We start from the raw sequence: 42,703 nt of genomic DNA, 5'->3' as shown, positions 1-42,703 counted from the left end.
GCGAGGCACCGAGTGGTGGGGCAAAGACCTTTTGGTTACTTTTGGCTGGGCCGGCATTCCGGGCGTTTGCCAAAAGTGACCCGCTGTAAGAGCGGAACCATAAGCCGCCGTTACCGAAGAAACGGATATGTACTCGGTCCCCCTCCCTCAGGCCACTTTTCCAGCCGCCTGGCGCTCCCGCTCAGCCACCAACTGCCGAGTCAGCGGAATCAGCCTCTTCCCGTAATCAATAGCATCATTCAGCGGATCAAACCCACGAATCAAAAACGTCGTGATACCCAGGTCGTAATAATCCAGCAACGCCTCGGCCACTTGATCGGCCGTACCCACCAGCGATGTAGAGTTACCCTGGGCCCCCAGCAACCCCGCAATCCCGGTCCACAACCGCTTATCCAACCGCGACCCCTGGGCCGCCGCCGCCAACAGCCGCCGCGACCCCTCATTCGGCGGTTCACGCCTCACAAACCCATTCTTCTCAGCCAACGCCGTCGCCTGCTCCAGGATGCGATCCGCACGCTCCCAAGCCAGCGCTTCAGTCTCTGCCAGAATCGGCCGCAACGACAAACTGAAGCGAACCGTACGCCCATGTTTGGCCGCCTCAGCCCGCACCTGGGCGACCACTTCCTTCACCTGCTCGTAGGTCTCACCCCACAGCGCATACACATCCGCATGCTTGCCCGCCACCGCAATGGCCGCCGCTGAAGACCCGCCAAAATACAACGGTATATGCGGCTGCTGTGGTGACTTCACCGTCGAAAACGCACCCTCGTACCGGTAGTAAGTGCCGTGATGGTCGAAGGGCTTTTCACTGGTCCATTCCTGCCGCACCACGCTCAAGTACTCGTCGGTGCGCGCATAACGCTCATCCTTGTCGATATGACTGCCATCGGCCCGCAGTTCACGGTCGTCGCCGCCGGTGATGATGTGCACCGCGGTGCGCCCGCCGTTGAACACATCCAGCGTGGCGAACTGCCGCGCAGCGAGGGTGGGTTGGACGAAGCCGGGCCGGTGGGCAATCAGGAACTGCAGCTTTTTCGTCACGCTGGCCGCATGGGCAGCGATCAACGTACTGTCCGGGCTGTTGGAATGGAAGGCCACCAGCGCGCGGTCGAAGCCGGCCTCTTCGTGGGCGCGGGCCACGGTCTCCACGTAGTCGGGCTGCAAGGTCGGGCCGCTGCGAGGGTGGATCTCGGAGGCGTGGTGGCCGCCGATATAGCCGATAAATTCGATGCTCATGGTCAGTCCTTGTTGAGGGCAGGAATAAAGCTGCTATCGAAAATAGGGGCCGCACCCGGGCCTGTAAAATGCCGATTGGTTCTATCCTAATTATAAAAATACAGAATCATAGTTTTAGATCGTTATCAGTAATGCGCATTTTAATCGTATTAGGTTATTCCCAAATAGAATTTCACTGAGGTTTTTTATGCGAATAGCATGAAACCGCAGCGGCGCTCCTGGCCGTGTTCTTGATGAGGAAGGAAGCCCGATGACTGAAAAGTCCCTTAACGCCAGTTCGTTTTCCGTCGACAAGGCCGAGGGTCAAGCCGGCGTTGCATCCCGCTTGATTCCGCGCTGGCTGCGCAACTGGCGCACCCCCGATGTGTTGCTGCGGCTGGTCAGCCCGATTGTGTTGCTGTTGCTGTGGGAACTGGCCTCCGAGCTGGGCTTGATCCCGGCACGGATCATCGCCGCGCCGTCTCAGATTGGCGGCACCCTGTGGGCAATGATCGTCTCCGGAGAGCTGGGCAAGCACCTGCTGGTGTCCCTGCAACGGGCGCTGCTGGGCTTGAGCATCGGCGTGAGTATCGGGGTGGTGGCCGCGTTGATCACCGGCCTGTCGAAGCGCGGCGAGGTAATCCTCGACTCACCGATGCAGATGCTGCGCACCATTCCTTCCCTGGCACTGGTGCCGTTGTTCATCCTCTGGTTTGGCATCGGCGAGTTCACCAAAATCGCACTTATCGTTACCGGCACCACCTTTCCGGTGTACCTCAACCTGTTCGCCGGCATCCGCAACATCGACCCCAAACTGATCGAGGCCGCCAACACCCTCGGCCTCAACCGTCGCGAGCTGATCTGGCACGTGATCCTGCCGGGCTCGTTGCCTTCGTTTTTTGTCGGCCTGCGCTATTCCCTGGGCATCTCCTGGCTGGCCCTGGTGTTTGTCGAGCAAATCAACACCACCGCCGGTATCGGCTACCTGGCCAGTGATGCGCGGGACTTCATGCGCACCGACGTGATCGTGATCTGCCTGTTGATCTATAGCGTGCTGGGCCTGCTGATCGACGGCTTGATCCGCACCCTGGAACGTTTTGCCCTGGCCTGGCGCCCATCGTTTGTGAGGAACTGACATGTCGATTCTCGAAGCTTCAACAGCACCGGTGCAGTTGCGCAATGTGGTGCGCCAGTTCGGCCAGCAGCGGGTCATCGACGGCCTGGACCTGGATATCGCCCCGGGGGAGTTCGTTGCGTTGCTGGGCGCCAGCGGGTCCGGCAAGACCACTTTGCTGCGCAGCCTCGCGGGCCTGGACAGCATCGACAGCGGCCAGTTGCGCGTGCCCAAGGCCCGGGCGGCGGTGTTCCAGGAGCCGCGCCTGATGCCGTGGAAGCGCGCCTGGAAAAACGTGATTCTCGGCCTGCGGGTTCCCGACGCCAAGGCCCGTGCGGTGCAGGCGTTGACGGAAGTCGGGCTGGCCCATCGGCTGGAGGCGTACCCGGCGACCCTCTCCGGCGGCGAGGCCCAGCGCGTGGCATTGGCCCGCGGCCTGGTGCGCGAGCCCAAGCTGCTGTTGCTCGACGAACCCTTCGCCGCGCTGGATGCGCTGACCCGCATCAAGATGCATCGCCTGATCACCGAACTCTGGCGCAAACACACGCCGGCCGTGTTGCTGGTGACCCACGACGTCGACGAAGCGATCCTGCTGGCCGACCGCGTGATCGTGCTGGCGGAGGGCAAGATTGCCGAGCAACTGCGCATCGACCTGCCCCGTGCACGGGATACCGGCCAGGACGGTTTCCAGGCGATTCGCGCCCGCTTGCTGAGCCTGTTGGGGGTTGAAGTGGACGCCCCGGCCGCCCAGCCTGCGAACGCCAGCGTCAGGCGGTTTGCCCATGGTTGAATTCAGAACCCTTTGCCTGTTGGCGGCTGCACTGCTGATGGGCGGCTGCGACAAAGCCGCTGAAGCGCCGAAGTCTGCATCGGATCTGTCGGGTGTGACCCTGATCCTCGGTGACCAGGCCAAGGGCTTGCGTACGGTGGTGGAGGCCGCCCACGCCCTGGATGGCATCGACTACAAGGTCCAGTGGGCCAACTTCCAGGGCGCCGCGCCGCTGTTCGAGGCCTTGCGCGCCGGCGCCGTGGACCTCGGCCCGGCCGGGGATACGCCGGTGCTGGCGGCTGCCACCGGAGGCACGCCGCTGCGTATCGTTGCGGTGCGCCGCAGTCAGGCGCGCAGCATTGCGATCCTGGTGCCGCCCGACTCACCGATCCACAGCGTGGCCGATCTGAAAGGACGCAATGTGGTGGTGTCATCGGCCCGTGGGAGCATTTCCCAGTACCTGCTGATCCGCGCCCTGGCGAATGCCGGCGTGGATGAAAAGGACGTCAACGTCGGCTTCGTGCTGCCCACCGATGCATTACCTGCGTTCAACGCCGGCAAGATCGAAGCCTGGGCGACCTTCGGGGTGTACCAGGCGTTCGCCGAACAGCAGGGCGCGCGGGTGCTGATCAGCGGGGAGGGCATCAATACCGGCCTGACGTTTATTACCGCGTCCGATGAAGTGCTCAGCGACCCGCTCAAGCGCCAGGCGTTGCGTGACGTTTTGCAGCGGTTCGCCAAGGCTTTTGAATGGGCGCAGCAGAACCCCGAGGAATACGCACGGGTGTTTGCCACGGTCAACGATATCCCGCTCAAGGTTTCACAGTTGCTGCGCACATGGGGTGATGAGTCGCTGCTGCCGGTAGAGGAGCGGGATGTGCAGGCGTTGCAGCAGGTGGATAATTTGTTTGTGGAAAAGAAGATTTTCCCGCACCGGGTAGAGGTACGGAAACTGACGGATACCGAGGTGTTTTCGCCGCAATCGCTGGCTGGCGCGCCCTGAAGTCGTTGTGTTTTGCCCGGACCTGAGGTCTCATGGGTCCGGGAAAAACTTGCGGGTAGGGAACAGCACTTGATACGGGAAGAACTGGCGCAATATGGCGGTATCACCGTCATGATTCCGGCCGCAGTGGTGATCGCCGTCTGGCTCTGGTATTCCCGGCCCCAGGCGGTCAAGTGGTGGCTGATGACCATCGCCTGCACCTATTCCATCGTGGCGTTCAGCAAGTTGCTGTTCAAGGGCTGGGGCGTGGCGCTCCAGCAGCTGGATATTGCGGTGCTCAGCGGTCACGCCATGAATACGTCGTTGATGGTGCCCGTGGCGATGAGCCTGGTGGCGCGCCGGGTCAACCCCGAGTGGCGCTGGCCCGCAGCTATCGCCGGGATGTTTATCGCCGGCTGGTTCAGTGCCTATTGCGTGGCACCCTATATTCACCCACTCAACGAAGCACTGGCCGGTGGCTTTTTGGGCGGCATGGCGGCACTGGCGTTTCTGTGGCGCCTTGAGGTGGTTGAAGTGCGGGTTTCCCCATCGTTGATCGGTGGGGGAATGGTGATCCTGTTGTTAAGTGCGATGGCACCCAAGTACAACGCCGAGAAGCTGCTCAACCATGTGGCAGTGGCCGTATCAGGTGCCGACCAGGCCCATCAGGAGCCTTCCTGGCGGGCCTCTTCCATGCAGTTGAACGCCGAGTAAGTGGCCAGGTCCAGGGCCAGGTTACTTTCCACCAGCAGCTCCAGCAGCACCGTCTGGCAATTGAAGCGCCGGGCATCGCCACGGCGCTGCGAACGCTTCATCTGCTTGAACAACGTGTCGGTTATGTCCTGCGGTGAGTTGCCGCGCAACTGATCCAGCCAGTGGGACATGATCCGGGTGTTGTGCGCATATTGCTCCGCCGGCAGTTGTTCGTGCGGTGCCAGGCCCACGAAACCTTCAAACGTGTTCGTCAGCCTTTTCAAGGCGTAGGCCCGTTTCAGATCCTCATAAATGCTCATGGCCGCTCCTCGGTGCAGGAAATATTCGCCAATAGTTCGGCCGTCTTCATTTGCATCAGGTGGCTGTCGCCGCGGCTCTCCACGCACAGGCAGATGGACAGGGGATTGCTCACCTGCAACTTGAAGCGCCAGTCGGCGAACACCATTGAAAGCCCGGTACAGGATTCGTCACTGTCCAGGGAATGGCCGGCGTATAACACCTGCATGCGTTCTACAACGGTGGTTGAACTATTAACCTTGACGTGAATGTTTCCCGAAGAAGGAAACAGGCCGATACGCTCTACCAATAGCTTTGAACTTTTCATGGCCGTCCCTCGCTGTTAATTCACGTATTACTTTATTCTCAAGAGGTGAAAAAGTAAGCGGATGTTATTTTTAGTCTGTTATTAAGTTGAATGTTATTTCTTGTCTGTTCAGCGCCGCTATCAGTCACTTCTTTGCACTCGGCTGATTTCTGCCAATGGCAAGTTGATGCGCTGTTCCCGTTGCAGGAAGTTCATCAGCAACACCACCCGTTCCTCACCGTCCATGGCCAGGAAGACCGCTTCAAGTTCGGCAAACGGCCCTTCATTGATGCGCACGCTTTCGCCGGGCTGCAACAGGGCGCTCACCACGGCCTGGTGGTCGCGCTCCTGGAGTTCGTCCACCAGCGTGTCGCTGATGGGCAACGGGTGCGCGCCGAATGCCACCACCCGCGACACACCGCGGGTCGAGCGCAGTGAGCTCCAGCTGTCCTGCTGGCTCATTTGAATAAACAGATAGCCGGGGAACAACGATTCACGGGTGGTCCTGCGCTGGCCCTTCAACAGCCGTTCGCGTTTATAGGTAGACCGGAAGCAGGTATAGCCCTGGCGCTGGAGGTGCTCCTCGGCGCGCTCGTCCTGCCGGGATTTGCACTGGACCAGGTACCAGGCTTTGTTGGCATTTGCGCTCATGGGCGTTCCTCTTCCTATATAAGACGATACGTGACAAGGCTGTAATTTAAAGCCGGTGGGGGTGACGAAGTAATGAATGTTATAAATTGTCGGGTTGAAGGCGGTGGTTGTTATTTTTCGTCCGGAGATAATTTTGGGGGAAGTAAGGGTTACGTGTTAATAAATACTGCCGTGAAGTAATGAAGTTGAAGAGGTTGCTTCATGGGGTAATGGATGGCCCGGGGATAGTGCCTTGTTTAAAAGAGTGTTGATTGTCTGTATTGGCAATATTTGCCGTAGTCCCACCGCGGAAAGTCTTTTGCGTGGCGCACTCCCGTGCTCCGATATCAAGATCAGTTCTGCAGGTATTGCCGCGTTGGTCGGCAAGCCGATTGAAACCACCGCCCGTGCGGTACTCGAAGCCCACGGTCATCCGGCCGACAAGCACCAGGCCACCCAGTTGGCGCCACAGGCGATCAGTGAAGCCGACCTGATCCTGGTCATGGAACGACAGCACATCAATGCCGTGCTCAGCATGGCGCCCGAGGCACGAGGCAAGGTCTTGCTGCTGGGCAAATGGCAAAACGAGCGAGAGATCAGCGACCCGTACCGTCAAGGCAAGGCCGCGTTTGTGCACGCTTATGCGTTGATCGAAGAGGCTGTAAACGCATGGGCGCAGCGTCTTGCACGCTGATCGCCACTACTTTTTGAATCGAAATAAAGGCTAAGAATCCGACTTATGCAGCAAACGCCAGCAGTCACCGTACAGGAAGACGATAACGGGGAGATTGATCTCCTCGGTCTGTTTGGAACACTGATCGACCATAAATGGCTGATCGCTGCGGTGACCGGTGCCTTTATGGTCACTGGCGCCGCCTATGCGGTGCTGGCAACCCCGGTCTACCAGGCGAATGCCCTGCTGCAGGTCGAAGCGAAAAAGAACGACTTGCTGGGCTTCTCGGACATCGGCGGGATGCTGGGCAAGGAGTCGCCGTCGGCCACCGAGATCGAGCTGATCCAGTCCCGCTACGTGATTGGCAAAACCGTCGACAACCTGAAACTCGATATCGTCGTACAGCCGATGTACTTCCCGGTAGTGGGTGAGTTCCTGGCGCGCCGCTTCCAGAAGGCCAACCCCGGTGCAATCGCCGAGCCGCTGCTGGGCCTGGACAGCTTCGCCTGGGGCGGCGAGTCGCTGAAGATCTTCAAGCTGGACCTGCCCGACGGGCAATTGGGCAAGAAGCTGACCCTGACCGTGGGTGAAAACGCGCACTACACCCTGGTGGATGAAGATGACCAGGTGCTGGCGGCCGGCGAGGCCGGGCAGCCGTTCGAGCAAAATGGCGTGGCATTCCAGATTGAAGAACTGCGCGCCAAGCCCGGCACGCGTTTCCGGGTGATCCGCAATGCGCGACTGACCAGCATCCTCGACTATCAGGAGAACCTGGATGTGGTCGAGCGAGGGAAGGAGTCGGGCATGATCGGCCTGGCGCTGGAAAGCACCGAGCCGGACCAAGCGATCAAAATCCTCAATCAGATCGCGGCGATCTACGTGCGGCAGAACGTGGAGCGCACCTCGGCTGAGGCGGCGCAAAGCCTGGCGTTTCTCAAGGAGCAACTGCCGGAGGTCAAGAAGGACCTGGAAAAAGCCGGGAAGGCCTTGAATGAATACCAGACCCGCAGCAAGTCGGTGGACATCACCCTGGAAACCAAGGCGATTCTCGACCAGATCGTGGGCCTCGATACCAGCATCTCCGAGCTGAAGCTGCAACAGGCCGAGATGGACCGCAAGTTCACCCGCCAGCATCCCGCGTATCGCGCATTGCTGACTCAGATCGGCGAGCTGACCAGCAAGCAGCAGAGCCTGGCGAGCCGGGTCGAGAGCCTGCCTTCCACCCAGCAGGAACTGCTGAGCCTCACCCGGGATGTCGAGGTCGGCACAGCCATTTACACCCAGTTGCTCAACAAGTCCCAGGAACTCGATGTGATGCGCGCGGGCACCGTGGGCAACGTGCGCCTGATCGACACCGCAGACGTCAATTTCTTCAAGCCGATCAAGCCGAAAAAGATCCTCATCGTGCTGATCGCGACGCTGCTGGGCGGCTTCCTGGCGGTGACGCTGGTGCTGCTGCGCAAGGCGCTGAACCGTGGCCTGGAAAGCCCCGAGGCCATCGAGCAACTGGGCTTGCCGGTGTACGCGTCGATTCCGTACAGCACGCTGCAAAAGGTCGAAGAAGACAAAATCACCCGCGGGCGTGGGCGTGCCGATGCCGGTTCTTCATTGCTGGCCATCAGTCACCCCACGGACCTGGCAGTGGAGGCCTTGCGCAGTTTGCGCACCAGTTTGCACTTCGCGATGCTCGAGGCGCCGAATAACCGGATCATGATTTCCGGCCCCAGCCCCGAGGTGGGTAAAACCTTTGTCTCGGTGAACCTGGCGGCCGTCATCGCGCAAACCGGGCAGCGCGTGTTGTTGATTGACGTGGATATGCGACGGGGCTACCTGCACAAAGTGCTGGGTGTGCCGGCCAAGGATGGGCTTTCCGACATCCTCTCCAATCAATGCACCCTTGAATCCGCCATCCACAAAACCGGCGTTGAAAACCTCGACATCATCAGCCGCGGGCAAATACCGCCGAATCCTTCCGAGCTGCTGATGCACCGCAACCTGACCGAGCTGTTGGCGCAGGTCAGCGAACGGTATGACCTGGTGATTCTGGATACGCCACCGCTCTTGGCCGTGACCGACGCAGCCATCGTGGGACGGCAATCGGGGACCAACCTGATCGTCACCCGCTATGGCTTGAACCCGGCAAAAGAGATCGAGCACACCATGCGCCGATTTGCCCAGAACGGCATCGTGCTCAGGGGCGCGATCTTCAACGGCGTTGAAAAGAAAGCGTCGGCCAAATATGGCTACGGCAACTACGGGTATTACCAGTACGAATACCAGGCTGATCGGAGCTGATTCACCACTGTAATTGCAGGATAGAGGTCACGTTTTCAGGAAATGAACGAAAAATCCTGGGGCGGTAGCGTGCCAAATTCAAATCAGCATAAAGAATACCCAGCCATGTTTTACCTGTTATCCCTTATCGCGCTGTCAGCGGGTTTGCTCGCGGCGAAAAATCCAAAATACTCAATCGTAGTGTTCGGGATAATGCTGGCTGTTATTCCCACGGGTAACTCCTACAGCGAAATAATCTCGCTCAAGGGTATCTACTTCTTTGACTTTTATATCGTGGGCGGGCTGGGCGCACTGCTGGTCCGGCAGGTGGCTACACAGAAGAAACAATTGACGGTACCGGGCGGCCTGCTATTTGGTTGCGGGCTGTATGTGGTGTTACTCGCCTGCGGCCTGCTGGAGTCCTCGAACAAGTACCTGTTGAAGGATGTTCGGCCTTTTATAATGATCCTGTCATTTATCGTGCTCTCGAACATCGCGACCCTTGCCGCAAAAACGCTGAAGTTGCAGACAGTGCTCCTGCTATTGATCGCGATGACCGCCTTCAATGTGCTGGACATTGCCTGGTTACGCTTGGGCTTGTACAAGTTTCAAGACGTCTACTATGAAGAAAACGCCTACCGCTACCTGGACGGCGGTACGTACGCCGCCGTGGCCTATCTGATTTATTACTTCATAGACCCACGGCTGTTCGAACACAGGAAAAAGCTCGCAAGCATTTGCCTAGCCACGTCATTCATCTGTTTGTTCATTGCCAACTCTCGCTTCATCTTTGTCTCGGTGTTTGCGGCGATCATCATCCACCAATACACCCGGCCGGCCCGCATGATAGGCGTTGCCCTGGCCGGGGCGGTGGTGCTGATGGCGTTCATTGGCATCAGCAATATGATCGGGGCTGATCGAATCAATGATGGTTTGTCGTCCGAAGGCATGGCCGCCCAATTGGCCACGCGCTTCAGCCCGGCGCTGGAGTTGATCCGCGGCATGAACCCGCTGCATTACTTTGTGGGACTGGGCGCGGGCACGCCGTTCGAGATTCCCTGGTTCGAGTACCGTGGCCTCGATGACAAGAACTCGAATATCGACAGTGCCTACCTAACCTACTTCGTTAAGTACGGGCTGATCGGCGTGTACTTGCTGTACGTGTTCATTACCTCGATTACCCAGCACATGAACAGCCGGGTGGCGGTTTCGATCGCCATCTTTCTGGGGGTGATGTTCGTTGTCTCGGCCACGCCTTATCAGCCGTACGCCATCGGTATCGCGTATGGCGCGATTGTGCTGCGGGTCTGTTCCGAACACACCGCCAGGCAACGCAAAAAGACCCTCAAGCCTGGCCAGCCGCTGATAACCACACCCTTGCAGGTGAATGCCGGATGAACAGCACACTGTTGAAAAAGTTCGTGTCCAGTACGGCATGGAGTTTCGTTTCTGCCGTGGCCACCAAAGTGTCGGTGGTCATCACCGGCATCCTGGTTGCCCGGGTATTGGGTGCGCAATCGTTTGGCGAGTATGGCTTGATCCAGAGCGCGATTGTGATGCTTGCCAACGTCGCCGCCCAAGCCACCACCACGGCGACGGCCAAGCATATCGGGCAGTTCAAGGAGACCTGTCCCGAGAAGACCGGCAGGGGCATCGCGCTGACGCTGCTGTTCTCGGTTGTGTTCAGCGGGATGATCATCGGGACAGCGCTGTTTTTCCCGCACTTTTTCTCCAGCGTTATCCTGGGGGCAGACAGCCTCAGCGCTGCATCGCTGATCGTATTGAGCACCATCACGTTGATTATCCTGTCGGGATGGACCCAGGGCTGCCTGACCGGTTGGGGCCAATACCGGACAATCGCGACCATCAACGGAATCATTGCGATTGTCGCGATTCCGGCGACGTACTTCCTGACCCTGCAGTTCCGACTCAACGGTGCGCTGCTGGGCTTGGCCGGTTCTCAATTGCTGATCGTGTTCTTCAGCGCACTGGCCTGCTGGAAGACATTGAAGGCCCGAAATACCACGCTGAGTTTCAAAGGTGCAATGACTGAAAAGCACGCAGTGCTGTCGGTTGGCCTGCCGGTATTGCTGACGGGGTTGATGGTCGCCCCGATGAACTGGTTCGCCAACAAGTTGCTGGCGGAAACAACTAACGGCCTTGCCGCATTGGGCATGTACGCCGCCGCGATGCAATGGAACGCGATCTTTTCCCATGTTTCCGTGGTGTTGGGCTCTGTGCTGGTGCCGATGCTGGCCGCCGCGCTGGGCGGTAAAAGCCGCAAGTTGGACGCCTTGAACTTTCTGTCGGGCTGGCTGGTGGTGTTGGTGATCATACAGCCGGTGATCATGTTCCCCGAGTTGCTGGCCAAACTGTATGGCAGCAGTTTCCTGGGGCGGGATTTTGAAGTGACATTAGTCCTGGTAATCCTGGGTTCGCTGCTCAGTGCATTCAAGTCCGGTATTTCAAGAAAAATGATCGTGATGAACCTGGCCTGGTTCAGTGTGATGAGTAACATTCTATGGGGAGTGTTATTCATTGCCGGAGCACTGTGGCTTCGGGAAGAAGGTGCAATCGGGATTGCCAAGGCATTTATCGGTTCGCAGTTTATTCACTTCCTGCTGGGACTGCCGTATTTCGTCTACAAGAAGATATTACCTCTGGAGTTGCTCGTATCTCCCAGGATCCTGATCTTGTGGACATTGCCTCTCATCAGTTTCATATCAAGCGCCTACGTCGAAAGTGTGCTGTATCGATTGATGATCATGGCGCTGATATTTATCTACATTCTCGCAACAACGTTTGCCTTGAATGCCGTGTTTAATGACCCCGTGGAAAATGGAAGCCCAGCATGAATGTCAGCAAAGTATATATCCGGGGGGCATACGGTCCTGGTAATTTGGGTGATGACGTATTAATGCTATGCGTGATCAATATTCTGAAAAAACGCTTTAAGGAATCGGATATAGCGGTGGGTGTCGATCATCCGCAGATCGCCAGGAACTTCAACCCGCGTATCAAGTGGCTGCACATCAAGGAGCCGGTCAAGGCTGACCTGGTGGTGTTGGGCGGTGGGGGCCAGTTCTTCTCGTTTATCCCACCGGCCAAAGAGGCGGCTGCCAACAAAGGCATCGTGGCGAAGCTGTGCAAGAGCATCAAGGCGCAGACCGACCTGAAGTCCACGCTTCTGCGTTTGTATGTCGGGTTGCGCGGTGGTGTCGACAGGATCTATTTCCACCGGCGCCTGGCAGCGTTCTGCATTGGCCTGGGCCCCTTCGATGGCGGCGGCAAGCTGCTGACCCGCGCCGTCAGCGTGATCAATCGCTGTGACTACATTTCCGTGCGGGACGGTACCAGCCAGCAGCATTGCAAGGCCTTCGGAAAGTCCGACGTCGAGGTGTACACCGACCCCAGCCTGCTTTCCGACCTGTGGATCTCCAGCAAAGACCTGGAGGTCGGCAGCCTCAAGAAGGGCAAGTACCTGTCCTTCATCCTGCGCGACTGGCCCCATGACGCGAACGGGCAACAGTTCATCAAGGCGATGGTCCAGGCCGCGGATGAGCTCGCCAAGCGTGGCGAGCAGGTACGCCTGGTCTCGCTGTACAAGGAACGTGACCAGCACCTGATCGACAAGTACCACACGTTCGAATGGTTGTGCTGGGACGCGGCGGGCGATACGCCAGAAACCTTCATGGCGAAACTGATCGTCGAGTCCGACGTGATCATCAGCGCCCGTGCACACGGTGTACTGCTGCCGGCTTCCCTGGGCTTTCCCACCATCGCGGTTGAAATCGAAAACAAGCTGAAAAAAGTCCATGAAATGCTGCCGCAGGGCACCCGGCTGGTCAGCACCCCAGACCCTGAGGTGATCAAGGCCACCATCAGCGAATTCCGGCAATCCAAGGCGCAAATGGCCGAGCACCTCAAGCAGGAGATCGCCCAGCGTTCTTCCCTTGCGCAAAAAGCGGTCGACGATTTTTTGAAATGGGTCGATGAAAAATAAAGTGGAGGGGCAACCGACGTGAAAAAGACAGCCTCGACGCTACTCATTGTGGCGTGCGCCCTGCAGGTGGCTGCCAGCGGCGCATCTGAGTTGAACGACCGTTGCGAGCCAGGCATCAAGAACATCTACCCGTCACTGCCGGACGTTTCGCAGATGGCCGACGGGCCCCAGGCGCAAAGCAGCATAAAGGGCAGGGCCAATCTGACGAACAAGGCCTACAGCCAAAAGATCAAGGACATTGCCGTGCATTTTCCGGCCGGCTCCTATGACCCGGGTTCGATGGTGCGCCTCGGGTTGCCCTACGGCGGCATTGAATTCAAATCCCCACTGCCGCAACCGGGCAGGGAATGCCTGGTACTGACCTATGAGTTGAAGTTCGACAGGAATTTCGACTTTGTAAAAGGCGGCAAGCTCCCGGGCCTCTACGGTGGCACCGGCAATACGGGCGGCAAGATACCGAACGGCCATGACGGCTTTTCCACGCGCTACATCTGGAAAGAAAAGGGCGCCGGCGCCATTTACGCGTATTTGCCCACCAGTAAAACCTGGGGCACGGCAGTCGGGTTGGGTTCCTGGATCTTTACGGTGGGGCAATGGCACAGGTTGGAGCAACTGGTGAAGTTGAATACGCCGGGGCAGGCCGACGGTGTGATTTCCATTTGGTACGACAACCAGCTGGTGCACTCGGAAACCGGGCTGACGTTTAGAGACACGCCGGAGATCACCATCGACGGCTTGCTATTTTCGACGTTCTTCGGTGGCAATAACCCGTCTTTCGCCACGCCGGTGAGTACCAATATCCGCTTCAGGAATTTTGTGATGAGTTCACAGCGCGTAACGGATACTTCAGGGCAGGGCGAGTAGATGAAGAACCTGAAACTGAACATCAAGAAGGCCGCTGTTGCGCTGTTCAATACGCTGCTCAGCCTGGCGTTGTTTTTCAATCTGCGACGCGCGTTGCTCCGGGCAACCGGATGCCGGGTGGGCGCCCGGACCACGATCCACCGCAACGTGGTGTTTTTCTCCTTCGGCAACTTCTCGGTCGGGAAAAACTGCACGGTCAATTACGACTGCTACCTGGATAATCGGGCGGGCATCCGCATCGGCGACAACGTCAATATTTCCCATAACACCCGGGTTTATACGCTGGGCCACGATATCGATGACCCCATGAGTTGCCTGGTGGGGAAGCCGGTGTTGATTGAAGACAATGCCTGGATCTTTCCCAATGTGATGGTGATGCCAGGCGTCACCATCGGAACAGGCGCGGTTGTTTATCCGGGCAGTGTGGTCACGCGCAACGTTGCAGCGTATTCGATCGTGGGTGGCAATCCGGCCAAACATATCCGCTTCAGAAACAACACCATTCGATACAACGCCGACTTTCCGATCTGGTTTGCAGTGTAAGCAATCTCACTGGCCCCACCTTTATTTATGCAGGACTCTGAAGTGAAATCATTAATGATTGCATGGATTGGCTATCAACGACGCGCCGATACCATGAAGCAATACTGGGCGTATGACATTCTGCATCTGCCCAACCAGTTCAAGAAGAAATCCGCGCGGCCGCTGGATTACTTGATCAAGTCGTTTAAAACCCTGAAGACCCTGTTGGCCGGTTCGCCTGACGTGCTATGGGTGCAGTTGCCGCCGAGCCCGGTATTGCATATAGCACTGGCCTACAAGTTTATATTCAACCGGCGGCTGAAGATTATCGCCGATGCCCACAACAGCCTGTTGCGCAAACAATGGATAGGCTTTCCGGGCACGGTAGCGCTGTTGAATAGAATCGATGCCGTCGTCGTTCATAATTTTAAAGTCAAAGAAGAGTTGGCCGGCCTGGGCGTCAAGGACACCAATATCTTTATCCTGGAAGACTTGCCGTGTGACTTTCACGCGGCGCCCGCCAGTGAGCGCGAGACACCCTATGTACTGTTTCCGTGCTCGTTTGATATCGATGAACCGATCGAGATCGTGATCAACGCCGCCCGGGAAATGCCCGGTGTCGACTTCCTGATCACCGGCAAGCATCAGGGCAAGCTCTCCGAGGAGCTCGTGGCGTCACTCCCCGAGAACATCAAGCTGACCGGCTTCCTCAGCAAGGCGACCTTTGAACAGCTGCTGTGCCACGCGAATGTGGTGCTCGGCCTGACCACCCGCGACAACGTTCAGCTGAGCGTGGCCAACGAAGCGGTCAGCGCCGGCAGGCCGATGGCGCTTTCGAATACCACGGTACTGCGCTCGTTGTTTTCCGAGGCGGCGGTGTTTGTCGACACCCTGGACCCGCTGTCCATCAAGGCCGGCGTCGCGCAGCTCATCGCCAATCAAGAAACCTATAAAGAGAAATCGGCCTTGCTCAAAGCCAAGCGAATAACCCGCTGGAAAGGCCAGGCCCAACTGTTAAGAACTGCCGCCACTATTTAATGATGTCTATTACACCTGACAGGAAGGGAACCGTCATGAGTCAATCAAGTGATGTTTTATTGATTTGTTCTGGAGGTGGGCACTGGGTACAAATGAGCAAGTTGCTGCCTGCCTTCGACGGTCAAAAAGTTACCATCGCCACCGTGGATATCAGCATTGGCTCGCAGTATCCAACCCATGCCTTCGCGCAAGTCCCGGACTTTAATCGCAGTGAACCGTTGAAGATCATCAAGGGCTTTTGCCAGATCTTTGCGATCGTTTACCGCAGCAAGGCCAGGTACGTGATCTCCACCGGGGCGGCACCGGGGTTGCTGGGGCTGGTCGCGGGAAAACTCATGGGCAAAAAGACCCTGTGGATCGACAGCATTGCCAATCCCAAGAAGCTCTCGTTGTCCGGCAGGATCGCTGTGTATTTTGTCGATGAGTTGCTGACCCAGTGGCCCACGCTGTCGCAAAACAGCCGCGCCCAATATAAAGGGAGGATTGTATAAATGATATTTTGCAGCGTTGGCACTCAAGCACCCTTTGAAAGAATGCTCGGCTACTTGCATGAGTGGAGTCATGCAAACCCGCAGGTCCCGATTGTTGCCCAGGTAGGCAATAACGAAAATGACCTGGGGCGCATTACGGCTTACAAGACCATCGCCGAGCCGCTGTTTTCCAAGAACTTCAATGCGTCAAAGGTGATTGTTTCCCATGCGGGCATGGGCAATATCATTCGCTCCCTTGAACTGGGCAAACCGATTGTTATTGTCCCGCGCGACAGTCGGCGCGGTGAACACATCAATAATCACCAGTACGACACCGCCGAAAACTTTTCAGACCTTCCCTCTGTGTTTATCGCCCATGATAAAGATGCGTTCTTTTCGGCGATTGATTCGGCGCTTAACTACAGCAGTGCCGAAAGTTCACTGGACTTTACCGAAAGGGACCGCTTGATCAGTTATGTGAAGTCATTCACTTCTTAAGTTTCGGCTGTTTGTCAATCCGCTCTTATTGCCTTTAATCATCGAGTAATCGTTATGATCCCAGTTATATTGTCTGGCGGTTCAGGCACGCGCCTGTGGCCGCTTTCCAGAGCGCTTAAACCAAAGCAGTTTATTGCGCTGCACGGTGACTTGAGTTTGTTTCAAGCCACCCTGGATCGCATCAAGAACCTGTCGATAGAGGGCGAGACCGTCAGCCCGCCGATCATTGTGTGCAACGAAGAACACCGTTTCATCGTGGCCGAGCAAAGTCGATCACTGGACGTGATCCCGCAGAAAATCCTCCTTGAGCCGACCGCCCGCAACACCGCCCCGGCGATTGCGGCGGCAACCCTGTCGGCGCTGGCGGATGGGGACGATCCGATCCTGCTGGTGCTGGCGGCGGACCATGTGATCGGCGATACCCAAGCGTTTAATGCGGCCTTGACGCTGGCCAAGGTGGAAGTCAACAAAGGCAAGATCGTCACCTTCGGGGTTGTGCCCACCAAACCGGAGACCGGCTACGGCTATATCCGTACTCAAGAGGCTGCGGTGGACGGCGCCGCGCATGTCGATGCCTTCGTGGAAAAGCCCGACCTGGCGACCGCGCAAGGCTACCTGGAACAAGGCAACTACTTCTGGAACAGCGGCATGTTCATGTTCCGCGCCTCGGTGATGAAGGCCGAGCTGGAGCGCCTGAGCCCGGAGATCATGGTGGCCGCAGAACTGTCCCTCTCCAACGCGGCCCATGACCAGGATTTCACCCGGCTCAGCCAGGTGGATTTTGTGAACGCGCCCAACGTGTCGATCGATTACGCGGTGATGGAAAAGACCGACATCGCGTCGGTGGTCATCCTCGATTCGCCGTGGAGCGACCTGGGTGCCTGGGACTCAGTGTGGGAAGCGGGCCTCAAGGATCAGAACCAGAACTGCACCCAGGGTGACGTGCTGCTGCAGGACGTCACCAACAGCTATGTGCATGCCAGCCATCGCCTGGTCACGGTTGCAGGGATCAATGATGTGGTGGTCGTCGAGACCGCCGACGCGATTTTGGTGACCACCAAGGACCACGCGCAAGACGTCAAGAAAATAGTCGCGCAGCTGACTGAAAAGCACCGGATCGAGAGCACCAGCCACCGCGAAGTCTATCGGCCGTGGGGCAAATATGACTCGGTGGACCAGGGCTATCGGTACCAGGTGAAGCGGATCACGGTGAAGCCGGGGCACAAGCTGTCGGTGCAACTGCACCACCACCGGGCCGAGCACTGGATCGTGGTGTCCGGCACCGCGAATGTGCAAATCGCCGACAAGCAAGTGCTGCTGACCGAGAACCAGTCCACCTACATCCCCATTGGCGTTGTGCACTCCCTCGAAAACCCGGGGCGAATCCCGCTGGAGCTGATTGAAGTCCAATCGGGCTCGTACCTGGGCGAGGACGACATCATCCGCTTTGAAGACCGCTATGGCCGCCTCGAGCTTGTTTAAAGGAAGATTGAAATGAATGTAACTGTATTTGGAATCGGCTATGTGGGTCTTGTGCAGGCAGCGGTGCTGGCCGACGCGGGGCATGAGGTGTGTTGTGTCGACGTGGACGCGACTAAAGTCGAGAACCTCAAGGCCGGCATTATTCCGATCTTTGAGCCCGGGCTGAGTGCGCTCGTCCAGAAGAACCATGATGCCGGACGCTTGCACTTCACCACCGACGCCGCGCAAGGCGTGCGGCATGGAGAGGTGCAGTTCATCGCCGTGGGCACCCCGCCTGATGACGATGGCAGCGCAGACATCAAGTACGTGCTCTCCGTTGCCGCGACCATTGCGCTCAACATGACCGAGCCGAAGATTATCGTTAACAAGTCCACGGTGCCGGTGGGGACGGCGGACAAGGTCCGGGCGAAGGTGTCCGAGGTGTTGACGTCGCGGGGGCTCGAGGTGGAGTTCCACGTGATCTCGAACCCCGAGTTCCTCAAAGAAGGTTCGGCGGTCGCCGACTGCACCCGGCCCGACCGGATCATCATCGGCAGCGACAGCAGTTACGCCGTGGACCGCATGCGGGAGCTGTATGAACCCTTCAACCGCAACCACGAAAAGATCATCACGATGGACATCAGGAGTGCCGAGCTGACCAAGTACGCGGCCAACTGCCTGCTGGCCACCAAGATTTCCTTCATGAATGAAATGGCCAATTTCGCCGAACGCTTGGGCGCCGACATTGAGGCGGTTCGTAAAGGCATTGGCTCCGATCCACGGATCGGCTACGACTTTATCTACCCAGGCTGCGGTTATGGCGGCTCGTGCTTCCCGAAAGATGTGCAGGCGCTGGAGCGCACCGCGTCGTCGATCGGCTATCAGGCAACGCTGTTGTCTGCCGTCGAGGAAGTCAACAAGCGCCAGAAGCAGCACCTGTTCGGGCATATTCACCACCACTTCGGCGGCCAGCTGGAGGGCAAGACCTTCGCCATCTGGGGCCTGGCCTTCAAGCCCAATACGGATGACATGCGCGAAGCCTCGAGCCGCGTGTTGATCGAACAACTGCGCAGCGTGGGTGCCCGGGTCCAGGCATTCGACCCTGAAGCGATGGCCGAGACCCAGCGCATTTACGGGATGAACGAAGACCTGTTGCTGATGGGCACCAAGGAAGCGGCGTTGCAAGGTGCCGATGCGCTGGTGATCGTGACCGAATGGCGGGAGTTCAAGGCCCCGGACCTGGACTTGATAAAAGAAAAACTGAGCACGCCGGTGATCTTTGACGGCCGCAATATATTTGATCCGCAGCGTATGAAAGCCAATGGTTTCGAGTATTACGGTATTGGTCGCGGGTTATCGGTACGCCCCGTTGTTTAATCCTGACGATTATTAACATTGGTGGTTTGAGCTATCCACAAGTGAGATGATTTCGAGGAGGTTAAGTGCGTGATCCAACAGGATCTTTGCGCAGTTTGCATAGCCTGTTTATCTCCGTTCCATCACTACGCCCTTATTGCATTATTTGATAAGGGGTAAATATCGAGAAGGAGTCTGATATGAGGAAAATACTGTTGGCCGGCGTGCTGGCCTTTAGCAGTACTGCGGCATTGGCGGCAGGTGAAGTCGCGAGCGAGGCCTTGAGCGATGCGGCCGGCGCGAGCGAGCCCCTGTCGTTGAGCACCCCGCTCGTGGGCGGCGTGACGCTCGGTGAAACCGTCGGGGTCGGTACCGCGGTAGTCGGCGCTGCGGCGGCGGCTTCCAACTCGGGCGGCAGTTCCAATGGCGGTACTTCCGGCACCGGCGGCACCACCGGTACAGGCGGTACCACCGGTACCAACTAATAACCCGCAATGTGTGTTGTTCAAGATCACCCGGAACTTCTGGGTGATCTTTTTTAGACTCGCCCTCGACTAGCGTAGTGCCATTATGATTCGTAGGTTACCTGTTCTTTTGCTGGCAAGTTTCAGCTTGCACGGCTGCATGTTTTCGCCTGGTCAACATATGGACACCAGTCAAATGTCCAGTGAGGGTTCTCCCGAAAGTACTCGGGTAGAGTTGATTCCCATCACCCCCAAATTGATTGCCATGGATGCCGCCACGCATGTTCGTGAATCGGTGCCGGCGGAACTGTTGTCTTATGTGCCCGGTGGCTATCGCGTCGGTGCCAATGACCTGTTGTTTATCACGGTTTGGGACCATCCCGAGTTGACGGCACCGTCCGGGCCGCAACAGCAGATCGACGCCAACGGGCGCCTGGTTCGCCCCGATGGCACGTTGTTTTATCCGTATATCGGCAACGTCCCGGTGGCCGGCAAGACCATCGAAGAGCTGCGGGCCTTTATCGCCGGGCGCTTGTCGCAATTTATTGAAAGCCCACAGGTCGACGTCAGCGTCCTGCGGTTTGCCAGCCAGACAGTGGTGGTGACCGGGGCGGTGATCAAGGCCGGGCAACAGCCGATCACCACCACGCCATTGAGCGCCGTCGAGGCCATTGGGGCCGCCGGTGTCGACCCCACGAATGCCGACCTTTCGAGCCTGACCCTGACGCGCGACGGCCGTGAGTACACGCTTGACCTGGACAGCCTCAATCGCCAGGGCTCGCAACTGCAGGGCATCTACCTCAAGGGCGGCGACCGGTTGTACCTGCCCTATAACGACCAGAAACGTGTCTACCTGATGGGCGAAGTCAATCAGCCCCGGGCCCTGAGCTTCAAGGGCAAGTCGATCAACCTGACCGATGCCCTGGGTACCGTAGGCGGCTTGAACCAGACCACTTCCAATGGCAATGCGGTCTATGTGATTCGCGGCGTGGACAACCTGGAAGCCGAACCGGCCAAGGTGTTCCAACTCGATGCCCAATCACCTTCCGCGCTGGTGCTGGCCACCCGGTTCGACTTGCAACCCCAGGACATCGTGTACGTCGGGCCGGCCGGCGTGACGCGCTGGAACCGCCTGATCAGCCAGTTGCTGCCGACGGCCAGTGCCATTGGGATTGGTGCCCGATCGGCCAATGACCTCAGTGAAGTCAACAGCAGATAAGGCGTTATCCCGTGGTGAAAATGTTGCCTACCAGCGCCTGCCTGTCGATGGCGCTCTTGTTGTGCGGGTGTAACCCGTTGATGAGGGCGTCGTGGTACACCCTCGAAACTTCTGTGACGGGCCCGGCCCCGATCAACGTGACCCGCGCCCAGGTCGACGCGGTGCCATACCCGCAGATCCTGGTCACCACCGCCGTCAGCGAGGGCGTGATGGCCATGGCCCGGCGCCGGGGCGACCTGCAGTTCTGGGTCGCTTCCGGCAAGCAAGTGGTGATGATGCGTGACGGCCTGGTGGTACGCACTGTCGGGCTGGGTGTTTCCCTGGATGGCACGCGTTTCAGTGGCGAATCGCCGTTCAAGCGCGGGCTCCAGCATCTGCCCGACGGTTACACCGGCACACGCTGGATCGACCTCTACGACGGCAACCGAATCGGTATCGCGGTCAACAGCCGTTTCAGCAGCCACGGTATCGAGACCCTCCGCATTCTGGACAAGGATTACGCCTTGCTGCGCATCGACGAGCAGGTGGACGCTCCCACCTTGAATTTCCGCGCCACCAACCATTATTGGGTCGACCCGCAGGATGGTTTCATCTGGCGCAGCGAGCAGCATTTGACGCCCCGGTTGGCCCTGAAAATCGTGCAGTTGCGTCCCGACCGGGAGGCAGCCCGATGAAGTGTTCGAAGCTTTTATGGCTGGGCCTGTTGCTGATCGGCCCCGGCACTGGCCAGGCGGCCGTTACAGTCAGTGGCGATGTGCGCAGCCCTGGCGCCTTCGAGGTCAAGCCGGGGGCGCGTTTGCTGGACGTTATTCGTGTGGCCCAACCCAATGCAGAAAGCTACTGGTTGGGCGCCGCGTGGCTGCACCAGTCGTTGGTGAGCACGCAGGAACGCTTGAAGGCAGGGGTTTTGTTCGATCTGAAACTGCTGCAACGAGGGGCCTTGCTGGATGACCGTGGCTCCCGGGCGGACTTGAGTGCGCGTCTGTATCGACAGGTCGAACAGTTGCCGGTCACCGGCCGCCAGGTGCAAGTGCTGGACCCGATCGCCGTGGAGACGGGGTTCGCGCGCAACGCATTGCTGGATGACGGGGACCGGCTGGTCTACCCCGTGAGGCCGTCCACCGTGCAGGTGCTCGGGGCGGTCGCGCAGTCCTGTGATGTGCCGTACCGGGCCATGCGCGAGGTGCGGGATTATGTTGGCGACTGCACGGTCCTCGATGACGCCGAGCGCGATGACCTGTGGCTGATCCAGCCCGACGGCCAGGTACGGCGCGTGGGCGTGGCGGCGTGGAATCGCGAGGACGGCGTGGTGGCGGCCCCCGGCAGCAGGATCCTGGTGCCGATCCGCAGCGACGACCTTGAGACGCCGACCCCTGATCTCAACCAACAACTGGCCGAGTTTTTCGCCACTCAACCGTTGGCTGAGGTGAACCCTTGAATTTACGTTTTGCGGCTGTACTGCTGTTGCCTTGCGGGTTGGCTCACGGTGACCCCCGTTACACCCAAAATGATTTCGGCGGCGTGGGCCTGCTACAGACCCCCACCGCACGCATGGCCCCGGCGGGAGAGTTGAGCGCCAACGCCAACCGCACCGATCCCTACTCGCGCTACAGCTTTTCCCTGCAACCGTTTGATTGGCTGGAGGGTTCGTTTCGTTATACCGCCATCAGCAACCGCAGGTACGGCGCCGAGGCGTTGAGCGGAAGCCAGAGCTTCAAGGACAAGGCCATCGACTTCAAGGCGCGGCTCTGGGAGGAAAGCCGGTGGGCACCGCAGGTGGCTTTCGGTGCCCGGGACATCGGCGGTACCGGGCTGTTTTCCAGCGAATACTTTGTCGCCAACAAGCGCCACGGCAACCTGGATTTCAGCCTAGGCATCGCCTGGGGCTACCTGGGAAACCGAGGCGACTTCGGCAACCCGCTGTCGGTGTTCGGCAGCAAGTTCAACGACCGGCCCAAGAGCACTGCGGTCGTCGCCAGGGCAGGGGACGTGAACTCCAACGCCTATTTCAGGGGCCGCCCTTCGTTGTTCGGCGGGATCGCCTATCAAACGCCCTGGGAACCCCTGAGCCTGAAACTCGAATACGAGGGCAATGACTACAAGCACGAGCCGTTGGACAACCCGATCAAGCAGGACTCGCCGGTAAACATTGGCGTGGTCTATAAGCTGGCTGACAGCGTCGACCTGAGTGCGGCCTGGGAACGCGGGAATACCGCGATGTTCGGCATCACCCTGCACACCAACTTTGTCAGCCGCAAGGCACCGGTCAAGACCTATGACCCGCCCGCCGAACCGTTGCCGGCGCGCATGCCCACCACCCCGGCCGACCAGGTCAACTGGGCCAACGTCGCCGACAGGCTGCAGCAGAATGCCGGCTACAAGGTGGAGCGCATTGCCCGGCGCGGCTCGGAATTGATGGTGTATGGCGAGCAGCAACGCTACTTCTATTCAGCCAAGGCCGTGGGACGCGCCAGCCGGATTCTCGACAACAGCGCCAATCAGGATATCGACTGGTTCACCCTGGTGAACAAGCGCTATGACATGCCCATCGAAGAAACCAGCGTGCCCCGTGCCACCTTCCGCGCCGTGGTGAACAACCAGCAACCGTTGACGGACCTGCACCGTAATACCGAGGTCAATCCGGCGGTTGCCCATCGGGAAACCACGCTCTACAGCAGACAATCCGAGCCGTTCAACTATGGCCTCGGCCTGGGTTACAAGCAGAACATCGGTGGCCCCGACGGCTTGCTTTATCAGTTCACTGCCGACGCCGACGCGGAGTACCGTTTTACCCGCAATACCTGGTGGAGCGGCTTGCTCAGCGCCAACCTGCTGAACAACTACGACAAGTTCACCTACGACGCACCCAGCGGGTTGCCGCGAGTACGCACCGACCTGCGCCAATACATGACCACGTCCGATGTGACGATGCCGAACTTCCAGGTCAACCATGCGCAGCGCCTGGACCGCGACCTGTATGGCATGGTCTACGGCGGCTACCTGGAGTCCATGTACGCCGGGGTGGGCGGCGAGGTGTTGTTCCGGCCGGCGGGCAAGCACTGGTCAGTGGGCGCAGACATGAACTTCGTGCGCCAGCGTGATTTCAACCAGGGCTTCGGCCTGCGGGATTACCAGACCATCACCGGCCATGTCACCAGCTATACCGAGCTGCCCTATGACACCCTGGCCGCCGTCAGTGTGGGGCGTTACCTGGCGCGGGACTGGGGCACCACCGTCGACATCTCGCGCCAGTTCAAGAACGGCGTGAAGTTTGGTGGCTGGGTGACGCTGACCACCGCCTCGAAGGAAGAATATGGCGAAGGCAGCTTCGACAAGGGTATCTATATTTCCGTCCCCTTCGACGAATTGATGAGCACCTCGACGATGCGTCGGGCCAACGTCGTATGGGCGCCACTGACCCGTGACGGCGGCGCACGCCTGAACCGCGGCTATTCGCTGCAGACCATGACCGACGGGCGTGACAGCGAGTTGTTCTACAACAACTTCGAGAAGATCACTGAGTGACGGTGCGGCATCTGCCGACCAGGTTGTCGACTGCCCGGCGTTGAATGCGCCGGGCAGTCGCCACGCCGAACGCTACAGCGCCAGGTGCAATGCCGGCGCGCAACACTTGCCTGACTTTCCTCTTTGATGACTATGCGAATGGCCCGGGCCGGGCGTTGCTGTGGGCGCTATCGTTGCGCCTTGCGGGGAGTGGTGGCGGGGAGGGCGCAAAGCGCGCCTGGTGCCCCGCGCCGCCGATGCAGCGGCACGGGGAAGGGCGGGGTCAGTAGATGTCTTTGGACAGCAGGGTAAACGGCGTCTTGAACAGGATCTTGATGTCCAGCCACAGCGACCAGTTGTTGATATAGCGCAGGTCGATATCGACGCGTTGCTGCATCTTCTCCAGGGTCTCGGTTTCACCCCGGCAGCCATTGACCTGCGCCAGGCCGGTGATGCCGGGCTTGATGCGATGCCGCGCCATGTACGCGCGAATCTTGCCCGAGTAGTAGTCATTGTGGGCGACGGCATGCGGGCGTGGGCCGACCAGTGCCATATGCCCTTGCAGCACGTTGAACAGCTGGGGCAGCTCGTCGATGGAGGTGCGGCGGATAAAGCGCCCTACGGGGGTAATGCGTGAGTCGTTGCGGCTCGCCTGGCGCACTTCGTGGTCGTCATGCACGCGCATCGAGCGGAACTTCCAGACCTTGATCACCTCGCCGTTCCAGCCGTGACGATCCTGCTTGAAAATTACCGGGCCGGGAGAGGTGAGTTTGATCAGCAGGGCGAACAGCAGCAGCAACGGGCTGAGCAGGAGGATCGCCAACAGGGCCAGGCTCTTGTCCAGCAGCGACTTGCTCAGTGCGGCGGTCGGCCGGCTGGTCAGCGGGCTTTCATTGAGGAAGATCGCGGGCAATCCATCCACCTCGGCCACGCTGTGGTTGAGCAGCAGCATGTTGTTGAGGTCGGGCACCCAGATCACGTCCACGCTGATCTCCAGCAGGTTGAGGTACAGCGCCTCGATGTGGGTCGCTTCCTGGAGAGAGTGAGTGATGTACAGGCGGCGGATACCGTGCTGGCGGATCAGCGCGGGAAGATCGGGCAAGTCACCGAGGATCTGAGGCTGGGTGCCGGCCTGGGGGGAGGTGGTGCGGGGACCTACGAGACCGACCAGAGGGGAGCGTTTTTGCCTGGCGAGAGTATTGGCCAAGTCGGTTGCAAGTTTTCCCGTACCAATAATCAGCGATTTCTGGCGCTCATGTAGTTGCCGGTGGTAGTACCTGGATAGACTGTGAATGGGAATGTAGCAAAGGGCTAGTATTGGATAGCTGACAGCAGCCCAGAGTAGCAGGATCTCGAAGGGAAACAGCGAACTGGCATTACAGGCTATGCCGACCGCGAACAATATGCCCAGGGTCAATAACCAGCCGGTGAATAATCGTCCCAGCCCAACAAAAAAGTCATCTTTTTTGCTATAGACGTCACATAACATGTAGGCCGGTATAGAGGCCAGTATTGTAATGGCTGCCAATATCCGGTAATGGGATTCCAATTGCCCGGTCTTGAAAAGTACCAGTGAAAACAAAAGTACAACGACCACACTCAGGGCAATTGCCCACTGTCCCCAAAAGGTCAGGCCTTTGGGTGTAAGGTTACGATGCATTCTTCTGTTGTTAAGCATACTTCTGCTCCCTGTGGTATCCACTCACGTGCTGGCAGGTTAAAGCGAGGCGTGGTTTTAATGACTATCAAATGGCAGGCGCACGCGTAGGCGTGCGTATTGATAGTAATAAATGGCAGGGAGCAATGGCTGACGACTTATAACGCGGTCATGTTGTTATAAAATGGCAGATAGAAAGGCGTTCTAATAGGCAGGGTGAATTGTAATTTTTATGAAATAATTATTGTTCTGTGACGTTCGCGCGACTGCTCAGCGGGCTTTTTATTTTTTGTGTCAGGCAGTAGCCACGGTTACGCACCGCGCGGAACAGGCGTTCGCCATCATTCACGCGCTTGAACTTGTCCTGCAATCGGCTAAGGCACATTTCAAGCCCGCGATAGAGGTCGGGCTCACGTCCGATGTTGCGGATAAGTTCTTCCTTGCTGACCACACGTTCTTCATGGTTCAACATTTTCTTGATCAATGCCGACTCAATAGTGGTCAAGGAAATGCGTAGCCCACCTTTCACCAGCGCACGATCTTGCTGGGTAAGTAGCCAGACATCGGGGCCGCGTAATGCAGAGGATGAGTTAACTGTTTCCGCGGTGGTGTTATTCAGGTCCGTGTGTGTGACGTCTGATTTTAGAGCCGTGATGTTAGGTTTTTTTGATGCGTCGTAAAGTTGTCGGGTCAGCCGATTACTGGCTTCGTAAAGTCTTTTGGCGGCGACATAGTTACTGAGCCACAGATTGAAATTCTGCTCTTTGGTAACGGCGTAGGAACTGGTCGAAGCGTCCGATGTTTTTTCCACGGTTTCGATCAGCGGCCCGCTGTCGACGTCGTAATGTAAAAATGCCACATTTGGCGTGAAATCGTGCAGTGCGATTGACGGGTACGTCGATGTAAATGTGTGTTTCTTGAGAGAACTCATGGCATTCACCGATTCCAGGAAAGTACGGGGGTTCATAAACTATCAGCAGGTGAGAAGTAGGGGCCCTGAAAATAGTCAAAAGGCAAGCGTCTGGCGAGAAGTGCGCTGTCGGCGTGCTCGACGTTGTCGGCGATGAAGGAGACCCGGGTGGTGCTCATCAGCCCCAGCATCTGGTCGTAAAGCCGGTCGAACAGGCCCGAGCGGGTGTTCAGACTGAGCCTGAGGGCCGAGTCTGGAAAAGGCATTTTTATATAGTCATAAAGACTCAAGTCGATCAGCAGGTCGGTGTTTTTTGTATTTAATGTGTAATTGTTATAGGCAAGCTTCAGGTTGCTCTGGTCTTTCAGGCTATACAGTTGACGGATCATGCTCCGGCGTTCCAGCGGGCCCGGAAGGGTGTCCAGTGTATTTTCAACGCTGACAATGAGTTGTTGTCTGTTTTTTTCCAGCGTGTGTGAAGTATCGATAATTTCCTTGAGCAGGTCCTCATTCATCAACAGCGATTGCTCAATTCGGAAAAACTTGTGGAGGCCCGGGCTTTTATCCGCGCGCAAACGTTTACTTGTGCGGGCAAATGAACTCGGCCTGGCATGTTGCAGGGCTTCGCTGTAGGCGTCTTTAAGTTGTTCGGAATAAAACGGGCAGGCGTCATCACGCGGGCTGTCGAGCGCAGGCTCGGCGTGGACGCGGATCTCACTGCCCCACAGCGTGCAACTTCGTTCAAGTATCGCTTGCCGCGAAAAGGTGAAGCAGGCTGACGCCTCACGTAATAGGGTTCCGCTATTCACGGTTCGACCGCTCCCTGACGGGGTGGATATGATTAACCGAAGCCAGCCCTCTGCTTAGTTTGTAGCCGTAACCGCGAATGCTCTGAATTATATTGCTTCCGTAATGTGATTTTATTTTGCCACGTAACCGGCTAATCGATTTTTCGAGGGCCCTTGAATCATAAAATCGGGGATTCAGCCCCATTACCACGGCGATTTCATCATGGCTTAGCAATCGATTATGAATGAGCGCTTCCAGTACTTTCATTTCGACAAAGGACACTTCGAGCTTTTTGCCACCCCCGTAGATGCACATGCGATCCTGATCGAGTAGCAAATCAGTATTACTTAGCCAGTATGTCTCGCTGAGGAACGCTGCAAACAGGGCAAGTTTTTTCTCGGGCGAGCTCTCGACGACCTTTATGCAGTAATCGGCGCCTGCGAGATAATATTTGGTTTTGCTTAGTGTAGTGGCGAAGGTGACAACCAGGAAAATGGTGCTGCCAGGATTTTCCGATCTGGTTTTTTTAATGATGTCCAGCGTTTGGGTGCTGGCAGAGGGGGTGTCGATCTCTATGATGATGGCACGGTAATGTCCATGGCTTTCATAGGGACCGATTAGTTGGCCGTAGGAGCGTGTATCGACTTTTAGATTTTTCGGTACAGTACGAACTATAAGCTCGCTGAAGTCCTCGGATTTCGATGGGGTCCGTGCAATAGCGAGGACGTTGGAAAAATGCATCACGTTGCTCCCTTTTCCGGCATGCGAGGCCGTCAATTCAATCGCTGCAGGCGTTTAGATGTTAATCGAATTGAATACGCCAAAACGTGACAAATTTTAACATTCGGCACTTTATTTGCGGGGGGTAAGGCGGATTTCAGGCGGGTGTTGAGAGCGGGTTTGTGGACCGGAGTACTCATATGCTAGTGCAAATTTTTTAGTGTGCGATAAGTATTTTAGGCGGGTTGATTTTTTTTGGCTGGAATGATTTAAGCCTTCTAGTCCCTTAGCTCTAAAAATGCTTATACGTGACTATTTATAATAATCCAGCAAGGCGATAGCGGGCGTCGTGTGCTGGGGGATGCTCGCGCGGTCGGCCAGGTAGCGCGCCGGCGGTTGGCCGATGGCCTTGCGGAACATGGTGATAAAGCCGCTGGCGTTTTCATAGCCGAGGTCCAGTGCCACCGTCTGCACACTTTCGCCTTTCGCCAGGCGCTGCAGTGACAGGATCACATGCAGTTGCCTGCGCCAGCGGCCGAAACTCAGGCCGATCTCCTCCAGCAACAAGCGCGTCATGCTGCGTTCGCTCATGCCGATGCGTACGGCCCATTCGCCCAGGGTGGCCTTGTCGCTGGGGTTGGCCAGCAAACTGTCGGCCAGGCGCCGCAGCCGAGTGTCCCGGGGCATGGGCAGGTGCAGGGCCTCCACCGGTGCCAGTGCCAGTTCGTCCAGCAGCGTGGCCACCAACCGGCCCTGGGCGCCCTCGGTGTCGTACAGCGGCGGGAAGCTGACGGCCTTGCTGATCAATTCGTGTAACAACGGCGATACCGCCAGGGTGCAGCATTGCCGGGGCAGGGCGCCAGCGGCGTCGGGGTCGACCAACAGACAGTAGATATCCGCTGCCCCCGACCCGCGCGCGGCATGGGAAAGGCCGCCCGGAATCCACAACGCGCACTGGGGGGGCACGATCCAGATACCTTCTTCGATGACGCAATGAATCACCCCGCGCAATGTGTACATCAACTGGCCCTTGCGGTGCTGGTGCGGTGCGTGCTCCCAACTCGCAGAGGTGCTTGAAGCGCTCACTGCAACCACCGCACGGGGAATTGCATCGGCGAGGGCCGGGCGCAAGGGGTCTCGGGTTTCGAGGCGGTGGTTGTACATGGCGGCGCGGCGTCTTGGCTGGAATGCGAAACATTCTGGCCATTCTGTGCAATGGCGTCCAGTGATGGCATGGCTATCATGAGAAACATTCTCGTTAAAGGAGCTTCCCATGCAACTCGACAGTTCAACATTCCCCGTGGTGAAAATCGTGTTTGACGCCCCCAGCGACACTCCCCCGCAAGATACCTTTGGCGCATTCGAGGACTTGTTGCAGCGCGAGGAACCCTTCGTCCTGCTGCACGAGAAAGCCGTGGATGAAAGCACTCACGAGCATTCACACGAAGAACGCAAACAGGCCTCGATCTGGATGAAGAAGCACAAGGTGGCCCTGCGTACTTTCGTCAAAGGCATGATCCAGGTGGAGCCCAGCGCAGCCAAGCGCCTGGCGCTCAAGCCGTTTGCCGTGATGTTCGGCAAGGCGTGGGGCTACCCGTTGCTGGTGGTGGAATCCACGGATCAGGCCTGGGCATTGGCGCGGGATGTGCTGGATACCCAGGTGTCGGATGTGGCGCACTATTGAGTGTGGGGCGCTGCCGTGCTGCCGCGTACTGTGAGTTCGAACGGCACTACAACCTGACGCTCCGGCAGCGGCGTTTTCTCGATCAGTGCGATGAGCATCTCGACGGCCTTGCGGCCGAAGATTTCGGCAGGCTGGGCAATGGTGGTCAGCGGCGGGTCGCAGTAGGCCGCGAAGGGGATGTCATCAAAGCCCACCAGGGAAATATCCTGGGGCACGCGCAGGCCCTGTTGCTTGATGCGCTTCAAGGCGCCGATGGCCATTTCGTCGTTCTCGCAGAACAGCGCAGTGGGCCGCTCGGGCAGGGCGAGCATGTTGCCTGCGCCCTCGAAACCGGCGTGCAGGGTGAAGTCGCCGTGGCAGATAAGCGCCGGGTCGCGGGGGATGCCCGCCGCGAGCAAGGCATCTTCATAACCGGCCACGCGGTCACGGGTCAGTGGGCTGCTTTTCGGGCCTTTGATCAAGCCGATGCGGCGGTGGCCGAGGTCGATCAAGTGCTGGGTCATGGCCCGGGCGGCGCCACGGTTGTCGAGGCTGATGGTGGGGTGGCGACCGTCCTGGATCACCTCGCAGGCGTTCACCAGTGGCGGTGAGTCGCTGCAGTCGCTGAACGGGTCCGAGGCCCGCAACTGAATCACACCATCGGCCTGATGGGCGTGGACCAGTTCGGCGAACTGTTTTTCGATTTCTGCCTGGCCCCGAGTGTCGCACAACAGCAACCGATAACCCGATGCCTGCGCCGCTTGCTGTGCACCGCTGATGACCCGGGCGAAAAACGTGTTGGCAATCGCCGGCACCAGGATCACCAGGTTGCCGGTGCGCCGCGAACGGAATTGCACCGCCATGCGGTTCGGCCGGTAGCCGGTCTGTTCCACGGCGGCGTTGACCTTGTCGCGGGTCTCGGGCAACACGCGTTCAGGGCTGGCCAGGGTCCTGGACACGGTGGCCACCGAGACCCCGGCCAGGCGGGCGACTTCACGAATATTGGACAAGACCACCTCGTTATCAGAACAGCAGCCTGCAAGTTTACCGCAGTCGGGGTTTGACACCGCGAGCAACCAGGCCTAAATTTCCGGCACGATGTAACCGGTTACATCATGATCGGTAATTGCCCATAAAGAGAAGACTTGCGATGACGGTTGCTGTGCAAAAAATAAGAATGGGCTTTGTTGGCGGCGGCGAAGGCGCCTTCATCGGCCAGGCTCACCGCCAGGCGGCGGGGCTGGATGGGTGTTATGAACTGGTGTGCGGTGCCTTCAGCCGTGAGCCCGAGAACAACCGGAGCACCGGCAATGCGCTGGGCCTGCCCGCGTCCCGCTGTTACAGCGAATGGCAGCAGATGCTCGCCGCCGAACAGGCACTCCCGGCCGAGCAGCGCATGCAGCTGCTGGTGATCGTCACCCCCAATCATCTGCATGCACCGATTGCGACCCAGGCGCTGCAGGCGGGCTTCCACGTGTTCAGCGAGAAGCCGGCCGCGCTCAATCTTGCTGAAGTGCAGGCGCTGGCAGACGTTGTCAAAAACAGTTCCGGGCTTTATGGGCTGGCACACACCTACCTGGGTTACCCGATGGTGTGGCAGGCCCGCGACATGGTGCGCAATGGCGTGATCGGCGCGTTGCGCAAAGTGATCGTCGAGTACCCACAAGGCTGGCTCAGCCAGGACGTGGCCGGGCAGGGCAACAAACAGGCGGACTGGCGCAGCCGGCCCGAGCTGTCGGGACTGGGCGGCTGCATCGGCGACATCGGCACCCACGCCTTTTCCCTGGCCGAGTTCATCGCCGACCAACCGATCGAACAGCTTTGCGCGAACCTGGGCATCCATGTACCCGGCCGGCAACTGGATGACGATGCCGCCATGCTGTTCAAGATGGCCTCCGGCGCCAGCGGCGTGCTGATCGCCAGCCAAGTGTGTGCCGGTGAAGAGAACCCGCTGAAGATCCGCCTCTATGGCGACAAGGGCGGCCTGGAATGGCGCCAGGAAGAACCCGCCAGTCTGATCCATCGTTCCCTCGACCAACCGCTGCGCATTCTGCGTTCCGGCGTCGGCCAGCCCTGGCTGTGCGACGCGGCATTGCAGCGCATGCGCCTGCCCGCCGGGCATCCCGAGGGTTACCTGGAAGCCATGGCCAACCTCTACCGCGACTTCGCCAAGGCCATTCGCCAGGGCACCGAGGCCGTTGGCGTACCCGGCATCGAAGTCGGCGTGCGCGGCATGGCCTTTATCGAAGCGGTGATCGCCAACCATCGCGGCGACGCGAAGTGGACCACCCTGGCGAACCACCCATGAAGGAGACTACAGACATGCGCGGCCCAGGCATTTTTCTCGCCCAGTTCATCTCGGACGAAGCGCCTTTCGACACCCTGGCCAACATCGCCCAATGGGCGGCGTCCCAGGGCTACAAGGCGATCCAGTTGCCCACACTCGGCACCCGCTACATTGACCTGGCCCGCGCTGCAGAAAGCCAGGCCTACTGCGATGAACTCAAGGCGACCTGCGCCCATGCCGGCGTCGAAATCAGCGAGCTATCGACCCACCTGCAGGGCCAACTTGTGGCCGTGCACCCGGCATTCGACACGCTGTTCGACGACTTCGCCCCGGCCCATCTGCGCGGCCAGCCCCAGGCACGGACCGAGTGGGCCATCGACCAATTGAAACTCGCCGCCCGCGCCAGCCAGCGCCTTGGCTTGACGGCCCACGCGACCTTCTCCGGCGCGCTGCTCTGGCCGTACATCTACCCCTGGCCACAACGCCCCAGCGGCCTGGTGGAGCAAGGCTTTGCCGAGTTGGCCAAGCGCTGGCTGCCGATTCTCGATTGCTTCGAGGCGGCCGGCGTCGACCTGTGCTACGAAATCCACCCCGGCGAAGACCTTCACGACGGCGCCTCTTTCGAGCGCTTCCTCGAAGCCGTCGACCACCATCCCCGGGCCAACATTCTCTACGACCCCAGCCACCTGCTGCTGCAGCAAATGGATTACCTGGGCTTCATCGACCGCTACCACGCGCGCATCCGCATGTTCCACGTCAAGGACGCCGAGTTTCGCCCCGACGCGCGCTCCGGCGTGTATGGCGGCTACCAAGGATGGGTCGACCGCCCTGGCCGTTTTCGCTCATTGGGCGATGGCCAGATCGACTTCAAATCGATCTTCAGCAAGCTCACCCAGTACGACTTCCACGGCTGGGCCGTGCTGGAGTGGGAGTGTTGCCTGAAGGACGCGCAACAAGGCGCGGCAGAAGGGGCGGAGTACATCCGCCAGCACATGATCCGCAAGACCAGCAAGGCATTCGATGACTTCGCCGGCGTGACATCCGACGAGCAATCCAACCGACGGCTGCTGGGCCTTCCCGACGCCTGAACAGCGCCTCTGCCCCAAAATAACAATAAAACGGTGACCACAATGAAAGCGCGACTGAGCGTCATGATGTTCCTGCAATTCTTCATCTGGGGCGGCTGGTTCGTCACCCTCGGCACCTTCCTCGCCAGCAACCTGGGGGCCAGCGGCGGGCAGATCGGCATGGCGTTTTCCACCCAGTCGTGGGGGGCGATCATCGCCCCGTTTATCATCGGCCTGATCGCCGACCGCTACTTCAACGCCGAGCGCATCCTGGCGGTGCTGCACCTGATCGGCGCGGTGCTGCTGTACCAGCTGTACCGCGCGCCGGACTTCGTCGGCTTTTATCCCTACGTGCTGGCATACATGGTCATCTACATGCCGACCCTGGCACTGGTGAACTCGGTGGCCTTCCGGCAAATGAGCGACCCGGCCCAGGAGTTTTCGCGCATCCGTGTGTGGGGCACCCTGGGCTGGATTGTTGCGGGGCTGGTGATCAGCTTTGTGTTCGCCTGGGATTCGCAGCAGTCGATCACCACGGGCGCGTTGCGCAACACCTTCCTGATGTCTGCCATCGCGTCAGTGGTGCTGGGTTTCTACAGCTTCACCTTGCCGCGTACCGCGCCCTTGAAAGCCGAGGCGGGCAAGGGTGATATCAAGCAACTGCTCGGGCTGGATGCGCTGGGGTTGCTCAAGGATCGCAGCTACCTGGTGTTCTTCATCGCCTCGATCCTGATCTGCATTCCCCTGGCGTTCTACTACCAGAACGCCAACCCGTTTCTCGCGGAAATCGGCGTGACCAACCCCACGGCAAAAATGGCCATTGGGCAAGTGTCCGAGGTGCTGTTCATGCTGCTATTGCCGCTGTTCATCCAGCGTTTTGGCATCAAGGTCGCGCTGTTGGTGGGCATGCTGGCGTGGGCGCTGCGCTATGCGCTGTTCGCCTACGGCAATAATGGCGAGCTGGCCTTCATGATGTTTACCGGGATTGCGCTGCATGGCATCTGCTATGACTTCTTCTTTGTCTCGGGGCAGATCTACACCGACGCCAAGGCCCCGGAGCGCTTCAGGAGTTCGGCGCAGGGGCTGATTACCCTGGCTACGTACGGTGTGGGCATGTTGATTGGGTTCTGGGTGGCAGGGCAGGTGACCGACCACTATGTGGCGGCGGGTGGCAGCCATGACTGGCGCAGCATCTGGTTGTTTCCGGCGGGGTTTGCGCTGGTGATCTTTTTTTGTTTTTCGCTGGCGTTCAAGGGGCGGGAGCGGGTGGCGGGCTGACTGAGTACGATGTCAAGGCCAGCCAAAATCAAAGGTGGGAGCTGGCTTGCCTGCGATAGCATCGCCTCGGTGCAACTGATACATCGAGGTGTCTGCATCGCAGGCAAGCCAGCTCCCACACTGATTCTCTTTGCCTGTTTGAGCGTGTTGTTGGCTGGTGTGGAACTCAGGCTTTACCGGGGCTCTTGAACAGATCAAGCATCAGCAACAACGCACCCAGAGTGATCGCGATATCGGCGAGATTGAACACACCCGTATGCAGCGGGCCGACATTCACCACCAGATAATCGACGACATGGCCGTCGCGAAAGACCCGGTCAATCAGGTTCCCGGCGCCGCCCAGGGCAATCAGGAAAAGTGGTGCGGCCTTGCGCAGGGAGTGGTTCCAGTTCGTCCAGGCCCAATAACCCGCCCAGCACACCACCGCGGCCACGCCGACGATAAAGATCAGTTGCTTGACCTGGGTTGGCAGGCTAGCGCCCAAGCTGAGGAACGCACCCGGGTTCAAGCTCAGCTCCAAGGCCATGTTGACCGGGCTTGAACCGAACCGGAACGTTGTGGCTTGAAGCGAAAACAGCGCCAGCAGTTTGATCAACTGGTCCACGGCGATAAACGCAATGCCCATCAGCACCGCAAAGCTTCGTCCTCTCAAGGCGTCCTGCTTCTTCAACGTTTCACTCCTTCATGTTTTTCGCCTGAGCCGGCGGCGGCCCGAAGATATAGCACGGCCTGCGCAGCGTCCATCTTTGCACCGGCAGCCTGCCTGGTTCCGGCGTTTCAGGTATCCTCCGCGCCCCGCTCAACAACTATTCCCATACCATGCCAGAACAAAACATGCAGGCCCTGTTGGAGTCGATCCTCGACGAAGTCCGTCCACTGATCGGCCTCGGCAAGGTCGCCGACTACATCCCCGCGCTCGCCGACGTGCCGGCCCAGCAACTGGGCATTGCCGTGTATGGCAATGACGGCTCGTCCTACTGCGCGGGTGATGCTCACACCTTGTTCTCCGTACAGAGCATCTCCAAGGTATTCAGCCTGGTGCAGGCCATCGACCATGGCGGCGAAAGCATCTGGGAACGCCTGGGCCACGAACCGTCGGGGCAGCCGTTCAACTCCATGGTGCAGCTGGAGTTCGAGCGTGGGCGGCCACGCAACCCGTTTATCAACGCCGGTGCGCTGGTGATCTGCGACATCAACCAATCGCGCTTTGCCGTGCCGATTTTGTCCATGCGTGATTTTGTGCGGCGGCTGTCGGGCAACCCGCAGATACTGGTCAACAGCGTGGTGGCCGAATCCGAAGCCCAGCACGGTGCGCGTAATGCGGCCATGGCGTACCTGATGAAGTCCTTCGGCAACTTCCACAATGACGTGGATGCAGTGCTGCACAGCTACTTCAACTATTGCGCATTGCAGATGAGCTGCCTGGACCTGGCCAAGGCATTTTGCTTCCTGGCGAATGAGGGGGTGTGCACCCACAGCGGCGAGCAGATTCTGACGGCGCGCCAGACCAAGCAAGTGAACTCGATCATGGCCACCAGCGGGCTGTACGACGAGGCGGGGAATTTTGCGTATCGCGTCGGGTTGCCGGGAAAGAGCGGGGTAGGCGGCGGGATTCTCGCGGTGGTGCCGGGGCAGTTTACGGTGTGCGTGTGGTCGCCGGAGTTGAATGCGGCAGGGAATTCGCTGGCGGGGATGAAGGCGTTGGAGTTGTTGAGCGAGCGTATCGGATGGTCGGTTTTTTGAAGAGACTTGATCGCTCCCACGCTCTGCGTGGGAGCGCTGCCCTGGACGCTCTGCGTCTGCCTTTGTGACGCGGAGCGTCACCGTAGGCATTCCCACGCGGAGCGTGGGAACGAGCTCAGCGCGGGCTGGTTTGCGCGCATCGATCCAGCGCTTTGTCGACCAGCATCTGCACACCTTCCAGCATCCGGCAAATGCCCAGCGCCACGTTGCGCTGGGTACCATCGACTTCGAAGGCCAGGTGAGCGGCGATGACATTGATCGACGCCAGGTCTTGCGAGGCATTGGCCAGCAAGGTTTCCGTGTCCAGGTCCGTACGCACGGTAAATAATCCATCGAACGGTAGCTCGGTGGGTTCAGGCGGTTGGGGTTGGGCGTCAGGTTTCAGATAGTGGTGAATGGCGCGGTAAGCGGCTTCTTGAAGCCGGTCGGTGTGCGGTGGGGGATTGGGGCTGTCTTTAATCATGGTGAAGCTCCGTCGATAAGTGGAGCCACCACCGTTCGCGGTCAAACGAGGAGGGTGGCAGCTGTACGCGGGTTGACCGACCGGTTATCAACGAACCCGGCATACCCGAAGGTATCCCGCGCACAGCCGCCGCGACACGATACCTCAGGCATAAAAAAAACGCCTGGAATAGGTGTGGGCGTTGCAGTCGTCGATTGGTCGGACGGTCAAATCCGGTCGCTGAATTGGCAGCGACTGCGGGAGGTTAGTCAGCCCGGGTCCGACCGACAACCTGAAACAGTTGTCGGAAAAATCCGAGCATGTCTCCCTCAGTCAGAGACGGTCCATGTTGCACAATCGTGTGGTCCAGGCCACCGCCAAGTCGGTGCTCCGGCTATTGATCGCTCCCACGCTCTGCGTGGGAGCGCAGCCCTGGACGCTCTGCGTCTGCCTTTGTGACGCGGAGCGTCACCGTAGGCATTCCCACGCGGAGCGTGGGAACGAGCTTAAAATCCGAGTGCGTCTCCCTGTCGAGGAGAGTGCTGCTACCATCGACGCAATCCCTCATCAGTCAGAGACAATCCATGTTGCCTAATCGCGTGGTCCAGGCCGCCGCCAAGTCGGTGCTGCAGCAGCTCGTTACGCGGATCACGCCACAGTCCACCGAAGCCTCCATCGCCGAAATGGCGACGCAGATGCTCGCGGATTCCGGCTATCCGCAGACCTGGTATTACGACTGCCCGGCCTTCGTATTGCTGGGTTCGCGCAGTGCGCTTTCGGTGTCGGGACGCGACTATCGGCCCAGTGATGAAGCCGTTGGTTTACACAATCTGATCACGGTGGATTTGAGCCCGAGAGCAGGCAATGTGTGGGGCGACTGTGCCCGCTCTTTCTATGTGGAGGAGGGCGTGTGCCGGGCGGTGCCGGTGGGGGCCGAGTTCAGCAGGGGTTATGAAGTCGAGCACCTGCTACACGCGATGATGCGCACATTCGCCCGGCCTGAAACCACGTTCAACGATCTCCACGCGTTCGCCAATGACCTGATCGCATCCGAGGGTTTCGAGAACCTCGATTTCGCCGGCAACGTCGGCCACAGCATCTGCGAGCAGCGTGACCAAAGGCTCTACATCGAGGCGGGCAATCATCGGCGCCTGGAGGAGGTGACGTGCTTTACCTTCGAGCCGCATGCTCGCGTGCGAGGCGGTCGCTGGGGCTACAAGCATGAAAATATCTATTTCTTCAGTGATGAGGGAAAGGTCTGCGAGCTTTGACGAAGGCGCCGGTCTCCTGAGGACACGCGGCGCCTTCGGTTTTTTCGCGAGCAAGCTCGCTCCTACAGGGAGAGGCGATCCAGCAGGCTGTACCACGCCACGCCCGCGCCGATGTAGAAGCGTTGCAAGCCATGCAGTGGCAACCGCTGCAAAGGCGTTACCGGGTAAGCGAAGTCGGAGCGGCTGTCACACAGGCGTCCGGCCAATTGCTGGCCGAGGCTGGTGCACAAGGCAATCCCGCGTCCGTTACAGCCCAATGCCAGGGTCAGGCCGGGTGCGGGTTCGTGGACGTGGGGCATAAAGTCCCGGGTGATCGCGATCCGGCCCGCCCAGCGGTACTCGAAGTCCAGCTTGCCCAGCTGCGGAAACAACAGTGCCAGCGAACGTTCCAGGTGCGCAAAATCCGTGGGCCCGGTGGGATCTTCGAACAACCCGCGCCCGCCCATCAGCAGGCGGCCATGGGCATCCTTGCGAAAGTAAAGCAACAGGCGCTGTGCGGTTGAGACGGTTTCCTGCCCCGGCAAAATGCTCTCGGCCCCAGGCCCGCTCAAGGGCCGGGTGGCGACGATAAAACTGTTGGCCGCGAGCACACTCTGGGCCATGCCGGGCCACAAGTCGCCGCTGTAGCCGTTGGTGGCCAGTACCACCTGGCCGGCCGACACCTGCGCGCCGCTCGCGGTCTGCAACTTCCAGCCCGCGCCCGCCTGTTGCATCGCGGTCACTGCGCTCTGCCCATGAATGCGCACGCCCGCCGCCTGGGCTGCACGCACCAGGCCCCGAGCATAGGCCAAGGGTTGGATGGCGCCCGCGCGACCGTCCAGCCAGCCACCGGCAAACGCCTGGCTGCCCATGCGGGCGGACACCGCGCCGGCATCCAGGCGCTGCACCGGCACCCCGCGACGCGCCCACTGTTCGGCCCGGGCGTGCAGGCCCGCCACGCCTTTTTCGGAATAGGAAACCTGCATCCAGCCCTTGCGTGTGGGCGCACAGTCAATGCCATGGCGCTCGATCAGGTTGAACACCAGGTCTGCCGAGTTGGACACGGTGTTGATCAGTGGCTCGGCGCGCTCGGCACCGTACATCTGCACCAGTTGATCCGGGTCGTATTTGAGTGTCGGGTTGACCTGCCCGCCATTGCGCCCGGACGCGCCCCAGCCGGGCTCGTTGGCCTCCAGCACGCACACGCTCACGCCGCGCTCCGCCAGGTGCAGCGCCGTGGACAAGCCGGTATACCCGGCGCCGACGATGGCCACGTCCACCTTCAATGACTCAGCCAACGCGGGTGTTTGCGGTGCAGCGGGCGCCGTCGCGGCCCAGAGTGACTTCATGGCAGGCTCCGGGTGTTGGCCGTCGGGTGCAGCACGCGGCGCAGGAAGTCCTGGGTGCGCGGTTGTTGCGGGTTGCCCAGCACCTGCTCGGCCGGCCCGCTCTCCACGATGTAGCCGCCGTGCAGGAAGCACACGCGGTCGGCCACTTCCCGGGCAAAGCCCATTTCGTGGGTCACCACGATCATGGTCATGCCTTCGTCGGCGAGGGTGCGCATGACCTCCAGCACATCGCCCACCAGTTCCGGGTCGAGGGCCGAAGTGGGTTCGTCGAAAAGCATGGCGTCGGGTTTCATCGCCAGTGCGCGGGCGATGGCCACTCGCTGTTGCTGGCCGCCGGAGAGTTGTTCCGGGTAGGCATCGGCCTTGGCCGACAGGCCTACTTTATCCAGCAGCGCCAGGGCTTCCTCCCGGGCCTGTTGCAGCGGTTCTCCCTTGACGTACACCGGGCCTTCCATCACGTTTTCCAGCACGGTGCGATGGGGGAACAGGTTGAAGCGCTGGAACACCATGCCCATGCGGCTGCGCAGGGCGTGTACGGTCTTGCTGCCACGTTGCACGGTTTCGCCGAACACGTTGATGGTGCCGCCGTCGTAGGCTTCCAGGGCGTTGATGCAGCGCAGCAGGGTGGATTTGCCCGAGCCGGACGGGCCGATCAGGCACACCACTTCGCCCTTGGCCACGTCCAGGTCGACGCCGTGCAGCACGCGATGGGTGCCGTAGTGTTTTTGCAGTTGGCGAATCTCGATCATGCTTTTTTCCTCCGGCCCAGGTGCTGTTCCATGCGGCGCAGGCCATACACCAGCGGCAGGCTCATCAGCAGGTAGAGCAGGGCGACCAGGGTGTAGACGGTCATGTTCTGGAAGGTGGACGAGGCGATCAGTTGGCCCTGGCGCGTCATCTCGGCCACGGTGATGGTCGACACCAGCGATGAGTCCTTGAGCATCATCACCAGGGTGTTGCCGTAAGGCGGCAAGGCGATGCGAAACGCCTGGGGCAGGATAACCCGGCGCATCATCAGCACCGAGCGCATGCCCAGGGCTTCGGCGGCTTCACGCTGGCCCTGTTCGACGGCGATGATGCCGGTACGGAAGTTCTCCGCCTGGTACGCCGAGTAGGCGATGCCCATGCCGATCACACCCGCCTGGAATGCACTGAGGTGCACGCCCATGTCCGGCAACACGAAGTAGATGTAGAACAGCTGCACGATGATCGGCAGGCCGCGAATCACATTGATCACGGTGCTCGCCGCCCACGACAGCGCCTTGATCGGCGACAGCTTGAGCAGCGCCAGCACCAGGCCGATCGCGCTGCTGAGCAGGAACGACAGCACGGTGATCTGGATCGTCACCCAGGCGCCTTGCAGCAGGATCGGCAGGAAGTCCTGGGCGTTTTGCAGGAATTCAGCCGGGTTCATGGCTGCACCCGGGCATCAAGCCCCCACTTCTTCAGGATCGCGTCCAGGGTGCCATCGGCCTTGATGCTGGCGATGGCCTGGTTCAGGCGTGCGATGGTTTCACTGTCGCCTTTGCGCACCACCAGGCACACCTCGCCGACGTTGACCGGCTTGTAGTCGGCGGCGAGCTTCACGCCCTTGAACAGCTTCTGGCGGATCTGGTACGCCACCACCGGCTGGTCACCCACGGCGGCCTTGATGCGGCCCAGGCTCAGGTCGCGGACCATTTCGCCGATGGAGTCGTAGGTGCGGATTTCCTTGAAGATCCCCAGCTTGTTGAGCATGTCGTAGAAGATCGTGCCGGCTTGTACACCCACTACCTGGTCCTTCAAGGAACTGAGGTCGGTATAGGTCGCGTTGTCGTCGGCACTCACGATCAGGCCTTCACCGTAGGCGTACACCGGCGCGCTGAAGTCCACCACCTGGGCACGCTCCGGGGTCTTGAGCATGCCGGCGGCGATGAAGTCGAGCTTGCCCGAGGTGAGGGACGGGATCAGCGCGGCAAAGTTGGTCTGCTCGATTTCGCTGGTGAAACCACCGGCCTTGCCCACTGCGTTGGCGACGTCGACCATCACGCCCTGGATGCTGTTGCTCTTGATGTCGAGGAAGGTGAACGGCGAACCGCTGGCCGTTGCACCGACTTTGTACGAGGCTGCACCGGCGGCGTGCACGGTGGCCACGCAAAAGGTGGCGCAAAGACCGAAGGCGAGGCGGCGAAACAAGGGCGAAAGACTGTTCATCGGGTTACTCCAGAAGGAAAACGGATCGTCAGTACCGCGAGCGGTTACCGAGCAAACCGCAAGCTCTGTGCCATTTCGATTAAACAAAATCGTTTTACGCTATGAAAATTGAAGAAAATGAACCATTCGTATCGGTATGCGATTTTTAGTGGTCGAATTTCGCGATTTCGTGTAGAAATATCGCCACGCTTGATCGACCTGACCGCGAGTTCGCCATGTCCGAAGAACGCAACAGCTTGCACAACCAATCCCTGGAAAAGGGCCTGTCGGTGCTCAAGGCATTCAGCGCCCAGCGCCGCAGCATGAGCCTTGCAGAGGTGGCCGAAGCCGCCGGCATGACCAAAAGCTCGGCCCAGCGCATGGTGTTTACCCTCGAGAGCCTGGGTTACCTTCGGAAACACTCGCGCACCCGTCATTACCAACTCACACCACGGGTGCTGGAGTTGGGCTTCAGTTATCTGGATGCGCATTCGCTGATTGAAGTGGCCAACCCGTTCCTCTCGGAATTGACCCGCCTGACGGGAGAAACCTCGTGCCTGACCGAGCCTGCCGGTTACGACATGACGTATATCGCGCGGTTTGTCAGCTCGGGCTTCGTGCCGGTACACATGCCGATTGGCTCGCGGGTGCCGATGTATTGCACGGCGTCGGGGCGCGCGTATCTGAGTGCGTTGCCGCAGGATGAGGCGCTGGCATTGATCGAGCACAGCCAGCGGGTGGCGCACACCAGCCAGACGTTGACTGAGGTCGACAGGATCATGGAGTCGTTGCAGCAGGTGCGCGAGCAGGGCTATGCGGTGAATGGCCAGGAACTGTTCCTGGGGGACATGACCATCGGCGCGCCGGTGCTGGGGGCGAACGGTCGGCCGGTGGCGGCGGTGCATGTGGTGGCGCCGACCAGTCGCTGGAGCCGGGCGGATGCAGAGAAGCAGTTGGCGCCGGCGTTGTTGCAGTGCTCAAGGGCGTTGAGCAATTCGGCGCGTAACCTGGAGTAACCCGCTC

General features: G+C 59.3%; 44 protein-coding genes. 28 read left to right on the top strand and 16 right to left on the bottom strand.

Annotated elements, in window-relative coordinates:
* Nucleotides 1–147: 147 nt before the first annotated feature.
* On the bottom strand, nucleotides 148–1,236 hold the full coding sequence (locus HX805_RS17145; RefSeq protein WP_177081433.1) for an LLM class flavin-dependent oxidoreductase: 1,089 nt from the start codon (nucleotides 1,234–1,236) through the stop codon (nucleotides 148–150).
* Nucleotides 1,237–1,486: 250 nt separating this feature from the next.
* On the opposite strand from HX805_RS17145, the gene HX805_RS17140 reads away from it, so the two are divergent.
* The 4 genes from HX805_RS17140 (at nucleotide 1,487) to HX805_RS17125 (ending at nucleotide 4,794) form a co-directional block, all read left to right on the top strand.
* The gene (locus HX805_RS17140) at nucleotides 1,487–2,350 is read left to right on the top strand and encodes an ABC transporter permease (RefSeq protein WP_003211316.1); all 864 of its coding nucleotides are present in this window, start codon (nucleotides 1,487–1,489) and stop codon (nucleotides 2,348–2,350) included.
* Between the two features lies 1 nt (nucleotide 2,351).
* A complete protein-coding gene (locus HX805_RS17135) occupies nucleotides 2,352–3,119 on the top strand; it encodes an ABC transporter ATP-binding protein (RefSeq protein WP_177022026.1) in 768 nt (255 codons plus the stop codon).
* Nucleotides 3,112–4,101 carry an ABC transporter substrate-binding protein gene (locus HX805_RS17130; RefSeq protein WP_177081434.1) on the top strand — a complete coding sequence of 330 codons (990 nt, stop codon included), beginning with the start codon at nucleotides 3,112–3,114 and terminating at the stop codon, nucleotides 4,099–4,101. The genes HX805_RS17135 and HX805_RS17130 overlap by 8 nt, the downstream gene beginning before the upstream one ends.
* Before the next feature lie 69 nt (nucleotides 4,102–4,170).
* Nucleotides 4,171–4,794 (top strand): hypothetical protein, encoded by a 624-nt coding sequence (locus HX805_RS17125; protein ID WP_177049728.1) that lies wholly within the window; start codon nucleotides 4,171–4,173, stop codon nucleotides 4,792–4,794.
* On the opposite strand, the gene HX805_RS17120 is transcribed toward HX805_RS17125, so the two are convergent.
* The 3 genes from HX805_RS17120 to rfaH form a co-directional block, all read right to left on the bottom strand.
* Nucleotides 4,746–5,093, bottom strand: coding sequence for a hypothetical protein (locus HX805_RS17120; RefSeq protein WP_134326346.1), 348 nt, complete (start codon nucleotides 5,091–5,093; stop codon nucleotides 4,746–4,748). The genes HX805_RS17125 and HX805_RS17120 overlap by 49 nt on opposite strands.
* Complete coding sequence (locus tag HX805_RS17115; protein WP_023658750.1) at nucleotides 5,090–5,398, bottom strand: hypothetical protein; 309 nt, start codon at nucleotides 5,396–5,398, stop codon at nucleotides 5,090–5,092. Before HX805_RS17115 ends, HX805_RS17120 begins: the two co-directional genes overlap by 4 nt.
* 120 nt (nucleotides 5,399–5,518) lie before the next feature.
* Complete coding sequence (gene rfaH, locus HX805_RS17110; protein ID WP_003211330.1) at nucleotides 5,519–6,028, bottom strand: transcription/translation regulatory transformer protein RfaH; 510 nt, start codon at nucleotides 6,026–6,028, stop codon at nucleotides 5,519–5,521.
* Between the two features lie 232 nt (nucleotides 6,029–6,260).
* Between rfaH and HX805_RS17105 the strand changes: the two genes are divergently transcribed.
* The 17 genes from HX805_RS17105 (at nucleotide 6,261) to HX805_RS17025 (ending at nucleotide 24,374) form a co-directional block, all read left to right on the top strand.
* A complete protein-coding gene (locus HX805_RS17105) occupies nucleotides 6,261–6,701 on the top strand; it encodes a low molecular weight protein-tyrosine-phosphatase (protein WP_032899408.1) in 441 nt (146 codons plus the stop codon).
* 45 nt (nucleotides 6,702–6,746) lie between these two features.
* The gene (locus HX805_RS17100; RefSeq protein WP_087694218.1) at nucleotides 6,747–8,975 is read left to right on the top strand and encodes a polysaccharide biosynthesis tyrosine autokinase; all 2,229 of its coding nucleotides are present in this window, start codon (nucleotides 6,747–6,749) and stop codon (nucleotides 8,973–8,975) included.
* A gap of 105 nt (nucleotides 8,976–9,080) precedes the next feature.
* Nucleotides 9,081–10,352, top strand: coding sequence for a DUF6369 family protein (locus HX805_RS17095; protein ID WP_134326347.1), 1,272 nt, complete (start codon nucleotides 9,081–9,083; stop codon nucleotides 10,350–10,352).
* The gene (locus HX805_RS17090) at nucleotides 10,349–11,809 is read left to right on the top strand and encodes an oligosaccharide flippase family protein (protein ID WP_177022021.1); all 1,461 of its coding nucleotides are present in this window, start codon (nucleotides 10,349–10,351) and stop codon (nucleotides 11,807–11,809) included. The genes HX805_RS17095 and HX805_RS17090 overlap by 4 nt, the downstream gene beginning before the upstream one ends.
* Nucleotides 11,806–12,957: a polysaccharide pyruvyl transferase family protein gene (locus HX805_RS17085; RefSeq protein ID WP_134326349.1), complete on the top strand. Its 1,152-nt coding sequence runs from the start codon at nucleotides 11,806–11,808 to the stop codon at nucleotides 12,955–12,957. Before HX805_RS17090 ends, HX805_RS17085 begins: the two co-directional genes overlap by 4 nt.
* Before the next feature lie 18 nt (nucleotides 12,958–12,975).
* Nucleotides 12,976–13,821, top strand: a complete 846-nt coding sequence (locus HX805_RS17080; RefSeq protein WP_371132989.1) for a polysaccharide lyase — start codon at nucleotides 12,976–12,978, stop codon at nucleotides 13,819–13,821.
* Nucleotides 13,822–14,364, top strand: coding sequence for a DapH/DapD/GlmU-related protein (locus HX805_RS17075; RefSeq protein WP_087694222.1), 543 nt, complete (start codon nucleotides 13,822–13,824; stop codon nucleotides 14,362–14,364).
* A 54-nt stretch (nucleotides 14,365–14,418) separates the two neighbouring features.
* Nucleotides 14,419–15,381, top strand: a complete 963-nt coding sequence (locus HX805_RS17070) for a hypothetical protein (protein WP_087694223.1) — start codon at nucleotides 14,419–14,421, stop codon at nucleotides 15,379–15,381.
* A gap of 92 nt (nucleotides 15,382–15,473) precedes the next feature.
* Complete coding sequence (locus tag HX805_RS17065) at nucleotides 15,474–15,872, top strand: polysaccharide biosynthesis protein (protein WP_003211350.1); 399 nt, start codon at nucleotides 15,474–15,476, stop codon at nucleotides 15,870–15,872.
* Nucleotides 15,873–16,349: a glycosyltransferase gene (locus HX805_RS17060; protein ID WP_003211352.1), complete on the top strand. Its 477-nt coding sequence runs from the start codon at nucleotides 15,873–15,875 to the stop codon at nucleotides 16,347–16,349. It begins immediately after the preceding gene.
* A gap of 54 nt (nucleotides 16,350–16,403) precedes the next feature.
* The gene (locus HX805_RS17055) at nucleotides 16,404–17,831 is read left to right on the top strand and encodes a mannose-1-phosphate guanylyltransferase/mannose-6-phosphate isomerase (protein WP_087694224.1); all 1,428 of its coding nucleotides are present in this window, start codon (nucleotides 16,404–16,406) and stop codon (nucleotides 17,829–17,831) included.
* A gap of 12 nt (nucleotides 17,832–17,843) precedes the next feature.
* Nucleotides 17,844–19,187, top strand: a complete 1,344-nt coding sequence (locus HX805_RS17050; RefSeq protein ID WP_003211357.1) for a UDP-glucose/GDP-mannose dehydrogenase family protein — start codon at nucleotides 17,844–17,846, stop codon at nucleotides 19,185–19,187.
* Nucleotides 19,188–19,366: 179 nt separating this feature from the next.
* Complete coding sequence (locus HX805_RS17045; protein WP_003211359.1) at nucleotides 19,367–19,651, top strand: hypothetical protein; 285 nt, start codon at nucleotides 19,367–19,369, stop codon at nucleotides 19,649–19,651.
* Nucleotides 19,652–19,736: 85 nt separating this feature from the next.
* Nucleotides 19,737–20,849 carry a polysaccharide export protein gene (locus tag HX805_RS17040; protein ID WP_134326351.1) on the top strand — a complete coding sequence of 371 codons (1,113 nt, stop codon included), beginning with the start codon at nucleotides 19,737–19,739 and terminating at the stop codon, nucleotides 20,847–20,849.
* A 14-nt stretch (nucleotides 20,850–20,863) separates the two neighbouring features.
* Nucleotides 20,864–21,523: a YjbF family lipoprotein gene (locus HX805_RS17035; RefSeq protein WP_032899416.1), complete on the top strand. Its 660-nt coding sequence runs from the start codon at nucleotides 20,864–20,866 to the stop codon at nucleotides 21,521–21,523.
* Nucleotides 21,520–22,287 carry a capsule biosynthesis GfcC family protein gene (locus HX805_RS17030; protein ID WP_134326352.1) on the top strand — a complete coding sequence of 256 codons (768 nt, stop codon included), beginning with the start codon at nucleotides 21,520–21,522 and terminating at the stop codon, nucleotides 22,285–22,287. Before HX805_RS17035 ends, HX805_RS17030 begins: the two co-directional genes overlap by 4 nt.
* Nucleotides 22,284–24,374 (top strand): YjbH domain-containing protein, encoded by a 2,091-nt coding sequence (locus HX805_RS17025; RefSeq protein ID WP_177022017.1) that lies wholly within the window; start codon nucleotides 22,284–22,286, stop codon nucleotides 24,372–24,374. The genes HX805_RS17030 and HX805_RS17025 overlap by 4 nt, the downstream gene beginning before the upstream one ends.
* A gap of 262 nt (nucleotides 24,375–24,636) precedes the next feature.
* On the opposite strand, the gene HX805_RS17020 is transcribed toward HX805_RS17025, so the two are convergent.
* From HX805_RS17020 to HX805_RS17000, 5 genes are all read right to left on the bottom strand, one after another.
* Nucleotides 24,637–26,031: an undecaprenyl-phosphate glucose phosphotransferase gene (locus HX805_RS17020; RefSeq protein WP_102368819.1), complete on the bottom strand. Its 1,395-nt coding sequence runs from the start codon at nucleotides 26,029–26,031 to the stop codon at nucleotides 24,637–24,639.
* 220 nt (nucleotides 26,032–26,251) lie between these two features.
* Nucleotides 26,252–26,941: a winged helix-turn-helix domain-containing protein gene (locus HX805_RS17015; protein ID WP_003211376.1), complete on the bottom strand. Its 690-nt coding sequence runs from the start codon at nucleotides 26,939–26,941 to the stop codon at nucleotides 26,252–26,254.
* 32 nt (nucleotides 26,942–26,973) lie between these two features.
* Nucleotides 26,974–27,729 carry a hypothetical protein gene (locus HX805_RS32250; protein WP_177019929.1) on the bottom strand — a complete coding sequence of 252 codons (756 nt, stop codon included), beginning with the start codon at nucleotides 27,727–27,729 and terminating at the stop codon, nucleotides 26,974–26,976.
* Complete coding sequence (locus tag HX805_RS17005) at nucleotides 27,722–28,450, bottom strand: winged helix-turn-helix domain-containing protein (protein WP_177044864.1); 729 nt, start codon at nucleotides 28,448–28,450, stop codon at nucleotides 27,722–27,724. Before HX805_RS17005 ends, HX805_RS32250 begins: the two co-directional genes overlap by 8 nt.
* 291 nt (nucleotides 28,451–28,741) lie before the next feature.
* Nucleotides 28,742–29,593 carry a helix-turn-helix domain-containing protein gene (locus tag HX805_RS17000; protein WP_003211383.1) on the bottom strand — a complete coding sequence of 284 codons (852 nt, stop codon included), beginning with the start codon at nucleotides 29,591–29,593 and terminating at the stop codon, nucleotides 28,742–28,744.
* Between the two features lie 109 nt (nucleotides 29,594–29,702).
* Between HX805_RS17000 and HX805_RS16995 the strand changes: the two genes are divergently transcribed.
* On the top strand, nucleotides 29,703–30,113 hold the full coding sequence (locus tag HX805_RS16995) for a hypothetical protein (RefSeq protein WP_177081435.1): 411 nt from the start codon (nucleotides 29,703–29,705) through the stop codon (nucleotides 30,111–30,113).
* Here the strand turns inward: HX805_RS16995 and HX805_RS16990 are convergent.
* Nucleotides 30,107–31,102 carry a LacI family DNA-binding transcriptional regulator gene (locus HX805_RS16990; RefSeq protein WP_177035424.1) on the bottom strand — a complete coding sequence of 332 codons (996 nt, stop codon included), beginning with the start codon at nucleotides 31,100–31,102 and terminating at the stop codon, nucleotides 30,107–30,109. The genes HX805_RS16995 and HX805_RS16990 overlap by 7 nt on opposite strands.
* Nucleotides 31,103–31,269: 167 nt before the next feature.
* On the opposite strand from HX805_RS16990, the gene HX805_RS16985 reads away from it, so the two are divergent.
* The 3 genes from HX805_RS16985 to HX805_RS16975 are packed head-to-tail and all read left to right on the top strand — an operon-like array spanning nucleotide 31,270 to nucleotide 34,724.
* Nucleotides 31,270–32,400: a Gfo/Idh/MocA family protein gene (locus tag HX805_RS16985; protein WP_177081539.1), complete on the top strand. Its 1,131-nt coding sequence runs from the start codon at nucleotides 31,270–31,272 to the stop codon at nucleotides 32,398–32,400.
* A gap of 14 nt (nucleotides 32,401–32,414) precedes the next feature.
* Nucleotides 32,415–33,467: a sugar phosphate isomerase/epimerase gene (locus HX805_RS16980; RefSeq protein ID WP_177081540.1), complete on the top strand. Its 1,053-nt coding sequence runs from the start codon at nucleotides 32,415–32,417 to the stop codon at nucleotides 33,465–33,467.
* A 42-nt stretch (nucleotides 33,468–33,509) separates the two neighbouring features.
* Nucleotides 33,510–34,724 (top strand): nucleoside permease, encoded by a 1,215-nt coding sequence (locus HX805_RS16975; protein WP_177081436.1) that lies wholly within the window; start codon nucleotides 33,510–33,512, stop codon nucleotides 34,722–34,724.
* Nucleotides 34,725–34,890: 166 nt separating this feature from the next.
* On the opposite strand, the gene HX805_RS16970 is transcribed toward HX805_RS16975, so the two are convergent.
* On the bottom strand, nucleotides 34,891–35,349 hold the full coding sequence (locus tag HX805_RS16970) for a signal peptidase II (protein ID WP_134327658.1): 459 nt from the start codon (nucleotides 35,347–35,349) through the stop codon (nucleotides 34,891–34,893).
* 209 nt (nucleotides 35,350–35,558) lie between these two features.
* Here HX805_RS16970 and glsB point away from each other — a divergent pair, with 209 nt between their 5' ends.
* A complete protein-coding gene (gene glsB, locus HX805_RS16965) occupies nucleotides 35,559–36,467 on the top strand; it encodes a glutaminase B (RefSeq protein ID WP_003211397.1) in 909 nt (302 codons plus the stop codon).
* Nucleotides 36,468–36,582: 115 nt separating this feature from the next.
* Here the strand turns inward: glsB and HX805_RS16960 are convergent, their stop codons facing one another.
* Entirely contained in the window at nucleotides 36,583–36,930 is a 348-nt protein-coding gene (locus HX805_RS16960) for a DUF6124 family protein (protein WP_003211399.1), read from the bottom strand.
* A gap of 563 nt (nucleotides 36,931–37,493) precedes the next feature.
* Between HX805_RS16960 and HX805_RS16955 the strand changes: the two genes are divergently transcribed.
* The gene (locus HX805_RS16955) at nucleotides 37,494–38,180 is read left to right on the top strand and encodes a M24 family metallopeptidase (protein ID WP_177081437.1); all 687 of its coding nucleotides are present in this window, start codon (nucleotides 37,494–37,496) and stop codon (nucleotides 38,178–38,180) included.
* A 62-nt stretch (nucleotides 38,181–38,242) separates the two neighbouring features.
* On the opposite strand, the gene HX805_RS16950 is transcribed toward HX805_RS16955, so the two are convergent.
* From HX805_RS16950 to HX805_RS16935, 4 genes are read right to left on the bottom strand one after another with little or no spacing between them, the layout of a single operon-like run.
* Entirely contained in the window at nucleotides 38,243–39,508 is a 1,266-nt protein-coding gene (locus HX805_RS16950; RefSeq protein ID WP_177081438.1) for an FAD-binding oxidoreductase, read from the bottom strand.
* Entirely contained in the window at nucleotides 39,505–40,257 is a 753-nt protein-coding gene (locus HX805_RS16945; protein ID WP_087694235.1) for an amino acid ABC transporter ATP-binding protein, read from the bottom strand. The genes HX805_RS16950 and HX805_RS16945 overlap by 4 nt, the downstream gene beginning before the upstream one ends.
* A complete protein-coding gene (gene ehuD / locus HX805_RS16940) occupies nucleotides 40,254–40,922 on the bottom strand; it encodes an ectoine/hydroxyectoine ABC transporter permease subunit EhuD (RefSeq protein ID WP_008435412.1) in 669 nt (222 codons plus the stop codon). Before ehuD ends, HX805_RS16945 begins: the two co-directional genes overlap by 4 nt.
* Nucleotides 40,919–41,701, bottom strand: a complete 783-nt coding sequence (locus HX805_RS16935; RefSeq protein ID WP_177081439.1) for an ABC transporter substrate-binding protein — start codon at nucleotides 41,699–41,701, stop codon at nucleotides 40,919–40,921. The genes ehuD and HX805_RS16935 overlap by 4 nt, the downstream gene beginning before the upstream one ends.
* Nucleotides 41,702–41,916: 215 nt before the next feature.
* Between HX805_RS16935 and HX805_RS16930 the strand changes: the two genes are divergently transcribed.
* Nucleotides 41,917–42,696 (top strand): IclR family transcriptional regulator, encoded by a 780-nt coding sequence (locus HX805_RS16930; RefSeq protein ID WP_008435411.1) that lies wholly within the window; start codon nucleotides 41,917–41,919, stop codon nucleotides 42,694–42,696.
* Nucleotides 42,697–42,703: the final 7 nt, after the last annotated feature.

The organism is Pseudomonas sp. G5001, from assembly GCF_013385475.1.
GTDB lineage: Bacteria > Pseudomonadota > Gammaproteobacteria > Pseudomonadales > Pseudomonadaceae > Aquipseudomonas.
Note: the sequence above shows the minus strand (reverse complement) of the source record. Positions and strands in the feature narration are given on the sequence as shown.

What these genes read in the sequence shown, in the direction of transcription:
- HX805_RS17145 (WP_177081433.1), bottom strand. Translation starts at nt 1,236, where the DNA reads ATGAGCATCGAATTTATCGGCTATATCGGCGGCCACCACGCCTCCGAG.
- HX805_RS17140 (WP_003211316.1), top strand. Translation starts at nt 1,487, where the DNA reads ATGACTGAAAAGTCCCTTAACGCCAGTTCGTTTTCCGTCGACAAGGCC.
- HX805_RS17135 (WP_177022026.1), top strand. Translation starts at nt 2,352, where the DNA reads ATGTCGATTCTCGAAGCTTCAACAGCACCGGTGCAGTTGCGCAATGTG.
- HX805_RS17130 (WP_177081434.1), top strand. Translation starts at nt 3,112, where the DNA reads ATGGTTGAATTCAGAACCCTTTGCCTGTTGGCGGCTGCACTGCTGATG.
- HX805_RS17120 (WP_134326346.1), bottom strand. Translation starts at nt 5,093, where the DNA reads ATGAGCATTTATGAGGATCTGAAACGGGCCTACGCCTTGAAAAGGCTG.
- HX805_RS17115 (WP_023658750.1), bottom strand. Translation starts at nt 5,398, where the DNA reads ATGAAAAGTTCAAAGCTATTGGTAGAGCGTATCGGCCTGTTTCCTTCT.
- rfaH (WP_003211330.1), bottom strand. Translation starts at nt 6,028, where the DNA reads ATGAGCGCAAATGCCAACAAAGCCTGGTACCTGGTCCAGTGCAAATCC.
- HX805_RS17100 (WP_087694218.1), top strand. Translation starts at nt 6,747, where the DNA reads ATGCAGCAAACGCCAGCAGTCACCGTACAGGAAGACGATAACGGGGAG.
- HX805_RS17095 (WP_134326347.1), top strand. Translation starts at nt 9,081, where the DNA reads ATGTTTTACCTGTTATCCCTTATCGCGCTGTCAGCGGGTTTGCTCGCG.
- HX805_RS17090 (WP_177022021.1), top strand. Translation starts at nt 10,349, where the DNA reads ATGAACAGCACACTGTTGAAAAAGTTCGTGTCCAGTACGGCATGGAGT.
- HX805_RS17085 (WP_134326349.1), top strand. Translation starts at nt 11,806, where the DNA reads ATGAATGTCAGCAAAGTATATATCCGGGGGGCATACGGTCCTGGTAAT.
- HX805_RS17075 (WP_087694222.1), top strand. Translation starts at nt 13,822, where the DNA reads ATGAAGAACCTGAAACTGAACATCAAGAAGGCCGCTGTTGCGCTGTTC.
- HX805_RS17070 (WP_087694223.1), top strand. Translation starts at nt 14,419, where the DNA reads ATGATTGCATGGATTGGCTATCAACGACGCGCCGATACCATGAAGCAA.
- HX805_RS17065 (WP_003211350.1), top strand. Translation starts at nt 15,474, where the DNA reads ATGAGCAAGTTGCTGCCTGCCTTCGACGGTCAAAAAGTTACCATCGCC.
- HX805_RS17060 (WP_003211352.1), top strand. Translation starts at nt 15,873, where the DNA reads ATGATATTTTGCAGCGTTGGCACTCAAGCACCCTTTGAAAGAATGCTC.
- HX805_RS17055 (WP_087694224.1), top strand. Translation starts at nt 16,404, where the DNA reads ATGATCCCAGTTATATTGTCTGGCGGTTCAGGCACGCGCCTGTGGCCG.
- HX805_RS17050 (WP_003211357.1), top strand. Translation starts at nt 17,844, where the DNA reads ATGAATGTAACTGTATTTGGAATCGGCTATGTGGGTCTTGTGCAGGCA.
- HX805_RS17045 (WP_003211359.1), top strand. Translation starts at nt 19,367, where the DNA reads ATGAGGAAAATACTGTTGGCCGGCGTGCTGGCCTTTAGCAGTACTGCG.
- HX805_RS17040 (WP_134326351.1), top strand. Translation starts at nt 19,737, where the DNA reads ATGATTCGTAGGTTACCTGTTCTTTTGCTGGCAAGTTTCAGCTTGCAC.
- HX805_RS17030 (WP_134326352.1), top strand. Translation starts at nt 21,520, where the DNA reads ATGAAGTGTTCGAAGCTTTTATGGCTGGGCCTGTTGCTGATCGGCCCC.
- HX805_RS17020 (WP_102368819.1), bottom strand. Translation starts at nt 26,031, where the DNA reads ATGCTTAACAACAGAAGAATGCATCGTAACCTTACACCCAAAGGCCTG.
- HX805_RS17015 (WP_003211376.1), bottom strand. Translation starts at nt 26,941, where the DNA reads ATGAGTTCTCTCAAGAAACACACATTTACATCGACGTACCCGTCAATC.
- HX805_RS17005 (WP_177044864.1), bottom strand. Translation starts at nt 28,450, where the DNA reads ATGCATTTTTCCAACGTCCTCGCTATTGCACGGACCCCATCGAAATCC.
- HX805_RS17000 (WP_003211383.1), bottom strand. Translation starts at nt 29,593, where the DNA reads ATGTACAACCACCGCCTCGAAACCCGAGACCCCTTGCGCCCGGCCCTC.
- HX805_RS16995 (WP_177081435.1), top strand. Translation starts at nt 29,703, where the DNA reads ATGCAACTCGACAGTTCAACATTCCCCGTGGTGAAAATCGTGTTTGAC.
- HX805_RS16985 (WP_177081539.1), top strand. Translation starts at nt 31,270, where the DNA reads ATGGGCTTTGTTGGCGGCGGCGAAGGCGCCTTCATCGGCCAGGCTCAC.
- HX805_RS16980 (WP_177081540.1), top strand. Translation starts at nt 32,415, where the DNA reads ATGCGCGGCCCAGGCATTTTTCTCGCCCAGTTCATCTCGGACGAAGCG.
- HX805_RS16975 (WP_177081436.1), top strand. Translation starts at nt 33,510, where the DNA reads ATGAAAGCGCGACTGAGCGTCATGATGTTCCTGCAATTCTTCATCTGG.
- HX805_RS16970 (WP_134327658.1), bottom strand. Translation starts at nt 35,349, where the DNA reads ATGGGCATTGCGTTTATCGCCGTGGACCAGTTGATCAAACTGCTGGCG.
- glsB (WP_003211397.1), top strand. Translation starts at nt 35,559, where the DNA reads ATGCAGGCCCTGTTGGAGTCGATCCTCGACGAAGTCCGTCCACTGATC.
- HX805_RS16960 (WP_003211399.1), bottom strand. Translation starts at nt 36,930, where the DNA reads ATGATTAAAGACAGCCCCAATCCCCCACCGCACACCGACCGGCTTCAA.
- HX805_RS16955 (WP_177081437.1), top strand. Translation starts at nt 37,494, where the DNA reads ATGTTGCCTAATCGCGTGGTCCAGGCCGCCGCCAAGTCGGTGCTGCAG.
- HX805_RS16950 (WP_177081438.1), bottom strand. Translation starts at nt 39,508, where the DNA reads ATGAAGTCACTCTGGGCCGCGACGGCGCCCGCTGCACCGCAAACACCC.
- HX805_RS16945 (WP_087694235.1), bottom strand. Translation starts at nt 40,257, where the DNA reads ATGATCGAGATTCGCCAACTGCAAAAACACTACGGCACCCATCGCGTG.
- ehuD (WP_008435412.1), bottom strand. Translation starts at nt 40,922, where the DNA reads ATGAACCCGGCTGAATTCCTGCAAAACGCCCAGGACTTCCTGCCGATC.
- HX805_RS16935 (WP_177081439.1), bottom strand. Translation starts at nt 41,701, where the DNA reads ATGAACAGTCTTTCGCCCTTGTTTCGCCGCCTCGCCTTCGGTCTTTGC.
- HX805_RS16930 (WP_008435411.1), top strand. Translation starts at nt 41,917, where the DNA reads ATGTCCGAAGAACGCAACAGCTTGCACAACCAATCCCTGGAAAAGGGC.